Raw genomic sequence first — 43,066 nt, forward strand, 5'->3', positions numbered from 1 at the left:
CGGCAGTGTGCTGACTTCTCTTCATGCACCCCGCGCGTCAGCCTGGTGGCGGATCATTCACCGCGCCCAGTGAGGAGGCCGACGACCCGTGCCCGCTCCCGCCGCCCAGGCGCCCGCCGCGCCCGCGCCGGCCGCCCCGGCCGCGCCCGTCGCTCCGAAGGCCGCAGCGCCCGCCCCGGCGCCCGCGAAGCCCGCTGCCGCCCCGGCCCCGGCCGCCGCGAAGCCGGCCGTCGCCGCCAAGGCCGCCGCGCCCGCCGCCGAGGCCCCGGAGGGTCCCGAGCTGGTCACGCTGCGTGGCCCCGCCGCGGCCGTCGCGAAGAACATGAACGCCTCGCTGGAGCTGCCGACGGCCACCTCGGTCCGCGCGGTCCCGGTGAAGCTGCTCTTCGACAACCGGATCGTCATCAACAACCATCTGAAGCGCGCCCGGGGCGGGAAGATCTCCTTCACGCACCTGATCGGCTTCGCGATGGTCCAGGCCATCAAGGCCATGCCGTCGATGAACCACTCGTTCGGCGAGAAGGACGGCAAGCCGACCCTGGTCAAGCCGGCCCACGTCAACCTGGGCCTCGCCATCGACCTGGTGAAGCCCAACGGCGACCGCCAGCTGGTCGTCGCGGCCATCAAGAAGGCCGAGACGCTGAACTTCTTCGAGTTCTGGCAGGCCTACGAGGACATCGTCCGTCGCGCCCGCGACAACAAGCTGACGATGGACGACTTCACCGGCGTCACGGTCTCCCTGACCAACCCCGGCGGCCTCGGCACCGTCCACTCGGTCCCGCGTCTGATGCCCGGCCAGTCGGTCATCATGGGCGTCGGCTCGATGGACTACCCGGCGGAGTTCCAGGGCACCAGCCAGGACACTCTGAACAAGCTCGGCATCTCGAAGGTCATGACGCTCACGTCGACCTACGACCACCGCGTCATCCAGGGCGCCGCCTCCGGCGAGTTCCTGCGCGGCGTCGCGAACCTCCTGCTCGGCGAGAACGGCTTCTACGACGACGTCTTCGAGTCGCTGCGCATCCCGTACGAGCCGGTCCGCTGGCTCCGGGACATCGACGCCTCGCACGACGACGACGTCACCAAGGCCGCCCGTGTCTTCGAACTGATCCACTCCTACCGGGTCCGCGGCCACGTCATGGCCGACACCGACCCGCTGGAGTACAAGCAGCGCAAGCACCCCGACCTGGACATCACCGAGCACGGCCTCACCCTGTGGGACCTGGAGCGCGAGTTCGCGGTCGGCGGCTTCGCCGGCAAGGCGATGATGAAGCTGCGCGACATCCTCGGCGTGCTGCGCGACTCGTACTGCCGCACCACCGGCATCGAGTTCATGCACATCCAGGACCCCAAGCAGCGCAAGTGGATCCAGGACCGCGTGGAGCGCCCGCACTCCAAGATGGAGCGCGAGGAGCAGCTGCGGATCCTGCGCCGCCTGAACGCGGCGGAGGCCTTCGAGACCTTCCTGCAGACGAAGTACGTCGGCCAGAAGCGCTTCTCCCTGGAGGGCGGCGAGTCCGTCATCCCGCTGCTCGACGCGGTGATCGACTCCGCGGCCGAGTCCCGCCTGGACGAGGTCATCATCGGCATGGCCCACCGCGGCCGCCTGAACATCCTCGCCAACATCGTCGGCAAGTCGTACGCCCAGATCTTCCGCGAGTTCGAGGGCAACCTCGACCCGAAGTCGATGCACGGCTCCGGCGACGTGAAGTACCACCTGGGCGCCGAGGGCACCTTCACCGGCCTGGACGGCGAGCAGATCAAGGTCTCGCTGGCCGCCAACCCGTCCCACCTGGAGACGGTCGACCCGGTCATCGAGGGCATCGCCCGCGCCAAGCAGGACATCATCAACAAGGGCGGCACGGACTTCACGGTCCTGCCGGTCGCGCTGCACGGCGACGCGGCCTTCGCGGGCCAGGGCGTGGTGGCCGAGACCCTGAACATGTCGCAGCTGCGCGGCTACCGCACCGGCGGCACGGTCCACATCGTCATCAACAACCAGGTCGGCTTCACCGCCGCCCCGGAGTCCTCGCGCTCCTCGATGTACGCCACCGACGTGGCCCGCATGATCGAGGCCCCGATCTTCCACGTGAACGGCGACGACCCGGAGGCGGTCGTGCGCGTCGCGCGCCTGGCCTTCGAGTTCCGCCAGGCGTTCAACAAGGACGTGGTGATCGACCTCATCTGCTACCGCCGCCGTGGTCACAACGAGTCGGACAACCCGGCCTTCACCCAGCCGCTGATGTACGACCTGATCGACAAGAAGCGCTCGGTGCGCAAGCTCTACACCGAGTCCCTGATCGGTCGCGGCGACATCACCCTGGAAGAGGCCGAGCAGGCCCTGCAGGACTACCAGGGCCAGCTGGAGAAGGTCTTCACGGAGGTCCGCGAGGCCACCGCGCAGCCGGCCGCCGCACCCGCCCAGGAGCCGCAGGACGGCTTCCCGGTCGCCGTGCCGACCGCGATCTCCACGGAGGCCGTCAAGCGCATCGCCGAGTCCCAGGTCAACATCCCGGACTACTTCACCGTCCACCCGCGTCTGCTGCCGCAGCTGCAGCGCCGGGCGGCGATGATCGAGGACGGCACGATCGACTGGGGCATGGGCGAGACCCTGGCCATCGGCTCGCTGCTGATGGAGGGCACCCCGGTGCGCCTGTCCGGCCAGGACTCCCAGCGCGGCACCTTCGGCCAGCGGCACGCGGTCCTCATCGACAGGGAGACGGGCGCGGACTACACCCCGCTCCTCTACCTGTCCGAGGACCAGGCCCGCTACAACGTCTACAACTCGCTGCTCTCCGAGTACGCGGTGATGGGCTTCGAGTACGGCTACTCGCTCGCCCGTCCGGACGCGCTGGTGATGTGGGAGGCGCAGTTCGGTGACTTCACCAACGGCGCCCAGTCGGTCATCGACGAGTACATCTCGGCGGCGGAGCAGAAGTGGGGCCAGACCAGTGGCGTCACCCTCCTCCTCCCGCACGGCTACGAGGGCCAGGGCCCGGACCACTCCTCGGCCCGCATCGAGCGCTTCCTGCAGCTCTGCGCCCAGAACAACATGACGGTGGCCATGCCCACCCTCCCGTCGAACTACTTCCACCTCCTGCGGTGGCAGGTGCACAACCCGCACCACAAGCCGCTGGTCGTCTTCACCCCGAAGTCGATGCTGCGCCTCAAGGCGGCGGCCTCGAAGGCGGAGGAGTTCACGAGCGGGCAGTTCCGCCCCGTCATCGGCGACGCCTCGGTCGACCCGGCCGCGGTCCGCAAGGTCGTCTTCTGCACCGGCAAGGTCTACTACGACCTGGAGGCCGAGCGGCAGAAGCGCGGCGTCACGGACACCGCGATCATCCGCCTCGAGCGCCTGTACCCGCTGCCGGGTGCGGAGCTCCAGGCCGAGGTCAACAAGTACCCGAACGCCGAGAAGTACCTGTGGACCCAGGAGGAGCCGGCGAACCAGGGTGCCTGGCCGTTCATCGCGCTCAACCTGATCGACCACCTGGACCTGGCGGTCGGCGCGGACGTCCCGGCCGGCGAGCGCCTGCGCCGCATCTCCCGCCCGCACTCCTCGTCCCCGGCGGTGGGTTCGGCCAAGCGCCACCAGGCGGAGCAGGAGCAGCTGGTGCGCGAGGTGTTCGAGGCGTAGGCCTCGCCGCCTCACCGACAGGCCGTAGGGCCCGGTCCCCGTCGCGGGGGCCGGGCCCTACGGCGTTCGTTCCCGGACCCGCACCGGGCCCTCCGCCGTCCGCCTAGGCTGGTAGACGCCCACCACCGGGCATCCACACATGCAGGCAGCAGGAGAGCAACCCATGTACTTCACCGACCGAGGCATCGAGGAACTGGAGAAGCGGCGCGGCGAGGAAGAGGTCACCTTCGAGTGGCTCGCGGAACAGCTCCGCACCTTCGTTGACCTGAACCCCGACTTCGAGGTCCCGGTGGAGCGCCTGGCGACGTGGCTGGCCCGGCTGGACGACGAGGACGAGGAGTAAGGAGCCCTTGGGGCGCCCCGTCAGGGGCGCGGGGCTGTATCCGATGTGCGGCTCCGCCGCGTGAGCGCGACCAGCCCCCACCGGCCCGCAACCGCAGTAGGCCCGGTCGTCGGTCAGTCCCGCGGAAACACCGTCTCGTACGACAGCTCCAGCACCCCGTGCACCATCAGCACCGCCCCCACGACGGCCCACCCCACGCTGCGCCGCCGCATCCCCCACGCGGCGGCCGGCAGGCCCACCGCCACCTCGGCCAGGGCCAGCCGATGGGCCCTCGGCACGCATTCCGCGCTCTGTGCCCCCGACGGCCGGGAGACGGCTCTGGATTCATCCGTCGACATGGACTCACGGTAAGCAATTCATCCGCTTGCCGCCCGATATACGACCCACTCGGGGCTTGTCGAGGTCAACGCCGCACCCAACCAACCACACCCGCGGGTGTCTTGACTTCCCATGCCCGCGATATATCGTGTTTCATGGAAGACGCGATATGGCGCGAGCCGCGCCATCGCGTCGGCGCCCATCCGCCGCGTCCAGCCGTCGCGTCCGGCCCGAGGAGGTCCGCACCATGCCCAAGTCCGAGTGGTCCGTCGCCGAGCCCGAGAAGCTCGACTTCGACACCCCCGTCAGCGACCTGCACGTCCGCATCGTCAACGGAACAGTCAACGTCGTGGGCACCGACGAGGGTTCCACCCGCCTGGAGATCTCCCAGATCGAGGGTCCGCCGCTGGTCGTCACGCACGAGGGCGGCACCCTCACGGTGGCCTACGAGGACCTGCCCTGGAAGGGCTTCCTCAAGTGGCTCGACCGCAAGGGCTGGCGGCGCAGCGCGGTGGTCTCCCTGGCCGTCCCGGCGGACACCCGCGTGGAGGTGGGCGTGGTGGGCGCCGCGGCCGTCGTCTCCGGGATCACCGGCACCTCGGTGGTCAAGGGCGTCACCGGCGACACCACCCTGGTCGGACTCTCCGGCGAGGTCCGCGCGGACACGGTGTCCGGGAACCTGGAGGCCCAGGCCGTCACCGGCAACCTGCGGTTCAACTCCGTCTCCGGCGACCTGACCGTCGTCGAGGGCTCGGGCTCCGCCGTGCGCGCCGACTCGGTCAGCGGTTCCATGATCATCGACCTGGACCCGGACGGCCCGACCGACGTCCGGCTGACCAGCGTCTCCGGCGAGATCGCCATCCGGCTGCCGCACCCGGCCGACGCCGAGGTCGAGGCCAACACCGCGAGCGGCACGATCTCCAACGCCTTCGACGGACTGCGGGTGCACGGCCAGTGGGGCGCCCACAAGATCACCGGCCGCCTCGGCGCGGGCACCGGCAAGCTCCGCGCCACCACGGTCTCCGGCTCCATCGCCCTGCTGCGCCGCCCGCCCAAGGAGGACGACGACGAGCGGGCCGCCTGGACGGCCGAGCCCCCCACGGGCCCGGCAGAACCGGCCGACGGCACGACCGACGCCCCGACCGACGGCACGACCGACAAGAAGGTGCTCTGACATGCCTCCCGTCTTCGCCCACGGCCGTCTCCGCCTCTACCTCCTCAAGCTGCTGGACGAGGCCCCGCGCCACGGCTACGAGGTGATCAGGCTGCTGGAAGAGCGCTTCCAGGGCCTCTACGCCCCGTCGGCGGGCACCGTCTACCCCCGCCTCGCCAAGCTGGAGGCCGAGGGCCTGGTCACGCACACCACCGAGGGCGGCCGCAAGGTCTACGCCATCACGGACGCCGGCCGCGCCGAACTGGCGGACCGCAGTGGCGAGTTGGCCGACCTGGAGCTGGAGATCCGGGAGTCGGTGGCGGAACTGGCCGCCGAGATAAGGGCGGACGTGCGCGGCGCGGCCGGTGACCTGCGCCGCGAGGTGCGCGAGGCCGCCTCCGAGGCCCGGCACGGCGCGGGCACGGGGGCCGGGGAGTACGGCGACCTCGGTGACAAGGAGTCGTGGCGGGCCGCCAAGGAGGAGATGCGCCGGGTCAAGCAGGAGTGGAAGGAGCAGGCCCGCCGCGCCAAGGACGAGAGCCGCCGGGCCCGTGACGAGGCCCAGCGGGCCCGCCGGCAGGCCCAGGAGGCCCAGACCCGGGCACAGGCCCAGGCACAGGAGGAGATGCAGCGCATCGCCCGCCGGGTGCAGGAGCACGTCCAGGACCACTTCGCGCGCGGCGACTGGCCGACCGGAGTCCGCGAGGGCCTCACCGAACTCGCCAAGGAGTTCGGCGATTTCGGAAAGGACTACGGCAAGGAGTTCGGCAAGAATTTCGGCGCCCGCACCGAGCCGGACCCCGGCACCGGCACCGGCACCGGCCCGAACCTGCGCAAGCCGGCACCGGCATCGTCATCCGCACCGGCCCCGGAGTACTCGCAGACCCCGGAGGACTTCCCGGCGCAGTACGTCCCGGCGTGGGCGCACGGCGACGAGACCGACACCGGCGACGCGGCCCGCGACCTCGACCGGCTCCTGGACCGTTTCCGCGACGACATCCGCGACGCGGCCCGCGACCACGGAGTCACCACGGACCAGCTCCGCGAGGCCCGCCGCCACCTCTCGACGGCGGCGGCCCACATAGGAGCGCTGCTGCGCACCCCGAAGCCCTGAGGACCGGCCGTACGGGGTCCGAACGGGGTCCGGGCCCCCTCAGGAGTTGGTCAGCACGATCTTCCCGAACTGGTCGCCGGACTCCAGCCGTTCGAAGCCCTCGCGGGCGCGGTCGAGCGGGAGCAGCTCGTCGATGACGGGACGGACACCGGTGGCGGCGCAGAAGGCGAGCAGGTCCTCCAGTTCGTCCTTGGTGCCCATGGTCGAGCCCACGACCTTCAGCTCTAGGAAGAAGATCCGGGTCAGCTCGGCGTGCGAGGGGCGGTCGCCGCTGGTGGCGCCGGAGATGACGATGGTGCCGCCGGGCCGCAGCGACTTCACCGAGTGGGACCAGGTGGCGGCGCCGACGGTCTCGATGACGGCGTCCACGCGCTGCGGCAGCCGGGCCCCCGGCTCCACCGCCTCGACGGCACCGAGTTCCAGGGCCCGCTTCCGCTTGGCCTCGTCGCGGCTGGTGGCGAAGACCCGCAGCCCCGCGGCCTTGCCGAGCACGATCGCGGCCGTGGCGACACCACCGCCCGCGCCCTGCACGAGGACCGAGTCGCCGGGCCGTACCCCCGCGTTGGTGAAGAGCATCCGATAGGCCGTCAGCCAGGCGGTCGGCAGGCAGGCGGCCTCGGCGAACGACAGTTCCTTGGGCTTGGGCAGGATGTTCCAGGTGGGCACGGCGACCTGCTCGGCGAAGGTGCCCTGGTAGCGCTCGGTGAGGATGGACCGGGGCTCGTCCGGTCCGACCCCGTGCCCGCTCTGCCCGATCACGGAGTGCAGGACGACCTCGTTGCCGTCCTCGTCGACGCCGGCGGCGTCACAGCCGAGGATCATCGGCAGCCGGTCCTCGGGGAGACCGACGCCGCGCAGGGACCAGAGGTCGTGATGGTTGAGGGAGGCGGCCCGAACATCGACGGTACTCCAGCCGGGCCGGGCCACGGGGGCGGGGCGCTCCCCCAACTCAAGGCCGGAGAGCGGCTGGTCGCGGTCGATTCGGGCGGCGTAGACGGCGAACATGAAGCCGACGATAGGGTCCCGGCGCCGGGCGCGAAACCGGACGCCGCTGTGACACATCCCCTCTTGCGCCCGGCGCCTCGCACAAGCGCCCCAAAGAGGCGCTGGGGGTACCCCCGGCCGAAGGCTGGGGGAGGAACTGCGCGCCCAGCCCCCACCCACCGGCACCCGACGGCAGCTCTACCCACCCCCCCATGCGGGGGCCCGGGGGCGGCAGCCCCCAGCACAACGGTCACCTCGTAAGCACCCGAACGGGTGGGAGGGTGGACAAAAAAAGTGGCCCCGCCCAAAAGGAGCGAGGCCACTCGAGCTCACCGCCGGGCAACCCCCTCGGCCCGCGCCGCCGCAGCCACCGCCGCGGTCACCGCAGGCGCGACCCGCTCATCGAAGGGAGACGGAATGACATAGTCGGCCGCGAGATCGTCGCCGACGACCGCCGCCAGCGCCTCCGCCGCCGCGATCTTCATCCCCTCGGTGATCCGGGAGGCCCGCACCTGGAGCGCCCCCGCGAAGATGCCGGGGAACGCCAGCACGTTGTTGATCTGGTTCGGGAAGTCCGACCGACCGGTCGCCACGACCGCCGCGTACTTGTGGGCGACGTCGGGGTGCACCTCGGGGTTCGGGTTGGCCATGGCGAACACGAACGCACCTTCGGCCATCGAGGCGACGGCCTCCTCCGGGACCGTACCGCCGGAGACGCCGATGAAGACGTCGGCGCCGGCCAGCGCGTCCTCCAGGGTGCCCTTGAGCCCGGCCTTGTTGGTGAACCCGGCGACCTGGCGCTTGACGTCGGTGAGGTCGTCGCGGTCGGCCGAGATGATGCCCTTGCGGTCGGCGAGGGCGACGTCTCCGATGCCGGCCTCGACCAGCATCTTCGCGATGGCGACCCCGGCCGCGCCGGCGCCCGAGATGACCGCCCGGAGCTGCCCGATCTCCCGCCGGCTGAGCCGCGCGGCGTTCCGCAGGGCCGCGAGCGTCACGACGGCCGTACCGTGCTGGTCGTCGTGGAAGACCGGGATGTCGACCCGCTCCTGGAGCTTGCGCTCGATCTCGAAGCACCGCGGCGCCGAGATGTCCTCCAGGTTGATCCCGCCGAAGGACGGGGCGAGCCGGACGACGGTCTCCACGATCTCGTCGACGTCGGTGCAGGCGAGGGCGATGGGGACCGCGTCCACGCCGCCGAACTGCTTGAAGAGGATCGCCTTGCCCTCCATCACGGGGAGGGAGGCCTCGGGACCGATGTCCCCGAGGCCGAGCACGGCCGTACCGTCGGTGACGACGGCCACGACGGACGACTTCCATGTGTAGTCGTTGACCAGCTCGGGCTGTTCCGCGATCGCGGTGCACACGCGCGCGACTCCGGGCGTGTACGCGAGGGAAAGGTCGTCCTTGTCACGGAGCGGCACGGTGGCCTGCACGGCCATCTTGCCGCCGCGGTGCAGCGCGAACGCCGGATCGAAGGAATCGAGGGGCTCGGCCCCGCCGTCCTGGTCCGTATTGCCCGACGCGCTGTCGCTGCGAGGATTGACGATCTCCGCTGCCACTTGTCTTACCCCTTAGGTATGCATGGTTTGAGGGTCGGCCGCTCCCGGTGAGGGAGCGGGCGGGCACCGCGCAGGGCCCGATCACTGATACGTACGAGTGGCACGTACGAGCACCTGCGCGACGGGCGCGCCGCACACGCGCCCTGAGCCCCGGATGAGGGGTGTAAAGAACCTTCTTACCGGACGGACAGCGCTCACGACGAGTCGAATAGGCGCAAGGTCACATCACGGATGTCGTAGACAGCCGACAGATGAGCGGCTGAGTGACCGGCAGAAGATCATGGGCCACGGCCCGAGGTGAACCGGCGGTGAACCGAAGATCTTCCGGCCAGAAGGTCGGATTCCCGCAGATGTGCGGGGCGGCGGGTCGAGGAGGAACCGGCCTGACGCGTCACGGGGGTCACCCGTTATCCGATTTTGACATGGTGACACGTCTGCTTGGAGCAATCCCAATGGCAGGATGCCGTAAACCCACGAGGTCGCGACACCCGAAGGTGTGTGTTTCCGTCGACCCATCGGCATATCGGCATATCAGACACATCGGTATATCGGCTTGTCCTACCCACTGCCGGAGGAACCCACCATGACCGCAAGGTCCACCCGTCGTACCACCGCCTCGCGCTCCCAGATTGCCGCGTTCGGTGCGATCGCGGTCGCAGGCGCCCTGATCCTCACCGGCTGCGGTGACCAGACGGACAAGGGCAGCGACAACGGCTCCTCCTCGTCGTCCTCGGCCCCGCTGGCGAGCAAGCTGCCGGACGACATCCGCAAGGCCGGCGTGATCAAGGTGGGCTCGGACATCGCCTACCCGCCGGTGGAGTACATGGAGAACGGCAAGGCCGTCGGTGTCGACCCGGACATCGCGGACGCGCTGGGCAAGCAGCTGGGCGTGAAGTTCGAGTTCCAGAACGGCAAGTTCGACAACCTGATCGTGGGTCTGCAGGCCAACCGCTTCAACGTGATCATGTCGGCGATGAACGACACCAAGGACCGCCAGGACGGCATCGACTCCGACACCGGCAAGAAGGTCGGCAGCGGCGTCGACTTCGTCGACTACTTCACCGCCGGCACCTCGATCCTGGTCCAGAAAGGCAACCCGAAGGGCATCAAGTCCCTGGACGACCTGTGCGGCAAGGTCGTGGCCCTGCAGAAGGGCACCACGTCCGAGGGCATCGCCAAGGCGCAGAGCGAGAAGTGTACGAAGGGCGGCAACAAGGCCATCGACCTCCAGACCTTCGACACCGACCCGGAGGCGCTGCTCCGCCTGAAGCAGGGCGCCTCCGTCGCCGACCTGAACGACTTCCCGGTGGCCGCCTACAACGCCAAGACGTCGGGCAGCGGCAAGGACTTCGAGGTCGTCGGCGAGCAGATCGAGGCCGGCCCGTACGGCATCGCGGTCAGCAAGGAGAACACCCAGCTGCGCGACGCGCTCCAGGCCGCCATGGCCGCCATCATCAAGAACGGCGACTACCAGAAGATCCTGGAGAAGTGGAACGTCACGCAGGGCGCGGTGACCGAGTCGAAGATCAACGGCGGCTCCTGAGCGCCCCGGCACGACTGAAGGGCCGTCACTGTGACTGACACGGTCGACAAGACTCCGGCGCCGTCCGTGCCGCCGGAGCAGATCAAGGCCATCCCGGTGCGCCACTACGGACGCTGGGTGTCCGGCGTCGTGGTCGTCGCCCTCCTGGTGCTGATCGGGATCGCCTTCTCCAACGCGAAGATCAACTACAGCGTCATCCCCGACTACCTCTTCGACCAGGGCATCGTCTCCGGCGCCTGGACCACGCTCTACATCTCGGTGCTGGCCATGGTGCTCGGCGTCGCGCTCGGCGTGGTCCTGGCCGTGATGCGGCTGTCGTCGAACCCGGTCACCAGCACGGTGTCCTGGTTCTACATCTGGTTCTTCCGCGGCACCCCGGTCCTGGTCCAGCTGCTGCTCTGGTACAACATCGCGCTCGTCTTCCCGATCCTCAACCTGGGCTTCTACAAGGACGAGATGAACCAGGTGATGACGCCGGTCCTCACCGCGCTGCTGGGGCTCGGCCTGAACGAGGCCGCGTACATGTCGGAGATCGTCCGCGCCGGCATCCAGTCGGTCGACGAGGGGCAGACCGAGGCCTCGCACGCGCTCGGCATGACCCAGGGCCAGACGCTGCGCCGGGTGATCCTCCCGCAGGCCATGCGGGTCATCATCCCGCCGACCGGCAACGAGTTCATCAACATGCTGAAGACCTCGTCGCTGGCCTACGCGGTCCAGCTCCCCGAGCTGATCAAGAAGGCCACGGACATCTCCAGCACCTCGCTGGCGGTCGTCGAGATGTACTTCGTCGCCTGCATCTGGTACCTGTTCCTGACCACGATCTTCAGCATCGTCCAGTACTACATCGAACGCCGTTACGCCCGCGGCTCCTCGCGCAACCTCCCGCCCACCCCGCTGCAACGGCTGCGGAAGAATCTGGCCCAGTGGGGTTCGTTCCGTCGCCCGGAGGTGGCCCGATGAGCTCTCTCGCCAAGGACATCACCCCGCCGAGCAGCGGCGCCCCGATGGTCAAGGCCGAGGGCGTGCACAAGTCGTTCGGGCTGTCGCACATCCTCAAGGGCATCGATCTGGAGGTGCTGCCGCGCGAGGTGTTCTGCCTGATCGGCCCGTCCGGTTCCGGCAAGTCCACGTTCCTGCGGTGCATCAACCATCTGGAGAAGATCAGCGCCGGCCGGCTGTACGTCGACGGCCACCTGGTCGGCTACCGCCAGCACAGCGACAAGCTCTACGAGCTGAAGGAGAAGGAGGTCGCGGCGCAGCGGCGGGACATCGGCATGGTGTTCCAGCGCTTCAACCTCTTCCCGCACATGACGGCGCTGGAGAACGTCATGGAGGCGCCGGTCCAGGTCAAGCGCGAGTCGAAGGCGTCGGCCCGGGAGCGGGCGCAGCGCCTGCTTGACCGGGTCGGCCTCGGCGACCGTACCGGCCACTACCCGGCGCAGCTCTCCGGCGGCCAGCAGCAGCGCGTCGCGATCGCCCGCGCGCTCGCCATGCAGCCGAAGCTGATGCTCTTCGACGAGCCGACCTCCGCGCTCGACCCGGAGCTGGTCGGCGAGGTCCTGGACGTGATGCGGGACCTGGCCGAGGACGGCATGACGATGATCGTCGTCACGCACGAAATGGGCTTCGCCCGCGAGGTCGGCGACAGCCTGGTCTTCATGGACGACGGCGTGGTGGTCGAGTCCGGCCACCCGCGCGACGTCCTGACCAACCCCCAGCACGACCGGACGAAGTCGTTCCTCTCCAAGGTCCTGTAGACCCGAGGAGCGTTACGGCGCGAAAGGGGCGGTACGAGCATCCTCGTACCGCCCCTCCGGTCTGCCCGGGGTCTGCCCTTCGGTCTACTTGAGGGCGAGCAGCAGCGTGTCCGACGGCGAGCACCACACCGCCCGCGCCTCGCCGAACCCCTTCTCGCGCAGCACGCGCGCGTGCCAGGCGGCCGAGGGCATGTCGCCGTCCGCGTGCTCCCCGTAGATCTCGAACCGCCGGGCGGTCGGCCCGGCGAGCACCGGGTCCTGCGCCGCGAGCTGCCACCACTCGGCCCAGTCCAGCGCCCCCGCCGCCTTGGCCTGATCCATACCCCGATGCCGCCGCGCCCGTTCCGCGGCGTTGATCCGCGGCGTGCTGTCGTCGATCATGTGGTCCGCGTTCATGAAGACACCGCCGTCGCGGACAAGCTCCGCGACCTGACCGTAGAGGGCCGCGAGGGGTTCGCTGTGCAGCCAGTGCAGGGCCGTGGCGGTGAGGACGGCGTCGTACGAGTCGTACGGCAGCCGCGCGGTCCACTCCGGGTCCTTGAGGTCGGCGGTGACGAGCGTGACCCGGTCGTCGCCCGCGAAGGTGCCCTCGGCGATGGCGAGGAGGGCCGGGTCGAGGTCGATTCCGGTGCTCACCGCGTCCGGGAAGCGGGCGAGCAGCCGGGCGGTGATGCTGCCGGTGCCGCACGCGAGGTCGAGGACCCGGGGTGCCGTACCGACGAGCGCCTCCACCATGTCGAGCATGATCCGGAACCGTTCCTCGCGGTCCGGCATGTACCACTCCTGCTGCCGGTCCCAGCTCTCCTGCCAGGCACCCCAGTCGGCCCCGGTCGTGGTCGTGGTCGTGGTCGTCGGCGCGTCCGTCATGGCAACCCTCCACCGCACAAGTCCCGTAATACCCTGGAAGCACGACCGTCTGTTACCCGACCGCACGACCGACCATAGAGTGCCCGCGTAAGGACTACAAGTGGAACTGGCCTATTACTCGGATTACGCCGTCCGGCTCGTCAACAGCGAGGAACCGGCCCGGGGCAAGGACTCCCTGACCTCGGTCGAGGCCGTCCGCGATCTGTTCGGCGGCAACCAGCAGGCCGCCCGGCGCGCCACCGAGGCCGACCTGACCCGTTTCCGCTCGGTCCGGGCCCGGCTGCGCGCGGTCTTCGAGGCGGCCGACAAGGGCGAGGAGACCCTCGCGGTCGACCTGCTGAACTCACTCCTGCTGGAGTTCCCGGTCAGCCCGCAGATCTCCGGGCACGACTTCCGGGACGAGGACGGCCGCCCGCTGTGGCACATGCACCTGGCGGACCACCCCTCCAACGCCACCGCCGGCTACACGGCGATCGCGGCGATGGGCCTGGCCTTCCACCTCACCGAGTACGGCGTCGACCGGCTCGGCCTGTGCGAGGCGGCGCCGTGCCGCAACGCCTACCTCGACACCTCGACCAACCGTTCCCGGCGCTACTGCTCGGACCGCTGCGCGACCCGCGCCAACGTGGCCGCCTACCGGGCCCGCAAACGCCTGGAGGCGGAACGCCCCGACCGGCCCGCGCGGTCGGCCAGCACCGGCCTGGCGGCCGAGACCGCCCAGCGCACCAGCGCCAGCGGCGAACGCTGACCCTTGCGCGGCCGCCAGCGGAACAGGGCCCGGCCGAGGATCAACTCCTCCGGCACGGTCCCGTAGTCCGTGCTGTCCCCGCCCGCGTACGCGTTGTCCCCGAGCACCCACCAGCCGCCCTCGCGCAGCTCCACGGCCCGCTTGACGACCAGGAGGTCCTGCTGGAAGGGATGACGCAGGACGACGACGTCCCCGGCCCGTACCCGGGCGCCGTACCGCACCAGGAGCTGATCCCCCTGGTACAGCGTGGGCACCATGGACGGGCCGGTCACCTCGGCCAGTCCGAAGAGCACGGCGCCCCTCCCCCGCTCGGTCTCCTGCGACAGCTCCGGCATCCCCGGCACCTCCCCGGTCCGTTCCTCCACCAGTCTCAGTCTGACCCTGGACTTTTGTCCTAAGCCCATGGGGGCACTCGCGAAATCAGGCTTCCCAGGGAGTAATGTCCCACCTGAGAAGACGATCACGAGGAAGGAATGCTCCATGCTTTCCCGCCTGTTTGCCCCCAAGGTCAAGGTCAGCGCGCACTGCGACCTGCCCTGCGGTGTGTACGACCCGGCCCAGGCCCGCATCGAGGCGGAGTCGGTGAAGGCCGTGCAGGAGAAGATGGCCGCCAACGACGACCCGCACTTCCAGGCGCGCGCCACCGTCATCAAGGAGCAGCGTGCCGAGCTCGCCAAGCACCACGTCTCGGTGCTCTGGAGCGACTACTTCAAGCCCCCGCACTTCGAGAAGTACCCCCAGCTGCACCAGTTGGTCAACGACACCCTGAAGGCCCTGTCCGCCGCCAAGGCGTCCACGGACCCGAAGACCGGCGAGAAGGCCCTGGAGCTCATCGCCGAGATCGACACGATCTTCTGGGAGACCAAGAAGGCCTGACCCGCACCCTCACGGTTGCCAAGGCCTCAACAGACCGCACCCGGCCCGACGGACCGCCGTTCACGGTGTTCCGGAGGGTTCGGGTGCGGTCTTTTTTGGCTGACGACGGCCTATGAGGCGGCGGCCAGTTCCTTGAGCGGCTCGCCGGCCAGCCGGCAGATCCGCCACTCGTCCAGGAACTCCGCGCCGAGCGACCGGTAGAAGCCGACCGCCGGCTCGTTCCAGGCCAGCACCCACCACTCGAAGCGCTCGAAGCCCTCGTGCAGGCAGAGCGCGGCGAGGGCGGCGAGCAGGGCCCGGCCGTGGCCGCCGCCGCGGGCGTCGGGGCGCACGTAGAGGTCCTCCAGGTGCATGCCCCGGGTTCCGGTCCACGTCGAGAAGGTCGGGAACCACAGCGCGTAGCCCACGAGTCCGCCCGTGGACTCGTCCTCGGCGACCAGCGCGTAGGCCGCGGGACGGGTGCCGAACAGCGCCTCGCGGAGCTGCTCCTCGGTGGCCCGGGCCTGCTCCACGGCCCGTTCGTATGCGGCGAGTTCGCGGATCATGGCGCGGATCTCGGGGACGTCGTTCTCGGTGGCGGCGCGGATCATGCAAGGGATCATGGGTCACCGGGCCGAACCATGTCCATCCGTTCACGACCGCAATCCTGGTCATGAACTCCGCCACAGGTGAGCCGGCCGGCTCCGACGGGCCGGCTTTCCGCCAAGTCGGGGGGCGCGCGCAGGGGTTGCGGGGCGGGGCACGAGGAAGGGCCGGCCGGAGGTCCGGCCGGCCCCTGTCGGGTGACGGGCTCTGAGCGGGTCCGGCGAAGTCCGCCACGGTTCGGCCGCGCCCCGTAAGGGGCGCTGGGGGTACCCCCGGCCGAAGGCTGGGGGAGGAACTGCGCGACCAGCCACGACGGCGCCGCAGACGGCACATCGCGGCACCCCCGGCGGAGCGCTCAGTGCCCGCCGTGGTCGTCCTCGCCCGCCTCCAGCAGGCCGGCCGCCGCACCCACGATCCGCGGGTCCGGGCTGCCGACGACCTCCTCGTCCTTGTTGGCGTAGTCGAAGCGGGCCAGCACGCTGCGCATGGCCTCGACCCGGGCCCGCTTCTTGTCGTTGCTCTTCACCACGGTCCAGGGCGCGTACTCGGTGTCCGTCTCGCGGAACATCGCGACCTTCGCGGCCGTGTAGTTGTCCCAGAGATCCAGCGAGGCCAGATCCATCGGGCTGAGCTTCCACTGCCGTACCGGGTCGACCTGGCGGATGGTGAAGCGGGTCCGCTGCTCGCCCTGCGAGACCGAGAACCAGAACTTCACCAGGTCCACCCCGTCGTCCACCAGCATCCGCTCGAACAGCGGGGCCTGGCGCATGAAGCGCCGGTACTCGTCGTCCGAGCAGAAGCCCATGACCCGCTCGACGCCGGCCCGGTTGTACCAGGAGCGGTCGAACATCACGATCTCACCGGCGGTCGGCAGGTGTTCGACGTAGCGCTGGAAGTACCACTGACCGCTCTCGCGCTCCGTGGGCTTCTCCAGGGCCACCACCCGCGCGCCACGGGGGTTCAGGTGCTCCGTGAAGCGCTTGATGGTGCCGCCCTTGCCGGCCGCGTCCCGGCCCTCGAAGACGATGACGATCCGGCGTCCCGTCTCCTTGATCCAGGTCTGCAGCTTCAGCAGTTCGATCTGCTGGAGCCGCTTGTGCCACTCGTACTCCTTGCGCTCCATGCGGGACGCGTACGGGTAGTTCTCCCGCCAGGTGTCGATCGGGGATCCGTCCGGGCGGATCAGTACGGGGTCGTCCGGGTCGCTGTAGTCGACCTTCAGGTCGGCCAGGTCGGACAGCAGGTCCGGCGTCGTCATCCAGTCCTCCTCAGCGGCTTGTGGGTGTCTGCGGTTCAGTGGAACTGCGGCACGATCAGGTAGATGCCGTACGCCACCACCGCCACGCAGGCGAGGAGGCACAGCCCTGCCTGGGCGGCGCCGACGGCGCTGGTGCCGCCCTCCTCCTTGGCCCCCTCGTAGCGGGCGAGCCCGAGGACGCCGAAGGCGAAGACAACCACCACTGCGAATGTAACGCCAATGCTCACCGCGGTGACCTCGCCGAGTGCGGTCCAGTCGATGGTCATGGGAACTCCCTCACTCAGGCGGCGGTGCCGACGTTGGACGGGGGTGTGGTGCGGATGGCGACCTCGTGGCCGTCGTTGACGTTCTTCGCGTCGATCGGGTTGCGCCGCGACAGCACGACGATGCCGGCCGCGAGCGCGGCGCCGACCAGCGCGACCACGACCGTGCCGAAGTTGCCGCCGTGCTTGACCGCGTACGCGGAGATGCCGCCGACCAGCGCGGCGCAGGGCAGCGTGATCACCCAGGCGGCCACCATACGGCCGGCGACGCCCCAGCGGACCTCCGCAAGCCGGCGGCCGACGCCCGCGCCGAGGATGGAACCGGAGGCGACCTGCGTGGTGGACAGCGCGAAGCCCATGTGGGCGGAGGTCAGGATGACGGCCGTGGAGGCGGTCTCCGCCGCGAAGCCCTGCGGGGACTGGATCTCGGTCAGGCCCTTGCCCATGGTGCGGATGATCCGCCAGCCGCCGATGTAGGTGCCGAGGGCGATGGCGAGACCGGCGCTGAAGATCACCCAGACCGGTGGGCCGGCGTCGCCCGGGAGGGCGCCGACGGAGATCAGGGTCAGGGTGATGATGCCCATGGTCTTCTGGGCGTCGTTGGTGCCGTGCGCGAGCGAGACCAGCGAGGCCGAGCCGATCTGCCCGAGCCGGAAGCCCTTGGTCACGGAGCCCTCGCGGCCGCGGGCGGTGAGCTTGTAGGCGCAGTACGTCGCGATCAGCGCCGCGACGCCGGCCACCACCGGCGAGGCGAACGCCGGGATGATGATCTTCTCGACAACCTTGTCGAAGTTGACCGCGCCGGAGCCCGCGCCGACCCACACGGCTCCGATCAGCCCGCCGAACAAGGCGTGCGAGGAACTGGACGGCAGCCCGACCAGCCAGGTCATCAGATTCCACAGGATCGCCCCTACGAGGCCCGCGAAGATCATCGCGGGGGTCACCTTGGCGTCGTTCACAATGCCGCCGGAGATCGTCTTGGCGACCTCCGTGGAGAGGAAGGCTCCGACCAGATTCAGTACGCCGCTGATCAGAACCGCTGTCTTCGGTTTGAGCGCGCCGGTCGCGATGGACGTGGCCATCGCGTTCGCCGTGTCGTGAAACCCGTTGGTGAAGTCGAACGCAAGTGCAGTGACGATCACGACCGCCACGAGGAACGTGATGTGGTCCATTCCTTTATGCAAACAAGCACGGGCCAATTACGCGAGAACCAGAGGCAAACGCACGTCCAAAAACAACCCCCCGTCGTGTGTGCGATGTGCATGCCATGCTGGGCGGGTGACCCCCCTCCTGGAGGACCTGAGGCGACTGCGCCGGGCGCGTGACCGCATGGACCGCGAGTACGCGGAGCCGCTCGACATGGCCGAGCTCGCCCGGACCGCCCTCATGTCGCCCGGCCACTTCCAGCGCAGCTTCCGCAAGGCCTTCGGGGAGACGCCGTACAGCTATCTCATGACCCGGCGGGTCGAGCGGGCCAAGGCGCTGCTGCGCCGCGGCGACCTCACGGTGACCGAGGTGTGCATGGCGGTCGGCTGTACGTCGCTGGGGTCCTTCAGCTCGCGGTTCACCGAACTGGTCGGGGAGACGCCGAGCGCGTACCGGGCGCGGGACCACGAGGAGAGCACGGTCATCCCGTCCTGCGTGGCCCGTACGTTCACCCGGCCGCGCCGCCGGCCGTACTGACCGCACGAGACCGACCGCAAAAGCCCGACCGCAAAAGCCCGGCTGCACGAGACCGACCGCACGCGCCCCCGGACGTTTCCTCCTAGCCTGACCCCATGGACGTAAAACTCGCGCAGTGTTTCATCGCCGTCGACGACCACGACAAGGCGCTGGCCTTCTACCGTGACGTTCTCGGCCTGGAGGTCCACAACGACGTGGAGTTCGAGGGGATGCGGTGGGTGACCGTCGGGTCGCCGCAGCAGCCGGGCGTGGAGATCGTGCTGGAGCCGCCGGGCGCCAACCCGGACGCCTCCCCCGCCGACCGGCAGGCCATGGCCGAACTGCTCGCCAAGGGCATGCTGCGCGGGGTGATCTTCTCCACCACCGACTGCGACGCGCTGTACGAGCGGGTGCGGGAGCACGGCGGAGACGTGATCCAGGAGCCCATGGACCAGCACTGGGGCGTGCGGGACTGCGCGTTCCGGGACCCGGCGGGGAACCTGCTGCGCTTCACGGAGCGCCGGGCGGCCGGTTAGCACACTTACGATCACGTTATGAGCATCCGCTGGACGTACGCCTTCGCCGACCGCCCCGCGGCGCACCTCGCCGCCGCCCAGGCGTTCTGGACCGCTGTCACCGGCACCTTCCTCTCCGCACCGCGTGGCGAGAACGACGAGTTCGTGACGCTGCTGCCGGCCTCCGGCGTCGACGCCTGCGTCAAGCTCCAGGGCGTCGAGTCGGGCCACGGCGGAGCCCACCTGGACCTCTGCGTCGAGGACGTGCCGGGCCTGGTGAAGCGGGGGCGGGAACTCGGCGCCGAGACGGTCGCCGAGCACGACGGGTGGACCGTCCTGCGGTCGCCGGCCGGGCAGTTGTGGTGCGCCGTGTCCTGGCACGGGGAGTCGGTACGGCCGCCGGTCGTGGCGGGCAGCCGGCTCGACCAGGTCAGCCTCGACATCCCGCCGTCCGCGTACGAGGCGGAGACCGCGTTCTGGGCGCAGCTGACCGGCTGGGAGCTGCTGACCGGCGCGCTGCCGGAGTTCCGGGTGCTCAGGCAGCCGGGCGGCCTGCCCGTGCGGATCCTGCTCCAGCGGCTGGACGACGAACAGCCCGCAGGCGCCCACCTCGACCTGGCGTGCGCGGACATCCCGGCGACCCGCGCCCGGCACGAGGAACTCGGCGCCGTGCACGTGGCCGACGGCCGCCACTGGACGGTGATGCGCGACCCGGCGGGCGGCGTCTACTGCCTCACCGGCCGCGACCCCGAGACCGGCGGCCTCCCGAGCCGGGGCTAGGGGCTAGCCGGCCGGGTGTTGAGCCCAGGGCTCCACGTCCACCACGGCCGTGACCGGTATCGGTCCGTACACGTGCGGGAACTCCTCACCGCCCGGCTCCGGTGCCTCCCACTTCACCGGGACGCCGACCCGGGCCGGGTCCACGACCAGCACCACCAGTTCGTCCGGGCCGTCGTAGGCGCCGTACAGGAAGGCCGCCACCCGCGGGAGCTGGTCGCGGGTGGAGCAGTGGATGAAGCCCTCCTCCTGGAGGGTGCGGCCGCGGGTGGACATCTCGTAGCCGCCTCGCGCGCGGGCCTCCTCCCAGAGGGTGCGTTCGGTGATGTGCAGGATGTTCGGGAGTGCGGTCATGGCCTCACGCTATGGTCCCCGCTCGGCGGGCCCGGGCGGCGGGGGCCCGGGTGATGACGCCTCCTGCGGGCCCGGCGGCCCGGTGTGCTCGCCGCAGTGGGGGTTACGGCAGGGACCGGGTCCCCAGACCGGAACCCAGGCACCCAGCGTCTTGTGCCGCCGCACCACACGTTCGACGGGCTGTCCGCAGACCGGACAGACCTGGTCCTGGCTGTCCATGCCCCCAGCGTAGGCCGGGCCCGGCAGCCGCGCCCGTCGCCCGTCGCCCGTCGCCCGTCGCCCGTCGCCCGTCGCCCGTCGCCCGTCGCCCGTCGCCCGTCGCCCAGCAGGAAACGCCACGGCGGGAATCGGCGAGCCCCGCACACCGTGGGGATGTGCGGGACCCGTCGGGCCGGAGCCCCCGGGGAACCGCGCGGGGTCAGGAGCCGCGCGGTCCCGGGGGCTCCGGGGTCTTCACCTGCTGCGCCGGGTCACGAACTCGGCGAGCGCGAGCAGGCCGTCGGCCGCCTCCGGGCCGGGCACGGCACGGGCGAGCTCCTGCATCGCCCGGCCCATCCGGTCGGCCGCCTCGGACTGCGCCCAGTCCCGGCCGCCCGCCCGCTCCACGGCCAGTGCGGTCCGCGCGATCTCGTCGGCGTCGGCCCGCAGATGCGGCTTGGCATACAGTTCGGCGAGGTCGGCGGCGGCCGGGGTACCGGAGGTGAGGGCCGCGACGACCGGCAGGGACTTCTTGCGGGCGGCCAGGTCCGCACCGGCCGGCTTGCCGGTGCGCCGGGGGTCACCCCATATCCCGATGACGTCGTCGATCAGCTGGAAGGCCAGCCCGGCCTGGCGGCCGAAGCCGTCGAGCGCCGCCACCTCCGCCGCTCCCGCCCCCGCGTACAGCGCGCCCAAGGCGCAGGCGCAGCCGAGCAGCGCCCCGGTCTTGGCCTCGGCCATGGCGAGCACCTCGTCGAGGGTGACCTCGTCGGGTGCCCGGACCTCCATGGCCGTGTCCGCGTGTTGTCCCGCGCACAGTTCGAGGACGCAGTCCGCGAGCCTGGCGGCGGCCGCCGCGGACGCCGGGTGCGGGTCCTCGGCGAGCAGCCTGAGGGCGAGCGCCTGGAGGGCGTCCCCGGCGAGGATCGCGTCCGCGTCGCCGAACACGGTCCACGCGGTGGGCCGGTGCCTGCGGGAGGTGTCGCGGTCCATGACGTCGTCGTGCAGCAGGGTGAAGTTGTGCACCAGCTCCACGGCGGCCGCGGCCCGTACGGCGGCCGCGCGGGCCGCCGGTCCGCCGAGCGCGTCGGCGGCGGCGAGGACCAGCGCGGGCCGGATGGCCTTGCCCGCGTTGCCGTCCGCCGGGGTGCCGTCCGCGTGCTCCCAGCCGAAGTGGTAGCGCGCGACCCGCCGCATCGGACCGGGCAACGACGCCACGGCGGTGCGCAGTTCGGGGTCGACGGACGCCCGGACGCGCTCCAGTATGGCGGCGGCCTCCGCTCCGTCGAGCGACTCCGACCTCCCCGGCGGCAGCTGCGTGGCACGCTGCTGCCGCTCCGTCACGAACTCGGCCATGGCCTCCCCCTCGCGGAGTGCGCGTACGGTGGCGTCTCCGCCCCGCCTCGGCACGTACCCCGAGGGTGTACCCGCCCCGGAGGGCGGGGACACGGCCACCAAGTGCGGAAACGTCACCTCCAGCGGCCGATCTCGACGTTCTCCAGCACACCGAGGGCGTCCGGGACCAGCACGGCGGCCGAGTAGTAGGCCGTGACCAGGTAACTGATGATGGCCTGCTCGTTGATGCCCATGAAGCGGACCGAGAGGCTCGGCTCGATCTCGTCGGGCAGACCGGACTGCCGCAGTCCGACGACGCCCTGGTTGTCCTCGCCGGTACGCATGGCGATGATCGACGTGGTCCGGGCCTCGGTGACCGGGATCTTGTTGCAGGGGTAGATCGGGACTCCGCGCCAGGTCGGGATACGGTTGCCGCCGATCTCGACGGTCTCCGGGACCAGTCCGCGCTTGTTGAGCTCACGCCCGAAGGCGGCGATCGCGCGCGGGTGGGCGAGGAAGAGCTTGGTGCCGCGCCGGCGGCTGAGCAGCTCGTCCATGTCGTCCGGGCTGGGCACGCCGTCGTGCGGCTGCAGCCGCTGGTCGTACTGGCAGTTGCTGAGCAGTCCGAACTCCCGGTTGTTGATGAGCTCGTGCTCCTGACGCTCCTTCAACGCCTCGACGGTGAGCCGCAACTGGTGCTCGGTCTGGTTCATCGGCTGGTTGTAAAGGTCGGCCACGCGGGTGTGGATGCGCAGCACGGTCTGGGCGATGCTCAGCTCGTACTCACGCGGCCGGGCCTCGTAGTCGACGAAGGTGTGCGGGATGTCGGGCTCGCCGCTGTGGCCGGCCGCGAGGGCGACCTCCTTCTCGCCGTACTTGTTGGTGCGCTGCTCGGGGATCGCGCGCAACTGCTGGAGGTGCTCGCGCAGTGAGTCGGCCCGCTCGGCGACCTGCTCGAAGTCCTGCCGGGACAGGGTCAGGACGGTGCAGGCCGTGTCCGCGCGGGCGGTGTACTCCCAGATGGCGTCCGGGTCGATCAGGCCCTGCTCGCCGAAGTACGCGCCGTCGGCGAGGACACCGAGCACCGCGTCGTCGCCGTAGGGGCCGGTGCCGATCTTCTCGACGCGCCCGTGGGCGAGCAGGTGGACCTCGTCCGCCCCGTTGCCGAACGAGGCGATGACCTCGCCCGCGGCGAAGTCGCGCTGCCGGCAGCGCTGGGCCAGCTCTGCCAGCACCTCCTCGTCGTCGTACGACCGCAGGACGGGCAGCTCGCCCAGCTCCGCGGGGATGACCTCGACACGGTCGCCGGTCTTCAGGAACGTGATACGGCCGTCGCCGACGGTGTAGGTGAGCCGTCGGTTCACCCGGTACGTGCCGCCCTGGACATCGACCCAGGGCAGCGTCCGCAGCAGCCAGCGGGAGCTGATCTCCTGCATCTGGGGCGCGGACTTGGTCGTGGTGGCCAGGTTCCGCGCTGCCGCCGTGTCCAGAGACTGCTGCGGCTTGCCCTGATCCGTGCGGACCTCTTCGCCTACCGACATAAGGAAATGCCCTCCCATACCTGCGCGGGCGCCGAACTGCCCACGCATCGGTCTCACGGGCCACCCTGTCATCACGGAACGTGCCGGGACCATTACCCGAAAGAGCGGGAATAGATCATCGCACTACTGGGCATGCCGACAAATCACCTCATCCACCACCCCTCAATATGCCGACTTGTCCGGATCGAGTCGCACAAGATCCAAACAAGCTCGAACAGGGCTGGCCCGGAAAGCCCGACTTCTGTAGAAAGCCCAGAAGATCTGGAAGGTCCAGATAGTTCAGCCAGTTCGGATGCGAAGGAGGCGGTCATGGCCCCACCCATGTCCGCGGGCGCTTTCCTCGACGCGCTGCGGGACGAGGGCGTCACGGTCGTCGAGGTCGGCGACTGGAGGGACCACAACCGGAACCACAAGGGCCCCTGGGGCCCCGTCCACGGCGTGATGATCCACCACACGGTGACCCACGGCACCGAAGCCACGGTCCGCATCTGCCACGACGGCCGCCCCGACCTCCCCGGCCCGCTGTGCCACGGTGTCATCGCCAAGGACGGCACGGTCCACCTCGTCGGCTACGGCCGCGCCAACCACGCGGGCCTGGGCGACGACGACGTGCTGCGCGCGGTGATCGCCGAGAAGGCGCTGCCCCCGGACAACGAGGCGAACACCGACGGCAACCGGCACTTCTACGGCTTCGAGTGCGAGAACCTGGGCGACGGCGAGGACCCCTGGCCCGAGGCCCAGCTGGACGCGATCGAGAAGGTGGCCGCGGCGGTGTGCCGGCGGCACGGCTGGTCGGCGCGGTCGGTGATCGGGCACCTGGAGTGGCAGCCGGGAAAGGTGGACCCGCGCGGCTTCTCGATGACCTGGCTGCGCGAACGCGTCGGCGACCGGCTGAAGTGAGCCCGCGCCGGTGCCCCGGGCGACAATGACGACGTGACCAGCGCCGACATACTCACCCCCCGGCTCCCCTCCCCTCTGCAGGAAGTGACCGACGACCGCTTCGCCCGGCACGGCGTCCGTCTCCTCCTCAAGCGGGACGACCTGATCCACCCGGAGCTGATCGGCAACAAGTGGCGCAAGCTGGTCCCGAACATCGAGGCGGCGGCCGGCCGGCCGGTCCTCACCTTCGGCGGGGCGTACTCCAACCACCTGCGCGCGACGGCCGCCGCGGGCCGTCTCCTGGGCTTCCGCACGGTGGGGGTGGTGCGGGGCGAGGAACTGGCCGCCCGGCCGCTGAATCCGTCGCTGGCGCGGTGCGCCGCCGACGGGATGCGGCTGCACTTCGTCGACAGGTCGACGTATCGGCGCAAGGCCGAGCCGGAGGTACTGGCCGGTCTGCTGCGGGCGGCGGGGGCCGAGGACGCCTACGTGGTGCCGGAGGGCGGCAGCAACGCGGCCGCGGTACGCGGCTGCCGCGCTCTCGGCACGGAGCTGCGGGGGCGGGCCGACGTGGTGGCGATCGCCTGCGGGACCGGGGGCACACTGGCCGGACTGGCCGCCGGACTGGGGGCGGAGCAGCGGGCGTTGGGGGTACCGGTGCTGAGGGGCGGGTTCCTGGAGGGCGAGATACGGCGGTTGCAGGCGGAGGCGTTCGGGGGGCGGCGCGGGCACTGGTCGCTCGACGAGCGGTTCCACTTCGGCGGGTACGGGCGTACGACACCCGAACTCGACGCCTTCGCGGAGGACTTCGAGGAGCGGCACGGGGTGCGGGTGGAGCGGCTGTATGTCGCCAAGTTGCTGTACGGACTTGTCGAGCTGGCGCGGGAGGGCGGCCTGGGGCGGGACGTGGCCGTGGCGGCGGTGCTCACGGCCTGACCGGCGTGCGGACCGCGGACCGCGTTCCGGATGTCACTCGGCCTCCCGGTACGCGGCCGCCTCCTCCAGGTCCAGCCGGCGCAGCAGGGTGCGCAGCATCTCGTCGTCGATGTAGCGGTGGTCGCGGAGCCGGACGAAGACCGTGCGCTCGGCGCTGATCATCTCGCGGGAGAGACGGCGGTAGGTGTCGTCGACCGACTCGCCGGTGACCGGGTTGGTCTGGCCCAGGCGCTCCCAGACGGCGTTGCGGCGGCGCTCCAGGACCGTGCGGAGGCGGTCGGCGAGCGGCGGGGGAAGGTCGTTGCGGTCGTCCGAGAGGAGTTCGTCGAGGCGGGCCTCGGCCGCGCGGGAGGCCTGGGCCTGGGCGTTCGCCTCGGCGAGGGTCTCGGCCTGGGCGTCCCGCGCCGGGAACTTCATCAGGCGGATCACCGGGGCCAGGCTGAAGCCCTGCACCACCAGGGTGCCGATGACCGTGGTGAAAGTCAGGAACAGGATCAGGTTGCGCTGCGGGAAGGGGCCGCCGCCGTGCACGGTGAGCGGGATCGAGAAGGCGATGGCCAGCGAGACCACGCCTCGCATGGCCGCCCAGGCGGTGACCGCCGGGCTTCTCCAGGTGGGGTTGTCCTCCCGCTCGCGGATCCGCCGGGACAGAATCCGCGGCAGGAAGGCCGCCGGGTATATCCAGACGAACCGGGCCGCCACCACGACCAGGAAGAGGGCGAACGCGTACCAGGCGGCGTCGATGCCCTCGTACGCGCCGAGGCCCTTGAGGACGACCGGCAGCTGCAGTCCGATCAGCGCGAAGACCGCCGACTCCAGCACGAACGCCACCATGCGCCATACGGCCTCCTCCTGGAGGCGGGTGGCGAAGTCGACCTCCCAGGCACGGTGGCCGAGGTAGAGGGCGACCACGACGACCGCCAGCACGCCGGAGGCATGGAACTGTTCGGCGACGCTGTACGCGACGAACGGGATGAGCAGCGACAACGTGTTCTGGAGCAGCGGCTCCTTCAGATGCGTGCGCAGCCAGTGGATCGGCACCATCAGCACCACGCCGACGACCACGCCGCCGATCGCGGCCAGGAGGAACTCCTCGATTCCGTGGGCCCAGGAGGCGCCCTCGCCGACGGCGGCGGCGACGGCCACGCGGTAGGCGGTGATCGCCGTGGCGTCGTTCAGCAGGGACTCGCCCTGCAGGATCGTGGTGAGCCGGGACGGCAGCCCGACCCGGCGGGCGATCGCGGCGGCCGCGACCGCGTCCGTGGGAGCCACGACCGCGCCCAGCGCGAGCGCCGCGGGCAGCGGCAGCCCGGGCACGATCAGGTAGGCGGCCCAGCCGACGACGAAGGTCGCGAAGAGCACGTACCCCACCGAGAGCAGTGCCACCGGCCGGATGTTCGCCCGCAGGTCGAGATACGAGCTCTCGGTGCCCTCCTTGTACAGCAGCGGGGGCAGCACCAGCGGCAGCACGATCTCCGGGTCGAGGGTGTAGTCGGGGACCCCGGGCACGTACGACACCATCAGGCCCACCGCGACCAGCAGCAGCGGCGCCGGCACGGGAGTGCGCCGGGCCGCACCCGCGATCGCGGCGCTCCCCGCCACCAGCAACAGCAGTGGCATCACGTCCATCGTCCTCGCCCGCCCTCGTTTTTCGCGCGGCCACCCGCACACCCGTCGTAATCTGGCAATCATGAAACAGTGCACGCACCGGGACGCGCTGCCGCACCCGGAACCCGAGCCACAGAACGAGACCTGCCCGGAGTGTCTCGCCAAGGGCTGGCACCCGGTGCAGCTGCGGCTCTGTCTGACCTGTGGCCACGTCGCCTGCTGCGACTCGTCGCCCGGAAGACACGCGACGGGCCACCACGAAACGTCCGGTCACCCGATAATGCGGACGTTCGAGCCAGGCGAGGACTGGCGCTGGTGCTTCGTCGACCACGTCCTCGTGTGACACTGCACTACGGCTGCTGAAGACCACAGCACCGACGGTTCGACGGTTCGACGCCGGGGTACGTCAACCCGGCGCGCGCTCTTCCCAATTGGGCAAGGCAGACCTCTAGACACGGAGCGTATCCACAGGTTTACTGTGAGTGACGTCAGGGGGTTGGGGTCCCAGGACAGAAAAGTTCGGAGCGCGGTAGCGTCACCGCTGAACCACGTAGTGCGTTACCCCGGGGGGCGACCCTCGGCCCCGAAAAGCTTGTACCACCATGGAGGTGAGGGTGTCCCAGATCGCAGGCGAGCCCGCGACCCAGGACTTCGTGGAAGTCCGGCTGCCGGCTGCGGGTGCCTACCTGTCGGTGCTGCGCACGGCCACGGCCGGTCTCGCCGCCCGCTTGGACTTCACCCTGGACGAGATCGAGGATCTGCGCATCGCAGTCGACGAGGCGTGCGCGATCCTGCTCCAGCAGGCCGTTCCCGGCTCGGTGCTCAGCTGTGTCTTCCGCCTCGTCGACGACTCGCTGGAGGTCACGGTCTCCGCTCCGACCACGGACGGCCACGCCCCCTCGCGCGACACTTTCGCCTGGACCGTGCTCTCGGCCCTGGCGGGCAAGGTCTCGTCGGCCGTCGACGAGGACAAGACCGTGTCGATCAGCCTCTACAAACAGCGCGGCGCGGGACCCGGGCCGGCGTGAGGAACGGGGACGGGCCGGTGCGGGACGAAGAGCGCGGCACACGGGAGCTGCCGACCGGGGGCGAAGGCCCCGGGGCCGGCTCCCGCCGCATGGCTGACGGCATCGACGGCATCCCGGAACAGGCCAGGCCGCACCCGGAGGACCCCTCCGCGCAGGCCGGTCTGGAGGGTGCCGTGCAGAGCGCGCCCCCGGAAGGGCGGAACGGGGTCGCGGCCCCGCACCGAGCCGGGGCGAAGGCTCGCGGAAGGGCGACGGGCGGGACGATGAGCGAGCACGAGCGATACGCCGAGGACCAGGCGCTGGCCGCGGAGGTGGTGCAGGCGACCCAGCACGCACCTCAGGAGCGCAGCGAACCTCAGGACCGTAGCGGCGCGCGCGCCCTGTTCGTCGAGCTGCGCGGGCTCAAGGAGGGCAGCGCCGAGTACGCGGAGCTGCGCAATCGGCTGGTCCGGATGCACCTGCCGCTCGTGGAGCACCTCGCGCGCCGGTTCCGCAACCGCGGCGAGCCGCTGGACGACCTCACCCAGGTCGCCACCATCGGCCTGATCAAGTCGGTCGACCGGTTCGACCCGGACCGGGGCGTGGAGTTCTCGACGTACGCCACCCCGACCGTGGTCGGCGAGATCAAGCGCCACTTCCGCGACAAGGGCTGGGCCGTCCGCGTCCCGCGCCGCCTCCAGGAGCTGCGCCTCGCGCTCACCACCGCCACGGCGGAGCTGTCCCAGCAGCACGGCCGCTCCCCCACGGTGCACGAGCTGGCCGAGAAGCTCGCGATCTCGGAGGAGGAGGTCCTGGAAGGCCTGGAGTCGGCCAACGCCTACTCCACGCTGTCCCTGGACGTCCCCGACACCGACGACGAGTCGCCCGCGGTCGCCGACACCCTCGGCGCGGAGGACGAGGCCCTGGAGGGCGTCGAGTACCGCGAGTCCCTCAAGCCCCTCCTGGAAGACCTCCCGCCCCGCGAGAAGCGGATCCTTCTCCTCCGCTTCTTCGGCAACATGACCCAGTCCCAGATCGCCCAGGAGGTCGGCATCAGCCAGATGCACGTCTCCCGGCTGCTGGCGAGGACTCTGGCTCAGCTGCGGGAGAAGCTGCTGGTGGAGGAGTAGTTCTCAGCACCCCGAGGGGGAACGCCCCCAAAGGGGCGCGGGGCTGTAGCAATATGCGGCTCCGCCGCGTGGGCGCGACCAGCCCCCACCGCCCCGCAGATCAGCTACTGCGCCCGGGCCCCTTGATCCCCAGGGCCTGGGTAGTAGCAGAGTTCACCAGCAACACCAGCGAAGCCACCGCCACCACGGCAAGAGCAATCCCCACCGGAATCGCCACGCTGTCGGCCTGCAGCAGGTTGTACGCCACCGGCAACGCCATGATCTGCGTGATCACCGCCGGCCCCCGGCTCCAGCTCTTCCGCAGCAGCAGCCCGCGCGCGGCGAGCAGCGGCAGCAGCGCCAGCACGACCACGGTGACGCCCCCGGTGATCGCCTGTCCCCGGTCGTCCGGATCCCCGGTGATCCCGAGCACGGCGAGCCACACCCCGCCGGCCAGCAGGGCGAGCCCTTCCAGCCCGACCAGCGCGGCAGCGTACGTCAGCCGCCGCGGACGGGACTCCTCGATTCCGTCGGTCTTCTCAGCCGTAGGCGCTTCACTCACCCCAGAAGGGTAGCCCTCGGCTGACACACGTAAGTGTTGAGGCTCACGCCCCTATCTCTTACCGGATCCCTAACTCGGTCTGGGATCGGTACTTTCCAGTAGGTACGCTGCAATCCATGCGTGCACTTCTCGTGGTCAATCCGGCGGCAACCACCACAAGCGCACGTAGGCGCGACGTCCTCATCCACGCGCTCGCGAGCGAAGTGAAGCTGGAGGCGGTCACCACCGAGTACCGCGGCCACGCCCGCGACCTGGCGCGACTCGCGGCGGAGAGCGACGACATCGACCTCGTCGTGGCACTCGGTGGCGACGGCACGGTCAACGAGGTGGTCAACGGGCTGCTCCACAACGGCCCCGACCCGGACCGGCTGCCCGGCCTCGCCGTGGTCCCCGGCGGCTCCACCAACGTCTTCGCCCGCGCCCTCGGTCTGCCCAACGACCCGGTCGAGGCCACCGGCGCCCTGCTGGACGCACTGCGCGAGAAACGCGAGCGCCTCGTCGGCCTCGGCCTGACCGCCGGCACGCCCGGCACCGAGGACGAGGCGGTCCCGGCCCGCTGGTTCACCTTCAACGCGGGGCTCGGCTTCGACGCGGGTGTGGTCGGCCGGGTCGAGCAGCAGCGCGAACTCGGTAAGAAATCCACGCACGCGCTGTACGTTCGTCAGGTCGTCCGGCAATTCCTCGGCGAACAGCACCGCCGGCACGGAACGATCACGCTGGAGCGGGCCGGCGCCGACCCGATCACTGATCTTGTCGTGGCGATAGTCTGCAACACCTCGCCCTGGACGTATCTCGGCAATCGCCCGATGTACACGTCACCTAAGGCCTCGTTCGATAAGGGCATCGACGTACTCGGTCTCAGCCGCCTGTCGACGGCCGCGGCTGCCCGGTATGGCACGCAGTTGCTCACTTCGTCCCCCGAGAAGGGACCCCACGGCAAGCACGCGGTGTCCCTGCACGATCTGGACCAGTTCACCTTGCATTCGAAGGCGCCCCTCCCCCTTCAGATGGACGGCGACCACCTAGGACTGCGTACGAGCGTGACGTTCACAGGCGTACGCCGCGCACTGCGTGTGATTGTGTGAGCGGAACGGGCCAAAGTCCTTTCACTCGAACGTTTAGGCCAGGATCCACCCCATGGAAGTACGGCTGTGACCCAGTCGACACCGAGGAATCAAAAAAAACTTTCCGGAAGGGGTTGTATCCGTCGCTGAGGTTTGCGAGGCTCTACGTGGCGGTCGGGACAGCCCGCAACACCGGCGTCCACTGATCACCGGAATCCCCCTTCAACTCACAGGACCCCTGCCAGGGAACCTGGCGGTCGGCCCTTCACTTGTTGAGGGATTCGTGAAAGCGTTCACATTCACAAGCAACGTGCATGTAATACCAAGGAGAGGTAGCAGCCATGGACTGGCGTCACAACGCCGTTTGCCGCGAGGAAGACCCCGAGCTCTTCTTCCCCATCGGCAACACTGGTCCTGCGCTGCTGCAGATCGAGGAAGCCAAGGCCGTTTGCCGGCGCTGCCCCGTTATGGATCAGTGTCTGCAGTGGGCGCTCGAGTCCGGCCAGGACTCCGGCGTCTGGGGTGGTCTCAGCGAGGACGAGCGTCGCGCGATGAAGCGCCGTGCCGCCCGCAACCGGGCCCGTCAGGCCACCGCCTGACAGTCCCACCCCTGGTGACAGCCTGAGCTTGGCGGCGCGTACAGCGAGTACGCATCTCCCGCCCCCGAGCCGCAGCGCGCAGTACCCCCGATGCGCTTAGCAGTAAGAGCAGCAACGAGCGAGCAGCCCCGGACCCACCAGGTCCGGGGCTCTTTGCTGTGCCCGAACAGCCCGCGCCGCACCCGACCATGCCGCGCCGCACCCGAACTCCCCGTCGGCGCGGCCTACTTCTGCGGGCGCACCGGCAGGTCGAGAATCACCCGGGTGCCCCGCTCCGGCGCCGGCACCATGTCGAACGTGCCGCCCAACTCGCCCTCCACCAACGTCCGTACGATCTGCAGGCCGAGGTTGCCGGAGCGGTGCGGGTCGAAGCCCTCGGGCAGGCCGACGCCGTCGTCCTGGACGGTGACGAGCAGCCGGGACTCCTTGGCGGTGCCGCCGCGGACCGCCGTGACCTCGACGGTGCCGGTGTCACCCTCGCGGAAGCCGTGTTCCAGGGCGTTCTGCAGGATTTCGGTGAGCACCATCGACAGCGGGGTGGCCACCTCGGCGTCGAGTATCCCGAAGCGGCCGGTGCGCCGGCCGGTCACCTTCCCGGGCGAGATCTCCGCGACCATGGCAAGGACCCGGTCCGCGATCTCGTCGAACTCGACGCGCTCGTCCAGGTTCTGAGACAGCGTCTCATGCACGATCGCGATCGAGCCGACCCGCCGTACGGCCTCCTCCAGGGCCTCCCGGCCGCGTTCCGAATCGATGCGCCGGGCCTGCAGGCGCAGCAGCGCGGCGACTGTCTGGAGGTTGTTCTTCACCCGGTGGTGGATCTCCCGGATGGTCGCGTCCTTGGTGATCAACTCCCGCTCGCGGCGCCGCAGTTCGGTGACGTCCCGGAGCAGTACCAGGGAACCGATGCGGGTGCCCTTGGGCTTGAGCGGGATCGCCCGGAACTGGATGACGCCGTCGTCGGACTCGATCTCGAACTCGCGCGGTGCCCAGCCGCTGGCGAGCTTGGCGAGCGCCTCGTCCACCGGCCCCTTGGTCGGGGCGAGTTCGGCCGTGGTCTGGCCGAGGTGGTGGCCGAGCAGGTCGGCGGCGAGACCGAGGCGGTGGTAGGCGGAGAGGGCGTTCGGGGAGGCGTACTGGACGATGCCGTCGCCGTCCACCCGGATCAGGCCGTCGCCGACCCGCGGCGAGGCGTCCATGTCGACCTGCTGGTTCGGGAAGGGAAACGATCCGGCAGCGATCATCTGCGCGAGGTCGGAAGCGCTCTGGAGGTAGGTGAGTTCCAGGCGGCTCGGGGTGCGCACGGTCAGCAGGTTGGTGTTGCGGGCGATGACCCCGAGGACCCGGCCCTCGCGCCGCACCGGGATGGACTCGACCCGTACGGGGACCTCTTCGCGCCACTCCGGGTCGCCCTCGCGGACGATCCGGCCCTCGTCATGGGCGATGTCCAGCATGGGCCGGCGGCCGCGCGGGACCAGGTGGCCGACCATGTCGTCCTGGTAGGAGGTGGGGCCGGTGTTGGGGCGCATCTGCGCCACCGAGACGTACCGGGTGCCGTCCCGGGTGGGGACCCACAGGACCAGGTCGGCGAAGGAGAGGTCGGAGAGCAGCTGCCACTCCGAGACCAGCAGATGGAGCCACTCGAGGTCGGAGTCGTCGAGGGCGGTGTGCTGGCGGACCAGTTCGTTCATGGAGGGCACGTCTGTGAGCGTACCTGGCGGTATGTGGATGGCCGAAAATCGGCGAGTACGCAGAGAAGGGCGGGCCCGGAAACACCCGCGGGCCGCGGCGCCTGAGAGGGACCCTCAACCCTCCCGGCACCGCAGCCCGGAGCAGCAACGGCCGCGGGGTGTGCGGTCCCGGTCGGCCGAAGGTGAGGAGCCGGGGCAGTCAGGGCAGAGAGCTCCGGTTCCTCGGTCCGCCTTCCTGTGCGGGGAAGACGGAAGAGTGTGACTGTGCCGTACGGCTGATGCCGTACTCGTTCAGCCCTCGTACGCAATTGTGGACTAGACCACGGTGTGTGTCTATGCGTTGGAGACTGTTCACAGTTGATGCGATCGCAGCGTAGCCCGCCGGGGGCGGCCGTGGGGCCGGATGTCCGGGGCAATTTTCGGCGGCCCGGGCGAGGCGCGGCCCCCCTTCGTGGAAATTTTCCTCAATTCACCCCATCTGACGTATTCACGTAACCTCGCACTTGTCCCCTTTCTCTGCGCCCGACCTCCGGCGACAGGGGTCGGTTCTGTTAGATTGGTCCCATCAGATTGGTCTAAACCACATAGACCTTCCAGACCCTCCAGCCCTCTTGAGAACGGCAGGCCCAGCGTGGAAGTTGTCATCGTTCCGGACGCCGCCGCGGGTGGCGAGCTGATCGCCGAGGCCATGGCTCAGCTGCTCCGGCACAAGCCGGCCGCGCTGCTCGGGGTGGCCACGGGCTCGACCCCGCTCCCCATCTACCAGGCGCTCACCGCCAAGGTCCGCGCCGGTGCGGTGGACGCCTCGCGGGCGCGCATAGCCCAGCTCGACGAGTACGTGGGGCTGCCGGCCGATCACCCGGAGTCGTACCGTTCGGTGCTGCGGCGCGAGGTGCTGGAGCCGCTCGGGATCGGGATGGACGCGTTCCTCGGCCCGGACGGCGCGGCCGAGGACGTGCAGGCCGCCTGCGAGGCGTACGACGCGGAGCTGGCGATGGCGGGCGGCGTGGACCTGCAGCTGCTCGGGATCGGGACCGACGGGCACATCGGGTTCAACGAGCCGTGCTCGTCCCTGGCCTCGCGGACCCGGATCAAGACGCTGACCGAGCAGACCCGGGTCGACAACGCGCGGTTCTTCGACGGGGACATCACGCAGGTGCCGCACCACGTCATCACCCAGGGGATCGGGACGATCCTGGAGGCACGGCACCTGGTGCTGCTGGCCACGGGTGAGGGGAAGGCCGACGCGGTCGCGGCGACGGTGGAGGGGCCGGTCGCCGCGGTGTGCCCGGCGTCGGCGCTGCAGTTGCACCGGCACGCCACGGTGGTCGTCGACGAGGCCGCCGCGTCCAAGCTGAAGTTCGCGGACTACTTTCGGTACACCTTCACCAACAAGCCGGGGTGGCAGGGGATTTAGCGGATCCGTCTGCCGGGATCGGTTCGATTCGGACTGATCCCGGGTGGTGGGTTGCTCGCGCCCACGCGGCGGAGCCGCACATTGATACAGGCCCGCGCCCCTTCGGGGGCGCGATGCGCCCGGGGATAGATTGCCAGCCATGACTGTATTAAGCCCCGACCTCTGGCCGCCTGCCCCGATCAAGACCGAGCGGCTCGTGCTCCGTGAGTCCGAGGCGCGGGACCGCACGGCGGTCATCGAGCTGAACGCCTCGCCGGAGGTGGGCACCTACGTCGGTGGCCCTCGGCCGCGTGCCGAGCTCGAACGCATGGTGCCCGAGGTGCCCGGGCGGCGCCCCGGCTTCTTCGTGGTCGAGCTCGACGGAACGACGATCGGCACGGTCGAGCTCGACCCGCAGGGCCCCGAGTGTCCGGCCGACCGCCTGGCGGCCGGGGAGACCCACCTCGGCTACCTGTTCCTGCCGGAGGCGTGGGGACACGGGTACGCCGGCGAGGCGTGCGCGGCGGTACTCGACTGGTTCTCCGGCGTGCTTCCCGGTGAGCCGGTGGTGCTCTACACCCAGACGGCCAACCTCCGCTCGATGCGCCTCGCGGCGAAGCTCGGGTTCACCGAGGTGGAGCGGTTCGAGGAGTGGGGCGCCGAGCAGTGGTTCGGGGTCTGGTCCCCGGCCCGGTGACGCTGCCGGGCCGGGGACACCGGGTGGGGTGCGCTACGCGGTGACGCCCGCGATGACCTCCGCCGCCGCCACTCCGCAGACCCGCGCCGCACCGTGCGTCGCGATGTACAGGGCGCCCCGGGGCGCGGACTGCGGTACGCCCATCTCCACCACGATCGTGTCGGGGCGGGCCTTGAGCAGGGTGTCCAGGGCCCCGGTCATCCAGGGGTGACGGTGTTCGTCCCGGACCACCGCGACGATACGCCGCTCCCCCGCCGCCACGATCGCCGCGTGGCCCGCGTCCTCGCCCGCGAAGCTGCCGGTCTCGGTGCCGGGCAGGAGCCGGGTCAGTTCGGCGGACACGCCCCACGGGGTCTCCGTGCCCACGGCGATGTTGGTCTCGGGCGTGAGGGAGGCGACGAAGAGCGGTTCGGCCGGGGGCGTGTACGGGTCGACGCGCGTCACATGAAGCGCGCGACGGGCGGCGACGAGGCCGATGTCCGTGAGGGTCGGGTCCGGCTGGGTCACTTCCGTCGTGGCCGTCCAGGTCGCCAGTGCCCGCACCCGCTGCGCCGCGTCCGCCAGCCGCTCCTCGGGGAGTTCGCCGGAGCGGACCGCGGCGACCAGGGCGTCGCGCAGCCGTCGTACCGTCTCGTCGTCCGAGAGGCCGCCGCCCACGCAGATCGCGTCGGCTCCGGCGGCGAGCGCCAGGACGGTGCCGTGTTCGATGCCGTACGTCCCGGCGATGGCCTGCATCTCGATGCCGTCGGTGACGATCAGGCCGTCGTAGCCGAGTTCGCCGCGCAGGAGCTCGGTGAGCACGCGGTGGGACAGTGTCCCGGGCCGGGTCCGGTCCAGGGCCGGGACCAGGATGTGTGCGCTCATCACCGCGCGGGTGCCGGCGGCGATGGCGGCACGGAAGGGCGCCAGTTCGCGGGCGTGCAGGACCTCGGCGGTCGCGTCGATGCGGGGCATGGCGAGGTGGGAGTCGACGGCGGTGTCGCCGTGGCCCGGGAAGTGCTTGGTGCAGGCCGCCACCCCGGCCGCCTGGAGGCCGGTGACGTAGGCCGCAGTGTGGCGGGCGACCAGGTCCTGGTCGGCGCCGAAGGAGCGGACTCCGATGACCGGGTTGGCGGAGTTGGAGTTCACGTCGGCGACCGGGGCCCAGCTGAAGTTGACCCCGCACGCGGCGAGTCGGCGGCCCAGTTCGAGGGCGACCTGCCGGGTCAGCTCCGGGTCGTCGACGGCGCCGAGGGCGTGGTTGCCGGGGAAGGAGGAACCGGTGCGCACCTCCAGGCGGGTGACGTCACCGCCCTCCTCGTCGATCGCCACCAGGACGTCGTCCCGCTCGGCGCGCAGCTGGGCGGTGAGGGCCGAGAGCTGCTCGGCCGAGATGATGTTGCGGCCGAACACGCCCACGGAGGCGAGGCCCTCGCCGAGCCGGCGCAGCAGCCAGTCGGGGGCGGTGGTGCCGGTGAAGCCCGGCTGGAGGACCGTCAGCGCGTCGCGCGTGAGTGTGTCCGTACCGCTGGCGAATGTCGTCATCGGATGGGGTTATCCCTTCACGGCGCCCGCGGTGAGACCCGCGGCCATCTTGCGCTGGACCAGGAGGAACAGGACGACGATCGGCACGGCGAGCATGGTGGCGCCGGCCATCATCGGGGCGTATTCGGTGCCGTGCTGCGTGGTGAAGTTGGCCAGCCAGACGGTCGCCGTCTGGTGGTCCTGGCTGAGCAGCATCAGGGCGTAGAGGTACTCGTTCCAGGCCTGGATGAAGCCGTAGACCGAGGTGGCGACCAGGCCGGGGGCGAGCAGCGGGAAGACCACGCGGACGAAGGCGCCGGTGCGGGAGCAGCCGTCGACCATGGCGGCCTCCTCCAGCTCCTTCGGGATGTTGACGATGAAGCCGCGCAGGGTCCACACCGTGAACGGCAGGATGAACGTCAGGTAGGTGATGATCAGGCCGCTGAGCTTGTCGTACTGGTCCAGGTCGTTGAGGAGCAGGAAGACCGGGATGATCATGGCGACCAGCGGGATCATCTGGACCGCGAGGATGCCGACGATCACGATCTTGCGGCCGCGGAAGGCGAACCGGGAGATGGCCAGGGCGGCCAGCAGTCCGACGACCATGCCGATCACCACGACGGAGAGGGACACGATGAGGCTGCGGCCGACCGGGCCCCAGAAGTCGGCGATGTCCAGCGCGCGGCTGAAGTTGGACAGGGTGATGCCGGTGGGCAGCAGGCTCGGGTCCGGGTCGATGGCGTCCTTCGCCGGCTTGAACGCCGTGTTCAGCATCCAGTAGACGGGGAAGCCCGAGATGACGAAGACGAGGAGGCCGAGGAGGTTCCAGCCGGTCTTCGCCTTCCAGCGGCCGGGGGTGGCGACGGTGCTCATTCGACCTCTCCGATCTTCAGCATCTGGCGCATGTACACGGCGACGACGCCGAGCAGGAGGATCACGGTGAGCAGGGCGATCGCGGAGCCCTGCCCGTAGTCGTTGACGACGAAGGCGCGGTCGTAGGACCAGGTGGTCAGCAGCTGGAACTCGGCCTCGGGGTGGCCGCCGCGCATCACGAAGACCTGCGGGAAGACGCCCATGTCCCAGATGACCGAGAGGGTCGTGAGCATCACGATGACCGGCTTGAGGATGGGCAGCGTGACGTAGCGGAAGACGCCCCAGGGGCCGGCGCCGTCGAGGCGGGCGGCCTCCTCCAGTTCCTTGGGGACCTGGGTGAGTCCGGCGCTGAGCGTGATGACCACGAAGGGGATCGCTCCCCAGACCACCAGGAGCATGATCACCGCGAGCCCCTCGGGTCCGCTGGCGAACCAGTTGTGGCCGACCATCTCGACCCCGGGGAGCTTGCTGAGCAGGGCGTTGAGGATGCCGTAGTCGGAGTCGAAGAGCCACTTGAAGACCGTGGTGGCGACGATGACCGGCATGCCCCAGCTGGCCACCAGCGCGATGTTGACCAGCGTCTTCACCCAGCCGGAGACGCGTTGCAGCAGCAGGGCGACGAGCATGCCGACGACCATGGTGAAGATGACGCAGCCGGCCGCGAAGAAGATCGTGCGCAGCACGACCTGCCAGAACTCGCTGTCCCCCAGCACCTTGGAGAAGTTCCCGAACCCGACCCACTCGGCCGGCTTGAACCCCCACAGCTGGGTCTGCCCGAACTGCTGGAAGGAGAGGGTGACCAGCCGGTAGAGGGGGTAGCCGAGGACGAGCGCCAGGATCAGCAGGCAGGGGGCGAGCAGCAGCCAGGGGACGGCGGGGCCGCCCGAGCGCCGGTTCGCACGTGGTCTTTGCGGGGAGTCCGGTGGAGGTGCCGGCACCTTGGCGGGTGTGGTCGTATCAACGGCACTCATCGTGCGCTCCTCAAACAGATCGAGAGAGGTCGGCGGCGACGCGCCCCTTCAGGGGCGCGGGGCGGTATCGATAGGCGACTACCGCCGCGTGTGCGCGACCAGCCACGACGAACCGGCACCAACCCACCAACCCGTCGCGGCACCTTCTGACATCACTCACCGGCCGGACCTGGCCCCCCGTCGGCCAGGCCCGGCCGCAGGCCGTTACGGGGTGTTGATGACCTTGTCGATCGCCGCGTCGGCCTCCTTGGCCGCCGCCTCGACGCTCTCCTTGCCGGTGCCGATGTTCTGCAGCATCGTCTGGAGCACCTGGGCCTTCTCGACCTGGCCCCAGCCCGGCGCCATCGGCACGAACCAGTTGGACTCGGCCGCGGTGGCCGGCACCGCCGTCGCCGGGTCGTTCTTCAGCGTGGCGAGGTCGGTCTTGTTGTTCGGCAGGTTGCCCTTGGCCATCAGGCCCTTCTGGCCGGAGGGGCCGGTGAACGCGTTGATCCACTCGGCGGCGACGGCCTGCGCCTTGGACTTCACCGGGATGGCGAGGTCGGAGCCGCCCAGGAAGACCGGCATGTTCTTGCCGGACGGGCCGGGCATCACGAAGTTGACGAGGTTGTCCTTCAGCTTGCCGCCGGTCTTGTCGTTCTTCGGGTCGGCCGCGGTCGCGCCCTCCCAGGCGGCACCGAAGATCATGGCCGACTTGCCCTGGCCGTAGACGATGTAGCGGTCGGACTCGTCCTTGGTCTTGTCACCGTGCATGTACTTGTCGATGACGCTCTTGAACTCGGTGAGGCCCTTGATGGACTCGGCCGAGGAGAGGTTGCCCTGCCACTTGCCGCCGTTCTCGACGGCGATGGAGCCACCGGCGTCGTAGACGAAGGACATGGCCGCGTACCAGTCACGGGTGGGCTGGTACCAGGCGCTGAACTTGTCGCCTTCCTTCTTCTGGATCTTGTCCAGGTCGGCGGTCAGCTCGGTATAGGTCTTCGGCGTGGTCTTGATGCCGGCCGAGGCGGCGATGTCCTTGCGCCAGTTGGCGACGCGGCCACCGGCGTAGTACGGCACCCCGTAGGTCTTGCCCTGGTAGGTGACGGAGGCCTTGAGGCCGTCGAGCCACTGGTCGGAGCTGGTGAACTGGGAGGCGTCGACGGGGGCGAAGGCGCCCTTCACCATGTAGCTGAGCATCTCGGTGTTGCCCATCTCGACCACGTCGGGGGCCTTGTCCGTGGCGAGGACGGCGTCCAGCTTGGTGTTCTTGTCCGGCCAGCCGTAGTACTCGTGCTTGATCTTGATGCCGGGGTGCTTCTTCTGCACGGCGGCGTCGGCGGCCTTGACCAGGTCGGGCCAGTTGTTCTGCGCGTCCACCGTGAGCCAGACGGTCAGCGCCTTGGCGTCCGAGCCCTGGGACTTGTTGTCGTCCTTGTTGTCACTGCCACACGCCGCGACCGAGAAGACCATGCCCGCGATACCAATCGCGGCTATCAGCTTGCGCTTCACGCCACCCTCCTCAGGGATGCCACAAACCCCCCTGCCTCCCCGCACGAGCGTTGGGCCGGGACCTGGACCAATGGTGTAGACCAGTGCGGGAAGCTTGGCCCAGACCACCAGGCCTGTCAAGGGTGGCCGAATAGGCTCCGACCAGCCGTTATGCGACCTACATATGCAGGAACCTTTAAGTAAGAAACCCTCGAAAACCCGGGGCGCGGACGAGACAATTCCGGTAGACCACTCGCTCGGTGGACTAGACCAACAGCGCCCGCGACGGTATACAGAGGGGATCACGCAGCGTGCAGGGCGAATCCCGTACGCTGCCGTGCCACGAGGCGAGCCGCATCAATAAGCCGGGAAGGCGGAGCATGAGCACCGACGTCAGCAGTGCGGAGAACGAGAGCGGGACAGCCATCCGTACCGCGCGCGTGCCCAAGTACTACCGCCTGAAGAAGCACCTGCTCGAAATGACCGAGACACAGGCCCCCGGCACCCCGGTCCCGCCCGAGCGCACCCTGGCCGCCGAGTTCGACACCTCCCGCACCACCGTCCGCCAGGCCCTCCAGGAACTCGTCGTCGAGGGCCGTCTCGAGCGCATCCAGGGCAAGGGCACCTTCGTCGCCAAGCCCAAGGTCTCCCAGGCCCTCCAGCTCACCTCCTACACGGAGGACATGCGGGCCCAGGGCCTGGAGCCGACCTCGCAGCTGCTGGACATCGGCTACATCACCGCCGACGACCGGCTCGCCGGACTGCTCGACATAACGGCAGGCGGGCGCGTGCTGCGCATCGAGCGGCTGCGCATGGCCAACGGCGAGCCGATGGCGATCGAGACCACGCACCTGAGCGCGAAGCGCTTCCCGGCCCTGCGCCGCTCCCTTGTCAAGTACACGTCCCTGTACACCGCCCTCGCCGAGGTGTACGACGTCCATCTCGCCGAGGCCGAGGAGACCATCGAGACCTCGCTGGCGACCCCGCGCGAGGCCGGCCTGCTCGGCACCGACGTGGGCCTGCCGATGCTGATGCTCTCCCGCCACTCCCTGGACCGCGACGGCCAGCCGGTGGAATGGGTGCGCTCGGTGTACCGCGGCGACCGCTACAAGTTCGTCGCCCGGCTCAAGCGGCCCCAGGACTGAGCACGTTTACACCCCATCTGCCCTGACGGCACGTCACTCTTCTCCACCAGATCGACATACCGATATGCGGATGAGGTCTTCCGCTGACCTTTCGCGTTCGCCATGATTGCCTGCGCATTACACAGGTGAACAACGGTGATCGCCTGACGGTCAGTGAGGGGACGGAGCCGCGAGATGTCAGATGCGTCCGATGTGACCAAAGCGGCGGTGGTGACGCCCATACGCGTCGCCATCGCCCTCTGCCTGATAGCGCCCTTCGTGGCGATGCTGTGGGTGGGCTCGTACGCCAAGACGGACCCGGAGTTCATCGGGATCCCGTTCTTCTACTGGTACCAGATGCTGTGGGTGCTGCTCTCCACCGCGCTCACGATGACCGCCTACCAGCTGTGGCAGCGCGACCAGCGCGCCCGCAAGGCCGAGAGCACGAGCGGGGGTGCGCAGCGGTGAAGGACGGCGTGAACGGCGTCGCGCTCGGCGTCTTCATCTTCTTCTTCCTGGCCGTCACGGTCATGGGCTTCCTGGCCGCGCGCTGGCGCAAGGCCGAGAACGAGCACTCGCTCGACGAATGGGGCCTCGGCGGCCGGTCGTTCGGGACCTGGGTCACCTGGTTCCTGCTCGGCGGCGACCTGTACACGGCCTACACCTTCGTCGCCGTACCGGCGGCGATCTACGCGGCGGGCGCGGCCGGCTTCTTCGCGGTGCCGTACACGATCCTGGTCTACCCGCTGATCTTCACGTTCCTGCCGCGCCTGTGGTCGGTCTCGCACAAGCACGGCTATGTGACGACCTCGGACTTCGTGCGCGGCCGCTTCGGCTCCAAGGGCCTCTCGCTGGCCGTCGCGCTGACCGGCATCCTGGCAACGATGCCGTACATCGCGCTGCAGCTCGTCGGCATCCAGGCGGTGCTCGACGTGATGGGCATCGGCGGCAGCGACGGCACCAACTGGTTCGTGAAGGACCTCCCGCTCCTCATCGCCTTCGGCGTGCTCGCGGCCTACACCTACTCCTCCGGCCTGCGCGCCCCCGCCCTGATCGCGTTCGTGAAGGACGCGCTGATCTACATCGTCATCGCGGTGGCGATCATCTACATCCCGATCAAGCTGGGCGGCTTCGACGACATCTTCGCCAAGGCGGGCGACAAGTTCACGGCGGCGGGCGCGGGCGGCCTCGTCCCGCCCGCGGCCGGCCAGTGGACGTACGCCACCCTGGCGCTGGGCTCGGCGCTGGCCCTGTTCATGTACCCGCACTCGATCACCGCGACGCTCTCCTCCAGGAGCCGTGACGTGATCCGCCGCAACACCACGATCCTGCCGCTGTACTCCCTGATGCTGGGCCTGCTCGCCCTGCTGGGCTTCATGGCCATCGCGGCCGGCGTCAAGGTCACCAACGGCCAGCTGGCCATCCCCCAGCTGTTCGAGAACATGTTCCCGGACTGGTTCGCGGGCGTGGCCTTCGCGGCGATCGGGATCGGCGCCCTGGTCCCCGCGGCCATCATGTCCATCGCGGCCGCGAACCTCTTCACCCGCAACATCTACCGGGACTTCATCAAGCCGGACGCCACGCCGAAGCAGGAGGCCCAGGTCTCCAAGCTGGTGTCGCTGCTGGTGAAGGTGGGCGCGCTGATCTTCGTCCTCACGATGGACAAGACGGTCGCCATCAACTTCCAGCTGCTCGGCGGCATCTGGATCCTGCAGACCTTCCCGGCCCTGGTCGGCGGCCTGTTCACCCGCTGGTTCCACCGCTGGGCCCTGCTGGCGGGCTGGGCGGTCGGCATGGTCTACGGCACGGTCGCCGCCTACGGCGTGGCCTCCCCGGCCCAGGCGCACTTCGGCGGCTCGTCCAAGGAGATCCCGGGCCTCGGCGAGATCGGCTACATCGGCCTGACGGCGTTCGTGATGAACGTGGTGGTGACGGTGGTCCTGACCTTCGCCCTGAAGGCCTTCAAGGCCCCCGAGGGCATCGACGAGACCAGCCCCCAGGACTACACGGCGGACGCGGGCGACCCGGACGTGGAGGTGGAGTTGCCGCCGGCCGTCGCAGGAAGCGCCCACTGACAGCGCCCCGTCAGGGGCCCAGTGGTTGCCGGTGCCGATGATCGCGGAGACCGTGAAGAGGGGGTGGATCAGGCCGAGCGCCTTCAGCCACCACTTCGGGGCGACGACGGCG

At 69.9% G+C, this 43,066-nt stretch carries 43 protein-coding genes; 24 read left to right on the top strand and 19 right to left on the bottom strand.

Features of this window, described 5'->3' with window-relative positions; genetic code table 11:
- Nucleotides 1-88 precede the first annotated feature (88 nt).
- Together ABT137_RS46900 and ABT137_RS46905 are read left to right on the top strand one after the other, a co-directional pair.
- The gene (locus tag ABT137_RS46900) at nt 89-3,637 is read left to right on the top strand and encodes a multifunctional oxoglutarate decarboxylase/oxoglutarate dehydrogenase thiamine pyrophosphate-binding subunit/dihydrolipoyllysine-residue succinyltransferase subunit (protein ID WP_351719249.1); all 3,549 of its coding nucleotides are present in this window, start codon (nt 89-91) and stop codon (nt 3,635-3,637) included.
- Between the two features lie 163 nt (nt 3,638-3,800).
- The gene (locus tag ABT137_RS46905; protein WP_023586593.1) at nt 3,801-3,980 is read left to right on the top strand and encodes a DUF6104 family protein; all 180 of its coding nucleotides are present in this window, start codon (nt 3,801-3,803) and stop codon (nt 3,978-3,980) included.
- A 113-nt stretch (nt 3,981-4,093) separates the two neighbouring features.
- Here the strand turns inward: ABT137_RS46905 and ABT137_RS46910 are convergent, their stop codons facing one another.
- The gene (locus tag ABT137_RS46910; protein WP_351719251.1) at nt 4,094-4,318 is read right to left on the bottom strand and encodes a hypothetical protein; all 225 of its coding nucleotides are present in this window, start codon (nt 4,316-4,318) and stop codon (nt 4,094-4,096) included.
- Nucleotides 4,319-4,545: 227 nt separating this feature from the next.
- Here ABT137_RS46910 and ABT137_RS46915 point away from each other — a divergent pair, with 227 nt between their 5' ends.
- Together ABT137_RS46915 and ABT137_RS46920 are read left to right on the top strand one after the other, a co-directional pair.
- Nucleotides 4,546-5,472: a DUF4097 family beta strand repeat-containing protein gene (locus ABT137_RS46915; protein ID WP_351719253.1), complete on the top strand. Its 927-nt coding sequence runs from the start codon at nt 4,546-4,548 to the stop codon at nt 5,470-5,472.
- 1 nt (nt 5,473) lies between these two features.
- A complete protein-coding gene (locus ABT137_RS46920; RefSeq protein ID WP_351719255.1) occupies nt 5,474-6,565 on the top strand; it encodes a PadR family transcriptional regulator in 1,092 nt (363 codons plus the stop codon).
- A gap of 39 nt (nt 6,566-6,604) precedes the next feature.
- Here ABT137_RS46920 and ABT137_RS46925 read toward each other — a convergent pair whose 3' ends face one another.
- Together ABT137_RS46925 and ABT137_RS46930 are read right to left on the bottom strand one after the other, a co-directional pair.
- The gene (locus ABT137_RS46925; RefSeq protein WP_351719258.1) at nt 6,605-7,570 is read right to left on the bottom strand and encodes a zinc-binding dehydrogenase; all 966 of its coding nucleotides are present in this window, start codon (nt 7,568-7,570) and stop codon (nt 6,605-6,607) included.
- 308 nt (nt 7,571-7,878) lie between these two features.
- Nucleotides 7,879-9,111 (bottom strand): NAD(P)-dependent malic enzyme, encoded by a 1,233-nt coding sequence (locus ABT137_RS46930; RefSeq protein WP_351719260.1) that lies wholly within the window; start codon nt 9,109-9,111, stop codon nt 7,879-7,881.
- Between the two features lie 583 nt (nt 9,112-9,694).
- Between ABT137_RS46930 and ABT137_RS46935 the strand changes: the two genes are divergently transcribed.
- Genes ABT137_RS46935 through ABT137_RS46945 form a run of 3 tightly spaced genes read left to right on the top strand, consistent with a single transcriptional unit; the run spans nt 9,695 to nt 12,411 of the window.
- A complete protein-coding gene (locus ABT137_RS46935) occupies nt 9,695-10,654 on the top strand; it encodes an ABC transporter substrate-binding protein (protein ID WP_351719262.1) in 960 nt (319 codons plus the stop codon).
- Between the two features lie 30 nt (nt 10,655-10,684).
- Nucleotides 10,685-11,614 (top strand): amino acid ABC transporter permease, encoded by a 930-nt coding sequence (locus ABT137_RS46940; RefSeq protein ID WP_351719264.1) that lies wholly within the window; start codon nt 10,685-10,687, stop codon nt 11,612-11,614.
- On the top strand, nt 11,611-12,411 hold the full coding sequence (locus ABT137_RS46945) for an amino acid ABC transporter ATP-binding protein (RefSeq protein ID WP_351719266.1): 801 nt from the start codon (nt 11,611-11,613) through the stop codon (nt 12,409-12,411). Before ABT137_RS46940 ends, ABT137_RS46945 begins: the two co-directional genes overlap by 4 nt.
- Nucleotides 12,412-12,495: 84 nt before the next feature.
- Here ABT137_RS46945 and ABT137_RS46950 read toward each other — a convergent pair whose 3' ends face one another.
- The gene (locus ABT137_RS46950) at nt 12,496-13,278 is read right to left on the bottom strand and encodes a class I SAM-dependent methyltransferase (protein WP_351719267.1); all 783 of its coding nucleotides are present in this window, start codon (nt 13,276-13,278) and stop codon (nt 12,496-12,498) included.
- A gap of 100 nt (nt 13,279-13,378) precedes the next feature.
- Here ABT137_RS46950 and ABT137_RS46955 point away from each other — a divergent pair, with 100 nt between their 5' ends.
- Entirely contained in the window at nt 13,379-14,026 is a 648-nt protein-coding gene (locus tag ABT137_RS46955; RefSeq protein WP_351719269.1) for a CGNR zinc finger domain-containing protein, read from the top strand.
- Here the strand turns inward: ABT137_RS46955 and sodX are convergent.
- Nucleotides 13,912-14,361 (bottom strand): nickel-type superoxide dismutase maturation protease, encoded by a 450-nt coding sequence (gene sodX, locus ABT137_RS46960; protein WP_351719331.1) that lies wholly within the window; start codon nt 14,359-14,361, stop codon nt 13,912-13,914. The genes ABT137_RS46955 and sodX overlap by 115 nt on opposite strands.
- A 145-nt stretch (nt 14,362-14,506) precedes the next feature.
- Between sodX and sodN the strand changes: the two genes are divergently transcribed.
- Entirely contained in the window at nt 14,507-14,902 is a 396-nt protein-coding gene (gene sodN, locus ABT137_RS46965) for a superoxide dismutase, Ni (RefSeq protein WP_351719271.1), read from the top strand.
- A 110-nt stretch (nt 14,903-15,012) separates the two neighbouring features.
- Here sodN and ABT137_RS46970 read toward each other — a convergent pair whose 3' ends face one another.
- The 4 genes from ABT137_RS46970 to ABT137_RS46985 form a co-directional block, all read right to left on the bottom strand.
- Entirely contained in the window at nt 15,013-15,492 is a 480-nt protein-coding gene (locus ABT137_RS46970) for a GNAT family N-acetyltransferase (RefSeq protein WP_351719273.1), read from the bottom strand.
- A gap of 350 nt (nt 15,493-15,842) precedes the next feature.
- Nucleotides 15,843-16,745, bottom strand: a complete 903-nt coding sequence (gene ppk2, locus ABT137_RS46975) for a polyphosphate kinase 2 (protein ID WP_351719274.1) — start codon at nt 16,743-16,745, stop codon at nt 15,843-15,845.
- 35 nt (nt 16,746-16,780) lie between these two features.
- Nucleotides 16,781-17,011 carry a hypothetical protein gene (locus ABT137_RS46980; protein ID WP_351719277.1) on the bottom strand — a complete coding sequence of 77 codons (231 nt, stop codon included), beginning with the start codon at nt 17,009-17,011 and terminating at the stop codon, nt 16,781-16,783.
- Between the two features lie 14 nt (nt 17,012-17,025).
- Complete coding sequence (locus ABT137_RS46985; protein ID WP_351719279.1) at nt 17,026-18,180, bottom strand: inorganic phosphate transporter; 1,155 nt, start codon at nt 18,178-18,180, stop codon at nt 17,026-17,028.
- Between the two features lie 157 nt (nt 18,181-18,337).
- Here ABT137_RS46985 and ABT137_RS46990 point away from each other — a divergent pair, with 157 nt between their 5' ends.
- The 3 genes from ABT137_RS46990 to ABT137_RS47000 all read left to right on the top strand — a co-directional run bounded on the left by ABT137_RS46990 (nt 18,338) and on the right by ABT137_RS47000 (nt 19,965).
- Complete coding sequence (locus tag ABT137_RS46990) at nt 18,338-18,691, top strand: helix-turn-helix transcriptional regulator (RefSeq protein WP_093499149.1); 354 nt, start codon at nt 18,338-18,340, stop codon at nt 18,689-18,691.
- A gap of 95 nt (nt 18,692-18,786) precedes the next feature.
- A complete protein-coding gene (locus ABT137_RS46995) occupies nt 18,787-19,206 on the top strand; it encodes a VOC family protein (protein WP_351719281.1) in 420 nt (139 codons plus the stop codon).
- Between the two features lie 18 nt (nt 19,207-19,224).
- A complete protein-coding gene (locus tag ABT137_RS47000) occupies nt 19,225-19,965 on the top strand; it encodes a VOC family protein (RefSeq protein ID WP_351719283.1) in 741 nt (246 codons plus the stop codon).
- A 3-nt stretch (nt 19,966-19,968) separates the two neighbouring features.
- On the opposite strand, the gene ABT137_RS47005 is transcribed toward ABT137_RS47000, so the two are convergent.
- The 3 genes from ABT137_RS47005 to ABT137_RS47015 form a co-directional block, all read right to left on the bottom strand.
- Complete coding sequence (locus ABT137_RS47005) at nt 19,969-20,316, bottom strand: DUF952 domain-containing protein (protein WP_351719286.1); 348 nt, start codon at nt 20,314-20,316, stop codon at nt 19,969-19,971.
- Between the two features lie 453 nt (nt 20,317-20,769).
- Nucleotides 20,770-21,870, bottom strand: a complete 1,101-nt coding sequence (locus ABT137_RS47010; protein WP_351719288.1) for a family 2 encapsulin nanocompartment cargo protein polyprenyl transferase — start codon at nt 21,868-21,870, stop codon at nt 20,770-20,772.
- A gap of 113 nt (nt 21,871-21,983) precedes the next feature.
- On the bottom strand, nt 21,984-23,390 hold the full coding sequence (locus ABT137_RS47015; RefSeq protein WP_351719291.1) for a family 2B encapsulin nanocompartment shell protein: 1,407 nt from the start codon (nt 23,388-23,390) through the stop codon (nt 21,984-21,986).
- A 309-nt stretch (nt 23,391-23,699) separates the two neighbouring features.
- Here ABT137_RS47015 and ABT137_RS47020 point away from each other — a divergent pair, with 309 nt between their 5' ends.
- A complete protein-coding gene (locus tag ABT137_RS47020) occupies nt 23,700-24,290 on the top strand; it encodes an N-acetylmuramoyl-L-alanine amidase (RefSeq protein ID WP_351719293.1) in 591 nt (196 codons plus the stop codon).
- 33 nt (nt 24,291-24,323) lie between these two features.
- The gene (locus ABT137_RS47025; protein ID WP_351719296.1) at nt 24,324-25,205 is read left to right on the top strand and encodes a 1-aminocyclopropane-1-carboxylate deaminase/D-cysteine desulfhydrase; all 882 of its coding nucleotides are present in this window, start codon (nt 24,324-24,326) and stop codon (nt 25,203-25,205) included.
- 33 nt (nt 25,206-25,238) lie between these two features.
- On the opposite strand, the gene ABT137_RS47030 is transcribed toward ABT137_RS47025, so the two are convergent.
- Nucleotides 25,239-26,834 (bottom strand): Na+/H+ antiporter, encoded by a 1,596-nt coding sequence (locus tag ABT137_RS47030; RefSeq protein ID WP_351719298.1) that lies wholly within the window; start codon nt 26,832-26,834, stop codon nt 25,239-25,241.
- A 61-nt stretch (nt 26,835-26,895) separates the two neighbouring features.
- Between ABT137_RS47030 and ABT137_RS47035 the strand changes: the two genes are divergently transcribed.
- The 3 genes from ABT137_RS47035 (at nt 26,896) to ABT137_RS47045 (ending at nt 28,950) form a co-directional block, all read left to right on the top strand.
- Nucleotides 26,896-27,156 carry a UBP-type zinc finger domain-containing protein gene (locus tag ABT137_RS47035; protein WP_351719301.1) on the top strand — a complete coding sequence of 87 codons (261 nt, stop codon included), beginning with the start codon at nt 26,896-26,898 and terminating at the stop codon, nt 27,154-27,156.
- Between the two features lie 271 nt (nt 27,157-27,427).
- A complete protein-coding gene (locus ABT137_RS47040; RefSeq protein ID WP_004925829.1) occupies nt 27,428-27,841 on the top strand; it encodes an ATP-binding protein in 414 nt (137 codons plus the stop codon).
- Entirely contained in the window at nt 27,838-28,950 is a 1,113-nt protein-coding gene (locus ABT137_RS47045; protein ID WP_351719303.1) for an RNA polymerase sigma factor SigF, read from the top strand. The genes ABT137_RS47040 and ABT137_RS47045 overlap by 4 nt, the downstream gene beginning before the upstream one ends.
- A 100-nt stretch (nt 28,951-29,050) precedes the next feature.
- Here ABT137_RS47045 and ABT137_RS47050 read toward each other — a convergent pair whose 3' ends face one another.
- A complete protein-coding gene (locus ABT137_RS47050) occupies nt 29,051-29,491 on the bottom strand; it encodes a hypothetical protein (protein ID WP_351719305.1) in 441 nt (146 codons plus the stop codon).
- A 116-nt stretch (nt 29,492-29,607) separates the two neighbouring features.
- Between ABT137_RS47050 and ABT137_RS47055 the strand changes: the two genes are divergently transcribed.
- Complete coding sequence (locus tag ABT137_RS47055; protein WP_351719307.1) at nt 29,608-30,576, top strand: diacylglycerol/lipid kinase family protein; 969 nt, start codon at nt 29,608-29,610, stop codon at nt 30,574-30,576.
- Nucleotides 30,577-30,896: 320 nt separating this feature from the next.
- Nucleotides 30,897-31,154, top strand: coding sequence for a WhiB family transcriptional regulator (locus tag ABT137_RS47060; protein ID WP_010353616.1), 258 nt, complete (start codon nt 30,897-30,899; stop codon nt 31,152-31,154).
- Nucleotides 31,155-31,378: 224 nt separating this feature from the next.
- Here the strand turns inward: ABT137_RS47060 and ABT137_RS47065 are convergent, their stop codons facing one another.
- Nucleotides 31,379-32,845, bottom strand: coding sequence for a sensor histidine kinase (locus ABT137_RS47065; RefSeq protein WP_351719335.1), 1,467 nt, complete (start codon nt 32,843-32,845; stop codon nt 31,379-31,381).
- A gap of 631 nt (nt 32,846-33,476) precedes the next feature.
- Here ABT137_RS47065 and nagB point away from each other — a divergent pair.
- Together nagB and ABT137_RS47075 are read left to right on the top strand one after the other, a co-directional pair.
- Nucleotides 33,477-34,262, top strand: a complete 786-nt coding sequence (gene nagB / locus ABT137_RS47070) for a glucosamine-6-phosphate deaminase (protein WP_351719309.1) — start codon at nt 33,477-33,479, stop codon at nt 34,260-34,262.
- Between the two features lie 139 nt (nt 34,263-34,401).
- A complete protein-coding gene (locus tag ABT137_RS47075) occupies nt 34,402-34,938 on the top strand; it encodes a GNAT family N-acetyltransferase (protein ID WP_351719311.1) in 537 nt (178 codons plus the stop codon).
- A 33-nt stretch (nt 34,939-34,971) separates the two neighbouring features.
- Here ABT137_RS47075 and ABT137_RS47080 read toward each other — a convergent pair whose 3' ends face one another.
- From ABT137_RS47080 to ABT137_RS47095, 4 genes are all read right to left on the bottom strand, one after another.
- Entirely contained in the window at nt 34,972-36,462 is a 1,491-nt protein-coding gene (locus ABT137_RS47080; RefSeq protein WP_351719313.1) for a glycoside hydrolase family 3 protein, read from the bottom strand.
- Between the two features lie 9 nt (nt 36,463-36,471).
- Nucleotides 36,472-37,314, bottom strand: coding sequence for a carbohydrate ABC transporter permease (locus tag ABT137_RS47085; RefSeq protein WP_351719316.1), 843 nt, complete (start codon nt 37,312-37,314; stop codon nt 36,472-36,474).
- Nucleotides 37,311-38,285: a carbohydrate ABC transporter permease gene (locus tag ABT137_RS47090; RefSeq protein ID WP_351719318.1), complete on the bottom strand. Its 975-nt coding sequence runs from the start codon at nt 38,283-38,285 to the stop codon at nt 37,311-37,313. Before ABT137_RS47090 ends, ABT137_RS47085 begins: the two co-directional genes overlap by 4 nt.
- 204 nt (nt 38,286-38,489) lie before the next feature.
- Nucleotides 38,490-39,776: an extracellular solute-binding protein gene (locus ABT137_RS47095; protein WP_351719321.1), complete on the bottom strand. Its 1,287-nt coding sequence runs from the start codon at nt 39,774-39,776 to the stop codon at nt 38,490-38,492.
- A 359-nt stretch (nt 39,777-40,135) separates the two neighbouring features.
- Here ABT137_RS47095 and ABT137_RS47100 point away from each other — a divergent pair, with 359 nt between their 5' ends.
- The 3 genes from ABT137_RS47100 (at nt 40,136) to mctP (ending at nt 42,954) form a co-directional block, all read left to right on the top strand.
- Nucleotides 40,136-40,900 (top strand): GntR family transcriptional regulator, encoded by a 765-nt coding sequence (locus ABT137_RS47100; RefSeq protein WP_351719324.1) that lies wholly within the window; start codon nt 40,136-40,138, stop codon nt 40,898-40,900.
- A 174-nt stretch (nt 40,901-41,074) separates the two neighbouring features.
- A complete protein-coding gene (locus ABT137_RS47105) occupies nt 41,075-41,347 on the top strand; it encodes a DUF3311 domain-containing protein (protein WP_351719326.1) in 273 nt (90 codons plus the stop codon).
- Nucleotides 41,344-42,954, top strand: a complete 1,611-nt coding sequence (gene mctP, locus ABT137_RS47110; RefSeq protein ID WP_351719328.1) for a monocarboxylate uptake permease MctP — start codon at nt 41,344-41,346, stop codon at nt 42,952-42,954. The genes ABT137_RS47105 and mctP overlap by 4 nt, the downstream gene beginning before the upstream one ends.
- The last annotated feature ends 112 nt before the right edge of the window (nt 42,955-43,066 follow it).

This window comes from Streptomyces sp. NPDC001980, assembly GCF_040296885.1.
Lineage (GTDB): Bacteria > Actinomycetota > Actinomycetes > Streptomycetales > Streptomycetaceae > Streptomyces.

Bases quoted from the DNA above. Each gene is read 5' to 3' on its own strand.
- ABT137_RS47055 (WP_351719307.1), top strand. From the start codon at position 29,608: ATGCGTGCACTTCTCGTGGTCAATCCGGCGGCAACCACCACAAGCGCA.
- sodN (WP_351719271.1), top strand. From the start codon at position 14,507: ATGCTTTCCCGCCTGTTTGCCCCCAAGGTCAAGGTCAGCGCGCACTGC.
- ABT137_RS46980 (WP_351719277.1), bottom strand. From the start codon at position 17,011: ATGACCATCGACTGGACCGCACTCGGCGAGGTCACCGCGGTGAGCATT.
- ABT137_RS46995 (WP_351719281.1), top strand. From the start codon at position 18,787: ATGGACGTAAAACTCGCGCAGTGTTTCATCGCCGTCGACGACCACGAC.
- ABT137_RS47075 (WP_351719311.1), top strand. From the start codon at position 34,402: ATGACTGTATTAAGCCCCGACCTCTGGCCGCCTGCCCCGATCAAGACC.
- ABT137_RS46970 (WP_351719273.1), bottom strand. From the start codon at position 15,492: ATGATCCGCGCCGCCACCGAGAACGACGTCCCCGAGATCCGCGCCATG.
- ABT137_RS47080 (WP_351719313.1), bottom strand. From the start codon at position 36,462: ATGACGACATTCGCCAGCGGTACGGACACACTCACGCGCGACGCGCTG.
- ABT137_RS46915 (WP_351719253.1), top strand. From the start codon at position 4,546: ATGCCCAAGTCCGAGTGGTCCGTCGCCGAGCCCGAGAAGCTCGACTTC.
- ABT137_RS47085 (WP_351719316.1), bottom strand. From the start codon at position 37,314: ATGAGCACCGTCGCCACCCCCGGCCGCTGGAAGGCGAAGACCGGCTGG.
- ABT137_RS47065 (WP_351719335.1), bottom strand. From the start codon at position 32,845: ATGAACGAACTGGTCCGCCAGCACACCGCCCTCGACGACTCCGACCTC.
- ABT137_RS47015 (WP_351719291.1), bottom strand. From the start codon at position 23,390: ATGTCGGTAGGCGAAGAGGTCCGCACGGATCAGGGCAAGCCGCAGCAG.
- ABT137_RS47035 (WP_351719301.1), top strand. From the start codon at position 26,896: ATGAAACAGTGCACGCACCGGGACGCGCTGCCGCACCCGGAACCCGAG.
- ABT137_RS46925 (WP_351719258.1), bottom strand. From the start codon at position 7,570: ATGTTCGCCGTCTACGCCGCCCGAATCGACCGCGACCAGCCGCTCTCC.
- ABT137_RS47090 (WP_351719318.1), bottom strand. From the start codon at position 38,285: ATGAGTGCCGTTGATACGACCACACCCGCCAAGGTGCCGGCACCTCCA.
- ABT137_RS47105 (WP_351719326.1), top strand. From the start codon at position 41,075: ATGTCAGATGCGTCCGATGTGACCAAAGCGGCGGTGGTGACGCCCATA.
- ABT137_RS47030 (WP_351719298.1), bottom strand. From the start codon at position 26,834: ATGGACGTGATGCCACTGCTGTTGCTGGTGGCGGGGAGCGCCGCGATC.
- ABT137_RS47000 (WP_351719283.1), top strand. From the start codon at position 19,225: ATGAGCATCCGCTGGACGTACGCCTTCGCCGACCGCCCCGCGGCGCAC.
- ABT137_RS46990 (WP_093499149.1), top strand. From the start codon at position 18,338: ATGGACCGCGAGTACGCGGAGCCGCTCGACATGGCCGAGCTCGCCCGG.
- sodX (WP_351719331.1), bottom strand. From the start codon at position 14,361: ATGCCGGAGCTGTCGCAGGAGACCGAGCGGGGGAGGGGCGCCGTGCTC.
- ABT137_RS47060 (WP_010353616.1), top strand. From the start codon at position 30,897: ATGGACTGGCGTCACAACGCCGTTTGCCGCGAGGAAGACCCCGAGCTC.
- ppk2 (WP_351719274.1), bottom strand. From the start codon at position 16,745: ATGACGACGCCGGACCTGCTGTCCGACCTGGCCGACCTGAAGGTCGAC.
- ABT137_RS47010 (WP_351719288.1), bottom strand. From the start codon at position 21,870: ATGGCCGAGTTCGTGACGGAGCGGCAGCAGCGTGCCACGCAGCTGCCG.
- ABT137_RS46935 (WP_351719262.1), top strand. From the start codon at position 9,695: ATGACCGCAAGGTCCACCCGTCGTACCACCGCCTCGCGCTCCCAGATT.
- ABT137_RS46985 (WP_351719279.1), bottom strand. From the start codon at position 18,180: ATGGACCACATCACGTTCCTCGTGGCGGTCGTGATCGTCACTGCACTT.
- ABT137_RS47020 (WP_351719293.1), top strand. From the start codon at position 23,700: ATGGCCCCACCCATGTCCGCGGGCGCTTTCCTCGACGCGCTGCGGGAC.
- ABT137_RS47005 (WP_351719286.1), bottom strand. From the start codon at position 20,316: ATGACCGCACTCCCGAACATCCTGCACATCACCGAACGCACCCTCTGG.
- ABT137_RS46945 (WP_351719266.1), top strand. From the start codon at position 11,611: ATGAGCTCTCTCGCCAAGGACATCACCCCGCCGAGCAGCGGCGCCCCG.
- ABT137_RS47100 (WP_351719324.1), top strand. From the start codon at position 40,136: ATGAGCACCGACGTCAGCAGTGCGGAGAACGAGAGCGGGACAGCCATC.
- ABT137_RS46950 (WP_351719267.1), bottom strand. From the start codon at position 13,278: ATGACGGACGCGCCGACGACCACGACCACGACCACGACCGGGGCCGAC.
- ABT137_RS46910 (WP_351719251.1), bottom strand. From the start codon at position 4,318: ATGTCGACGGATGAATCCAGAGCCGTCTCCCGGCCGTCGGGGGCACAG.
- ABT137_RS46920 (WP_351719255.1), top strand. From the start codon at position 5,474: ATGCCTCCCGTCTTCGCCCACGGCCGTCTCCGCCTCTACCTCCTCAAG.
- ABT137_RS46905 (WP_023586593.1), top strand. From the start codon at position 3,801: ATGTACTTCACCGACCGAGGCATCGAGGAACTGGAGAAGCGGCGCGGC.